54 protein-coding genes and 1 tRNA gene (2 of these 55 running past the window's edge) are annotated in these 55,841 nt (G+C 74.8%); 29 read left to right on the top strand and 26 right to left on the bottom strand.

Annotated features, from left to right (window positions below; translation table 11 throughout):
• On the top strand, positions 1–399 hold the 3' portion of the coding sequence (locus tag ACZ402_RS01720) for a hypothetical protein (protein ID WP_375822514.1). 9 nt of this gene lie to the left of the window's left edge; only the last 399 of its 408 coding nucleotides appear in the window; its start codon lies off the left edge, out of view; its stop codon occupies positions 397–399.
• 14 nt (positions 400–413) lie between these two features.
• Here ACZ402_RS01720 and ACZ402_RS01715 read toward each other — a convergent pair whose 3' ends face one another.
• Genes ACZ402_RS01715 through ACZ402_RS01700 form a run of 4 tightly spaced genes read right to left on the bottom strand, consistent with a single transcriptional unit; the run spans position 414 to position 3,649 of the window.
• Positions 414–1,037 (bottom strand): type II secretion system F family protein, encoded by a 624-nt coding sequence (locus tag ACZ402_RS01715; protein ID WP_375822515.1) that lies wholly within the window; start codon positions 1,035–1,037, stop codon positions 414–416.
• Entirely contained in the window at positions 1,034–1,684 is a 651-nt protein-coding gene (locus ACZ402_RS01710; RefSeq protein WP_375822516.1) for a hypothetical protein, read from the bottom strand. Before ACZ402_RS01710 ends, ACZ402_RS01715 begins: the two co-directional genes overlap by 4 nt.
• A 7-nt stretch (positions 1,685–1,691) precedes the next feature.
• A complete protein-coding gene (locus ACZ402_RS01705; RefSeq protein ID WP_375822517.1) occupies positions 1,692–2,936 on the bottom strand; it encodes a TadA family conjugal transfer-associated ATPase in 1,245 nt (414 codons plus the stop codon).
• Positions 2,933–3,649 (bottom strand): CpaE-like family protein, encoded by a 717-nt coding sequence (locus ACZ402_RS01700; RefSeq protein ID WP_375822518.1) that lies wholly within the window; start codon positions 3,647–3,649, stop codon positions 2,933–2,935. The genes ACZ402_RS01705 and ACZ402_RS01700 overlap by 4 nt, the downstream gene beginning before the upstream one ends.
• A 144-nt stretch (positions 3,650–3,793) precedes the next feature.
• On the opposite strand from ACZ402_RS01700, the gene ACZ402_RS01695 reads away from it, so the two are divergent.
• The 5 genes from ACZ402_RS01695 to ACZ402_RS01675 all read left to right on the top strand — a co-directional run bounded on the left by ACZ402_RS01695 (position 3,794) and on the right by ACZ402_RS01675 (position 10,726).
• Positions 3,794–4,609 carry an HAD family hydrolase gene (locus ACZ402_RS01695; RefSeq protein ID WP_375822519.1) on the top strand — a complete coding sequence of 272 codons (816 nt, stop codon included), beginning with the start codon at positions 3,794–3,796 and terminating at the stop codon, positions 4,607–4,609.
• A 416-nt stretch (positions 4,610–5,025) separates the two neighbouring features.
• Positions 5,026–6,513, top strand: coding sequence for an NAD-dependent malic enzyme (locus ACZ402_RS01690; RefSeq protein WP_375822520.1), 1,488 nt, complete (start codon positions 5,026–5,028; stop codon positions 6,511–6,513).
• Positions 6,514–6,516: 3 nt separating this feature from the next.
• Entirely contained in the window at positions 6,517–7,350 is an 834-nt protein-coding gene (locus ACZ402_RS01685) for a TrmH family RNA methyltransferase (RefSeq protein ID WP_375822521.1), read from the top strand.
• Positions 7,351–7,581: 231 nt separating this feature from the next.
• The gene (acs, locus tag ACZ402_RS01680; protein ID WP_375822522.1) at positions 7,582–9,612 is read left to right on the top strand and encodes an acetate--CoA ligase; all 2,031 of its coding nucleotides are present in this window, start codon (positions 7,582–7,584) and stop codon (positions 9,610–9,612) included.
• A gap of 139 nt (positions 9,613–9,751) precedes the next feature.
• Positions 9,752–10,726 (top strand): pentapeptide repeat-containing protein, encoded by a 975-nt coding sequence (locus ACZ402_RS01675; RefSeq protein WP_375822523.1) that lies wholly within the window; start codon positions 9,752–9,754, stop codon positions 10,724–10,726.
• Positions 10,727–10,844: 118 nt separating this feature from the next.
• Here the strand turns inward: ACZ402_RS01675 and ACZ402_RS01670 are convergent, their stop codons facing one another.
• Positions 10,845–12,269: an MFS transporter gene (locus tag ACZ402_RS01670; RefSeq protein ID WP_375822524.1), complete on the bottom strand. Its 1,425-nt coding sequence runs from the start codon at positions 12,267–12,269 to the stop codon at positions 10,845–10,847.
• Positions 12,270–12,309: 40 nt separating this feature from the next.
• The gene (locus ACZ402_RS01665; protein WP_375822763.1) at positions 12,310–13,440 is read right to left on the bottom strand and encodes an FAD-dependent oxidoreductase; all 1,131 of its coding nucleotides are present in this window, start codon (positions 13,438–13,440) and stop codon (positions 12,310–12,312) included.
• Positions 13,441–13,676: 236 nt separating this feature from the next.
• On the opposite strand from ACZ402_RS01665, the gene mshD reads away from it, so the two are divergent.
• Genes mshD through ACZ402_RS01650 form a run of 3 tightly spaced genes read left to right on the top strand, consistent with a single transcriptional unit; the run spans position 13,677 to position 18,051 of the window.
• Positions 13,677–14,702, top strand: coding sequence for a mycothiol synthase (mshD, locus tag ACZ402_RS01660; protein ID WP_375822525.1), 1,026 nt, complete (start codon positions 13,677–13,679; stop codon positions 14,700–14,702).
• A 43-nt stretch (positions 14,703–14,745) separates the two neighbouring features.
• Complete coding sequence (locus tag ACZ402_RS01655; RefSeq protein WP_375822526.1) at positions 14,746–17,010, top strand: RNA degradosome polyphosphate kinase; 2,265 nt, start codon at positions 14,746–14,748, stop codon at positions 17,008–17,010.
• Between the two features lie 3 nt (positions 17,011–17,013).
• Positions 17,014–18,051 carry an NUDIX hydrolase gene (locus tag ACZ402_RS01650; protein WP_375822527.1) on the top strand — a complete coding sequence of 346 codons (1,038 nt, stop codon included), beginning with the start codon at positions 17,014–17,016 and terminating at the stop codon, positions 18,049–18,051.
• 55 nt (positions 18,052–18,106) lie between these two features.
• Here the strand turns inward: ACZ402_RS01650 and ACZ402_RS01645 are convergent, their stop codons facing one another.
• The 3 genes from ACZ402_RS01645 to ACZ402_RS01635 form a co-directional block, all read right to left on the bottom strand.
• On the bottom strand, positions 18,107–19,108 hold the full coding sequence (locus ACZ402_RS01645; protein ID WP_375822528.1) for an inorganic phosphate transporter: 1,002 nt from the start codon (positions 19,106–19,108) through the stop codon (positions 18,107–18,109).
• A 5-nt stretch (positions 19,109–19,113) separates the two neighbouring features.
• Positions 19,114–19,734 (bottom strand): DUF47 domain-containing protein, encoded by a 621-nt coding sequence (locus ACZ402_RS01640; RefSeq protein ID WP_021482999.1) that lies wholly within the window; start codon positions 19,732–19,734, stop codon positions 19,114–19,116.
• Between the two features lie 573 nt (positions 19,735–20,307).
• Complete coding sequence (locus ACZ402_RS01635; RefSeq protein WP_253055328.1) at positions 20,308–20,907, bottom strand: hypothetical protein; 600 nt, start codon at positions 20,905–20,907, stop codon at positions 20,308–20,310.
• 264 nt (positions 20,908–21,171) lie between these two features.
• On the opposite strand from ACZ402_RS01635, the gene ACZ402_RS01630 reads away from it, so the two are divergent.
• The 5 genes from ACZ402_RS01630 to ACZ402_RS01610 all read left to right on the top strand — a co-directional run bounded on the left by ACZ402_RS01630 (position 21,172) and on the right by ACZ402_RS01610 (position 26,218).
• Complete coding sequence (locus ACZ402_RS01630) at positions 21,172–22,626, top strand: sugar porter family MFS transporter (RefSeq protein ID WP_375822529.1); 1,455 nt, start codon at positions 21,172–21,174, stop codon at positions 22,624–22,626.
• A gap of 87 nt (positions 22,627–22,713) precedes the next feature.
• Positions 22,714–23,217: a MarR family winged helix-turn-helix transcriptional regulator gene (locus ACZ402_RS01625; RefSeq protein WP_375822530.1), complete on the top strand. Its 504-nt coding sequence runs from the start codon at positions 22,714–22,716 to the stop codon at positions 23,215–23,217.
• Between the two features lie 151 nt (positions 23,218–23,368).
• Positions 23,369–25,078 (top strand): MDR family MFS transporter, encoded by a 1,710-nt coding sequence (locus ACZ402_RS01620; protein ID WP_375822531.1) that lies wholly within the window; start codon positions 23,369–23,371, stop codon positions 25,076–25,078.
• Positions 25,079–25,230: 152 nt separating this feature from the next.
• On the top strand, positions 25,231–25,734 hold the full coding sequence (locus ACZ402_RS01615; RefSeq protein WP_375822532.1) for a MarR family winged helix-turn-helix transcriptional regulator: 504 nt from the start codon (positions 25,231–25,233) through the stop codon (positions 25,732–25,734).
• Positions 25,735–25,753: 19 nt separating this feature from the next.
• A complete protein-coding gene (locus ACZ402_RS01610; RefSeq protein ID WP_375822533.1) occupies positions 25,754–26,218 on the top strand; it encodes a ribosomal maturation YjgA family protein in 465 nt (154 codons plus the stop codon).
• Here ACZ402_RS01610 and msrB read toward each other — a convergent pair.
• The gene (msrB, locus tag ACZ402_RS01605; RefSeq protein WP_375822534.1) at positions 26,187–26,615 is read right to left on the bottom strand and encodes a peptide-methionine (R)-S-oxide reductase MsrB; all 429 of its coding nucleotides are present in this window, start codon (positions 26,613–26,615) and stop codon (positions 26,187–26,189) included. The genes ACZ402_RS01610 and msrB overlap by 32 nt on opposite strands.
• 137 nt (positions 26,616–26,752) lie before the next feature.
• The gene (locus ACZ402_RS01600) at positions 26,753–28,264 is read right to left on the bottom strand and encodes a DEAD/DEAH box helicase (RefSeq protein WP_375822535.1); all 1,512 of its coding nucleotides are present in this window, start codon (positions 28,262–28,264) and stop codon (positions 26,753–26,755) included.
• A 278-nt stretch (positions 28,265–28,542) separates the two neighbouring features.
• Here ACZ402_RS01600 and ACZ402_RS01595 point away from each other — a divergent pair, with 278 nt between their 5' ends.
• Positions 28,543–29,259: a M50 family metallopeptidase gene (locus tag ACZ402_RS01595; protein ID WP_375822765.1), complete on the top strand. Its 717-nt coding sequence runs from the start codon at positions 28,543–28,545 to the stop codon at positions 29,257–29,259.
• A 131-nt stretch (positions 29,260–29,390) separates the two neighbouring features.
• Here ACZ402_RS01595 and ACZ402_RS01590 read toward each other — a convergent pair whose 3' ends face one another.
• Entirely contained in the window at positions 29,391–29,672 is a 282-nt protein-coding gene (locus ACZ402_RS01590) for a HesB/IscA family protein (RefSeq protein ID WP_375822536.1), read from the bottom strand.
• 367 nt (positions 29,673–30,039) lie between these two features.
• Between ACZ402_RS01590 and ACZ402_RS01585 the strand changes: the two genes are divergently transcribed.
• A tRNA-Lys gene (locus ACZ402_RS01585) sits at positions 30,040–30,115 on the top strand.
• An 88-nt stretch (positions 30,116–30,203) separates the two neighbouring features.
• Here ACZ402_RS01585 and ACZ402_RS01580 read toward each other — a convergent pair.
• Complete coding sequence (locus ACZ402_RS01580) at positions 30,204–30,557, bottom strand: hypothetical protein (protein WP_375822537.1); 354 nt, start codon at positions 30,555–30,557, stop codon at positions 30,204–30,206.
• Between the two features lie 114 nt (positions 30,558–30,671).
• Here ACZ402_RS01580 and ACZ402_RS01575 point away from each other — a divergent pair, with 114 nt between their 5' ends.
• Positions 30,672–30,911 carry a three-helix bundle dimerization domain-containing protein gene (locus ACZ402_RS01575; RefSeq protein WP_375822538.1) on the top strand — a complete coding sequence of 80 codons (240 nt, stop codon included), beginning with the start codon at positions 30,672–30,674 and terminating at the stop codon, positions 30,909–30,911.
• Between the two features lie 73 nt (positions 30,912–30,984).
• Positions 30,985–31,272, top strand: coding sequence for a DUF4287 domain-containing protein (locus tag ACZ402_RS01570; RefSeq protein ID WP_375822539.1), 288 nt, complete (start codon positions 30,985–30,987; stop codon positions 31,270–31,272).
• Between the two features lie 121 nt (positions 31,273–31,393).
• On the opposite strand, the gene ACZ402_RS01565 is transcribed toward ACZ402_RS01570, so the two are convergent.
• On the bottom strand, positions 31,394–33,040 hold the full coding sequence (locus ACZ402_RS01565) for a glycoside hydrolase family 64 protein (RefSeq protein ID WP_375822540.1): 1,647 nt from the start codon (positions 33,038–33,040) through the stop codon (positions 31,394–31,396).
• Positions 33,041–33,238: 198 nt separating this feature from the next.
• On the opposite strand from ACZ402_RS01565, the gene rlmC reads away from it, so the two are divergent.
• Positions 33,239–34,363 carry a 23S rRNA (uracil(747)-C(5))-methyltransferase RlmC gene (rlmC, locus tag ACZ402_RS01560; RefSeq protein ID WP_375822541.1) on the top strand — a complete coding sequence of 375 codons (1,125 nt, stop codon included), beginning with the start codon at positions 33,239–33,241 and terminating at the stop codon, positions 34,361–34,363.
• Between the two features lie 107 nt (positions 34,364–34,470).
• Here rlmC and ACZ402_RS01555 read toward each other — a convergent pair whose 3' ends face one another.
• A complete protein-coding gene (locus ACZ402_RS01555; protein WP_375822542.1) occupies positions 34,471–35,085 on the bottom strand; it encodes a DinB family protein in 615 nt (204 codons plus the stop codon).
• 48 nt (positions 35,086–35,133) lie between these two features.
• Here ACZ402_RS01555 and ACZ402_RS01550 point away from each other — a divergent pair, with 48 nt between their 5' ends.
• The gene (locus ACZ402_RS01550) at positions 35,134–35,736 is read left to right on the top strand and encodes a pyridoxamine 5'-phosphate oxidase family protein (RefSeq protein WP_375822543.1); all 603 of its coding nucleotides are present in this window, start codon (positions 35,134–35,136) and stop codon (positions 35,734–35,736) included.
• A gap of 16 nt (positions 35,737–35,752) precedes the next feature.
• Here ACZ402_RS01550 and ACZ402_RS01545 read toward each other — a convergent pair whose 3' ends face one another.
• A complete protein-coding gene (locus ACZ402_RS01545) occupies positions 35,753–36,355 on the bottom strand; it encodes an ASCH domain-containing protein (RefSeq protein WP_375822544.1) in 603 nt (200 codons plus the stop codon).
• A gap of 161 nt (positions 36,356–36,516) precedes the next feature.
• Complete coding sequence (locus ACZ402_RS01540; RefSeq protein WP_375822545.1) at positions 36,517–38,139, bottom strand: class I SAM-dependent methyltransferase; 1,623 nt, start codon at positions 38,137–38,139, stop codon at positions 36,517–36,519.
• 209 nt (positions 38,140–38,348) lie between these two features.
• On the opposite strand from ACZ402_RS01540, the gene ACZ402_RS01535 reads away from it, so the two are divergent.
• On the top strand, positions 38,349–38,531 hold the full coding sequence (locus tag ACZ402_RS01535; RefSeq protein WP_375822546.1) for a hypothetical protein: 183 nt from the start codon (positions 38,349–38,351) through the stop codon (positions 38,529–38,531).
• On the opposite strand, the gene ACZ402_RS01530 is transcribed toward ACZ402_RS01535, so the two are convergent.
• Entirely contained in the window at positions 38,518–39,663 is a 1,146-nt protein-coding gene (locus ACZ402_RS01530) for a VanZ family protein (RefSeq protein WP_375822547.1), read from the bottom strand. The genes ACZ402_RS01535 and ACZ402_RS01530 overlap by 14 nt on opposite strands.
• A 316-nt stretch (positions 39,664–39,979) precedes the next feature.
• Here ACZ402_RS01530 and ACZ402_RS01525 point away from each other — a divergent pair, with 316 nt between their 5' ends.
• The 5 genes from ACZ402_RS01525 to surE all read left to right on the top strand — a co-directional run bounded on the left by ACZ402_RS01525 (position 39,980) and on the right by surE (position 44,544).
• Positions 39,980–41,038, top strand: a complete 1,059-nt coding sequence (locus ACZ402_RS01525) for a 2,3-butanediol dehydrogenase (protein ID WP_375822548.1) — start codon at positions 39,980–39,982, stop codon at positions 41,036–41,038.
• A 139-nt stretch (positions 41,039–41,177) separates the two neighbouring features.
• Positions 41,178–41,741, top strand: a complete 564-nt coding sequence (locus ACZ402_RS01520; RefSeq protein ID WP_375822549.1) for a TIGR03086 family metal-binding protein — start codon at positions 41,178–41,180, stop codon at positions 41,739–41,741.
• Positions 41,742–41,832: 91 nt separating this feature from the next.
• Positions 41,833–42,699, top strand: coding sequence for a glycerophosphodiester phosphodiesterase (locus ACZ402_RS01515; protein WP_375822550.1), 867 nt, complete (start codon positions 41,833–41,835; stop codon positions 42,697–42,699).
• 9 nt (positions 42,700–42,708) lie between these two features.
• Complete coding sequence (locus ACZ402_RS01510) at positions 42,709–43,710, top strand: 1-phosphofructokinase family hexose kinase (RefSeq protein WP_375822551.1); 1,002 nt, start codon at positions 42,709–42,711, stop codon at positions 43,708–43,710.
• Between the two features lie 66 nt (positions 43,711–43,776).
• Entirely contained in the window at positions 43,777–44,544 is a 768-nt protein-coding gene (surE, locus tag ACZ402_RS01505) for a 5'/3'-nucleotidase SurE (protein ID WP_375822552.1), read from the top strand.
• Positions 44,545–44,593: 49 nt separating this feature from the next.
• Here the strand turns inward: surE and ACZ402_RS01500 are convergent, their stop codons facing one another.
• Together ACZ402_RS01500 and ACZ402_RS01495 are read right to left on the bottom strand one after the other, a co-directional pair.
• Positions 44,594–46,243, bottom strand: a complete 1,650-nt coding sequence (locus tag ACZ402_RS01500; RefSeq protein ID WP_375822553.1) for a mechanosensitive ion channel family protein — start codon at positions 46,241–46,243, stop codon at positions 44,594–44,596.
• 29 nt (positions 46,244–46,272) lie between these two features.
• The gene (locus tag ACZ402_RS01495) at positions 46,273–46,980 is read right to left on the bottom strand and encodes an antibiotic biosynthesis monooxygenase (protein ID WP_375822554.1); all 708 of its coding nucleotides are present in this window, start codon (positions 46,978–46,980) and stop codon (positions 46,273–46,275) included.
• 124 nt (positions 46,981–47,104) lie between these two features.
• On the opposite strand from ACZ402_RS01495, the gene ACZ402_RS01490 reads away from it, so the two are divergent.
• From ACZ402_RS01490 to ACZ402_RS01480, 3 genes are all read left to right on the top strand, one after another.
• Positions 47,105–47,521, top strand: coding sequence for a pilus assembly protein CpaE (locus tag ACZ402_RS01490; RefSeq protein ID WP_375822555.1), 417 nt, complete (start codon positions 47,105–47,107; stop codon positions 47,519–47,521).
• A gap of 32 nt (positions 47,522–47,553) precedes the next feature.
• A complete protein-coding gene (locus ACZ402_RS01485; protein ID WP_375822556.1) occupies positions 47,554–48,855 on the top strand; it encodes a threonine/serine exporter family protein in 1,302 nt (433 codons plus the stop codon).
• Between the two features lie 357 nt (positions 48,856–49,212).
• A complete protein-coding gene (locus ACZ402_RS01480; RefSeq protein WP_375822557.1) occupies positions 49,213–50,649 on the top strand; it encodes a M15 family metallopeptidase in 1,437 nt (478 codons plus the stop codon).
• Positions 50,650–50,717: 68 nt separating this feature from the next.
• Here ACZ402_RS01480 and ACZ402_RS01475 read toward each other — a convergent pair whose 3' ends face one another.
• The 6 genes from ACZ402_RS01475 to galE all read right to left on the bottom strand — a co-directional run.
• Positions 50,718–51,587 carry a prenyltransferase gene (locus tag ACZ402_RS01475; RefSeq protein WP_375822558.1) on the bottom strand — a complete coding sequence of 290 codons (870 nt, stop codon included), beginning with the start codon at positions 51,585–51,587 and terminating at the stop codon, positions 50,718–50,720.
• On the bottom strand, positions 51,584–51,937 hold the full coding sequence (locus ACZ402_RS01470) for a lycopene cyclase domain-containing protein (RefSeq protein ID WP_375822559.1): 354 nt from the start codon (positions 51,935–51,937) through the stop codon (positions 51,584–51,586). The genes ACZ402_RS01475 and ACZ402_RS01470 overlap by 4 nt, the downstream gene beginning before the upstream one ends.
• A complete protein-coding gene (locus ACZ402_RS01465) occupies positions 51,934–52,275 on the bottom strand; it encodes a lycopene cyclase domain-containing protein (RefSeq protein ID WP_375822560.1) in 342 nt (113 codons plus the stop codon). The genes ACZ402_RS01470 and ACZ402_RS01465 overlap by 4 nt, the downstream gene beginning before the upstream one ends.
• Positions 52,272–53,948, bottom strand: a complete 1,677-nt coding sequence (gene crtI / locus ACZ402_RS01460) for a phytoene desaturase family protein (RefSeq protein WP_375822561.1) — start codon at positions 53,946–53,948, stop codon at positions 52,272–52,274. Before crtI ends, ACZ402_RS01465 begins: the two co-directional genes overlap by 4 nt.
• On the bottom strand, positions 53,945–54,859 hold the full coding sequence (locus ACZ402_RS01455; protein WP_375822562.1) for a phytoene/squalene synthase family protein: 915 nt from the start codon (positions 54,857–54,859) through the stop codon (positions 53,945–53,947). Before ACZ402_RS01455 ends, crtI begins: the two co-directional genes overlap by 4 nt.
• Before the next feature lie 87 nt (positions 54,860–54,946).
• Positions 54,947–55,841, bottom strand: the 3' portion of a protein-coding gene (galE, locus tag ACZ402_RS01450; protein WP_375822563.1) for a UDP-glucose 4-epimerase GalE. 125 nt of this gene lie beyond the right edge of the window; 895 of the gene's 1,020 nt are visible here — the last part of the coding sequence; the start codon falls outside the window, past its right edge; it ends in the stop codon at positions 54,947–54,949.

Below are 55,841 nucleotides of genomic sequence, written 5' to 3'. Positions count from 1 at the left end.
GCGTCGGAGGAGGGTGCGGCGCGGACGACGCGCCTCGACCGCGCGCGCCTGGCGGCCCTCGCCGGCGGAATCCTGTGCGTCGTCGTTGCCGTCCTGGTGGCGCTCGCCCCGACCGCCGTCGTGCGCTACCGGCACGCGAACGACGGTTCGATCGCCTGCCTGCTGGAGCAGCAGGCGCCACCCAGGTTCGACGGCTACACCGACCGCGTGGTCGGACGGTTCACGCTCCTGCCGGCCCGCCTCGACTGCACGTGGCATCTACCGGACGGCCGCGAGGTGCACACGTCCCGCACGGTCCTCCCCGGCATCACGACCGCCGCTCTCGTCCTGGGCGGGGTGGGGGTCTCAGGACTAGTGGTCGCAGGGCTCCGCGTCACCCGCCGGGAGCCGTCCGCGTAGCAGGGAGCCGAGGCTCACCGTCCGCCCACCAGACCTGACCCCAGCGAGACGAGGACGGGGACGAGCCCGACGAGCACGAACGCCGGGAGGAAGCAGGCGCCGAGCGGGAGGACGAGGTGCACGGCGAGGCGCGCCGCGGCGGCCTTGGCAGCGGCGGTCCGGTCCTGGCGCGACGCCTGCGCCGCGGCGCGCAGCGCGGGCGCGGGCGCTGCGCCGTGCAGCCAGGCCGGACGCAGCGCGCGCTGCACGACCGCGAGCCGCGGCGGGGCCGTCGCCCAGGCGGCGTCCCACGACGCGCCGAGGAGGAGGGCAGCGCCCGCGGCCCGCAGCGCGGCACCCTCACGACCACCGACGCTCGACCCGACGACGTCCAGGGCGCGCGGCACCGCGGCGCCGGACCGAACCGCGGCCGCGAGGAGCTCGAGGAGCACGCCCGTCTCGAGGGGCCCGGCGTCCTCCGCGCGCTCCCGCCCTCCGCGCCCGGCCCTCCGCGTCCCCACATCCCCCGTCCCGTCAGGGCTTCCGGCCGCACCGTCCTGCTGGGCCACAGCGCCGGCCCGTCGCACGACGGCCGCCCGCGCCGCCCACCACGGCGTCGTCGCCGCCAGGACCCACGCCGTCACCAGGAGCGCGCTCACCGGTCCTCCCCCGCGGCGCGTGCCCGCTCGACGAGCCGCCCGGACCACGTGCGTCCCGCGAGCAGGAGCAGGAGCCCGAGGAGCACCCCGACGGACCCGATGCCGCCGTCGGTCGCGGTGCCGAGCGGGTCGGCGCCGAGGACGTAGCCCAGCAGGACGCCCACGGCCGGGAGCCACAGGAGCACGCGCGCGGTCGCCCGCGGCCCGGCGAGCGCGGCGTCCCGCTCCGCGCGGGCCTCCGCGTCCGCCGCCACGGAGGCCGCGACCTCGTCGAGCACCGGGGCCAGCGGTGCGCCCACCTCGACCGCCAGCCGGCAGGCCGCCACGAGGGCGCGCGCGGTGGGCAGCCCGCCCACGTGCGGCGCGAGGTCGACGACGCGGGGGACGCCCGCGGCGTCGACCCGCACCCCGAGGGCCCGCTCCCACGCGGCACCGGGCGCGGCCCCGGACCGCAGGAGCGACCCCACCTGCGTCACGACGACGCGCACGAGCTCCGGCACGGCCTGTGCCCGGGACCGGCCCCGCAGGTGCAGCCGTCGCCCGGGCCGCGGCGACCACGGGCCGACGACGCCGCGGGCCCGGCGCCCGCCCCGCGCCGTCGCGCACCAGACCGCGGCACCGACCAGCGCACCCACGAGGACCGTCACGTCGACCTCACGCGCACCACCGCGCCACGAGCTCGTCCCAGGCCGGGCCCGCGACGGGCCCCTCGTCCTCGCCGGAAGACCCACCGCGCGGAACCGCCCCGTCCCACGAGCCCGCGACGTCGACCCGGAGCCCGGCCCGGACGTCGCCTCGCACGACACCGATCTGGGCGAGCACGCGCCGGGTCGTGCCGCCCGCGCGCACGCGGCGCAGGTGCAGCACCACGTCGAGCCCGCCGACGGCCTGCGCCGCCACGGCGGCACGGTCCATCCCCGCGAGGGCCGCGAGCGCCTCCAGGCGGGCGGGGATCACCTCGACGTCGTTGGCGTGGATGGTCGCCAGCCCGCCCTCGTGGCCGGTGTTGAGCGCCATGAGCACCTCGCGGACCTCCGCACCGCGGCACTCGCCCAGCACGATGCGGTCGGGTCGCATCCGCAGCGCGGCGCGCACGAGGTCGGCGAGGTCGACGCCGCCCGCGCCCTCGACGTTCGCCCGGCGTGCGGTGAGCGGGACGACGTGCGGGTGGTCCGGGTCGAGCTCGCGCGCCTCCTCGACGCAGACGATGCGCTCGTCGGGCGGGACGAGCGCGAGCAGCGCGGCGAGCAGCGTCGTCTTGCCGGTCCCGGTCCCACCGGAGACGAGCACGCTCGCGCGCGCCGCGACGAGCCCGCGCAGGACCGGCTCCCAGTCGCGCGGGACCGTGCCGGACGCGACGAGGTCGGCCAGGCCGAACGTCCGCGTCCGCAGCACGCGCAGCGAGATCACGGCCCCGGCCCCGCACACGGGCGCCACCACCGCGTGGAGGCGCGTCCCGTCGGGGAGCCGGGCGTCGACCACGGGCGAGGCGTCGTCGAGGCGCTGGCCGCCCGCGGCGGCGAGCCGCACGGCCAGCGACCGCACGGCCTCCGGCCCTCCGAGCGGGACGACGACGCGTTCGAGCCCGGCGCCGCGGTCGACCCAGACCTCGTCGGGCCCGTTGACGAGCACGTCGGTCACCCCCGGCTCGTCGAGGTAGCGCTGGAGCGGTCCGGCGCCGAAGATCTCCGCGTGCGCCGTGCGCGTCAGCTCCCGCAGGGCGGTCGTGCCGAGCACGCGCCCGGACGCCCGCAGCGCGTCGGCGACGGCCGCGTCGTCGGGTCCCGCCGAGCCCGGGCCAGGCTCCGCGCCGGCCCGCACGAGGCGGTCCCGGACGCCGTCCAGCAGCGGGCCGCGCCCCCGTTCCGAGCGTCCCGGCTTGGCGTCGCGCCCGCTCACCCGAGGCTCCCCGCGTACCGCGCCGCGAGGTCACGTCCCGCGCGGACGACCGGCCCGCGCCCGACGCACGGGCCCTGGCCGCGCTCGATCGCTCCGGCGAGGCCCCGGTCCCAGCCGACCGTCGTGGCGACCCCGAGCCCGACGGCGTCCGCGACCTCGCCGCCGGACAACCGCCCCGGAGCCGGCCGGCGCAGGACGAGCGCCGCCGGACCGGGGACCCGGTCGCGCACCGCCGCCGCACCCGCGACGCCGGCCACGTCGAGCGGCGTCACGACCAGCACCTCGTCGCACGCGCCGAGCAGCCCCGCGCCCGCGGCACCGGACCCGAGCGCGGCGCGGTCGACGTCGAGCACGAGCACCCCCGACCGGCCGGACGTGGCCTCGGCGAGCGCCGCCACGACGTCTGCGAGCGCCGCGGGCTCCGGGCCGCCGCCGCGCTCGGTGCTGACGACCGGGACCGTGCCCCACCGCGGCAGGCGTGCGAGGAGGTCCTCGCCGTCGAGCCGGCCGCGCGCGTCGGCGAGGTCGGGCCAGCGCACGCCCGGGTCCTGCTCGATGCCGAGCAGCACGTCGAGCCCGCCGCCCACGAGCGCGAGGTCGACCAGGCAGGTGGGGGCGCGCCGTCGTGCCACCGCCCGGGCGAGCGAGGAGGCGACCACGCTCGCCCCCGCGCCGCCGCGCGCTCCCACCACCGCCACGACCGTCCCGCCCATCGCGTCCTCCCCTACCGCCCGTCGACCGGCGCCCCACCCTGCCGTGGCCGGGCGGGCGGCGTCGGGCGGGACGTACCACCTGTGGACGGGTGCCTCGGCGAGCGCTCCTGTGGACGGCCACGTTGCGCGGCTAGGCTCGCGACCGTGACTCCGCTCCTGGACCCGACGGACCCGCCGCGCGCCGGCCGGGTCGCCGCGTTCTTCGACCTGGACAAGACGATCATCGCGACGTCGTCGGCCGCGGCGTTCTCCCGGCCGTTCTTCGCCGGCGGGCTCATCAACCGCGGGGACGTGCTGCGCAGCGCCTACGCGCACTTCCTGTTCATGGTGGGCGGTGCCGACGCGGACCAGACCGAGCGCATGCGCGCGCACCTGTCGAGCCTCGTGACCGGGTGGGACGTCGCCACGGTGTCGCGCATCGTCGAGGAGACGCTGCACGAGCACATCGACCCCGTCGTCTACGCGGAGGCGGTCGAGCTGATCGAGTCCCACCACGAGCACGGGCACGACGTGGTCATCGTGTCCGCCTCCGGGAGCGAGGTCGTCGAGCCCATCGCGGCGGTGCTGGGCGCCGACCACGCGATCTCGTCGCGCATGGCCGTCGAGGACGGCCGGTACACGGGCGCGATCGACTTCTACGCGTACGGCGAGAACAAGGCGGCCGCGATCCGCGAGCTCGCCGCGCGCGAGGGGTACGACCTGGAGGCGAGCTACGCCTACTCCGACTCGGTGACCGACGCGCCCATGCTGGGCGCGGTCGGGCACGCGTTCGTCGTCAACCCCGACCGGACGCTGCGCCGGCTCGCCGCCGAGCACGGCTGGGGCGCCCTGACGTTCTCGAAGCCCGTCGCGCTGCGCTCCCACCTCGCCGGCTCGACGCCGCTCCTCGCCGCGGCGGGGGTCGTCGCGCTCGGCGTCGTGGCGTGGCTGGTGTGGCGCACCCTGCGCCGGCGGCGCTAGGACCGCCCGCCGCGAGATAGCGACCCCCGGCCGAGATAGCGACTCCCAGCATGATCCAGAAGGGTTTCGGCGCCGGGGATCGCTATCTCGCGGTCCTGATCCGGACGTCCCGGACCAACCGCACCCGGGCGTTCGAACGGTCGTAGAACAGGGTGTGGAAGTCGCGGCCGACGGGTTGCGCTCCCCGCCCGCCCGGGCTGTGATGGAGGGACAACAGCATCTCGGCGGTACCCACGCGCAGGAAGTCCACGTAGGGACTCGCTGACCGGACGAGACCCGGCCACGACGGCCACCTCGCGCCGTTGCAGCGGACACGGTTGCACGCCTGATAGCCGCCGCGATGCTGGCGGGACGGCGCTCCTGACGGGGCGCCGTCGTCGTGCCGGGCGCGTGGTCGCCGCGCGATACTGGAGCCCATGACGTCAGCGCCGAGTGTCTCCTCCTCCATCACCGTCCGCCTGCAGGTCGAGGCGCGCCCCACCGCCGTGAGCGAGCTGACGACGGCGATCGAGCACACGGGCGGGATCGTCTCCGCCCTCGACGTCACGGCGTCGGGCCACGAGCGCATCACGGTCGACGTCACGGTCGCGACGCGCGGCGAGGAGCACGCCGGGCAGATCGTGGAGGCGCTGCGCGCGCTGCCGGGCGTCGTCGTGGACCGCGTCTCCGACCGCACGTTCCTGCTGCACCTGGGCGGCAAGCTGCAGATCGAGTCCAAGGTGCCGATCCGCAACCGCGACGACCTGTCGATGATCTACACGCCCGGCGTCGCGCGCGTGTGCGAGGCCATCGCCGCCAAGCCCGACGACGCCCGCCGCCTCACGATCAAGCGCAACACCATCGCGGTGGTCACCGACGGCTCGGCGGTGCTCGGGCTGGGCGACATCGGCCCGCTCGCCTCGCTGCCCGTCATGGAGGGCAAGGCCGCGCTGTTCAAGCGGTTCGCGGACATCGACGCCTTCCCGATCGCGCTGGACACGACCGACGTCGACGAGATCGTGCGGACCGTCAAGGCCATCGCGCCCGTGTTCGCCGGTATCAACCTCGAGGACATCTCGGCGCCGCGCTGCTTCGAGATCGAGGCGCGGCTGCGCGCCGAGCTCGACATCCCGGTGTTCCATGACGACCAGCACGGCACGGCGATCGTCGCGCTCGCGGCGCTGACGAACGCGCTCAAGGTCGTCGGCAAGGAGCTGTCCGACGTGCGCATCGTCCTGTCGGGCGCGGGCGCCGCCGGGACCGCGGTGCTCAAGCTGCTCCTCGCGGCGGGCGCGCACGACGTCGTCGTCGCGGACGTCGAGGGCGTCGTGCACCCGGCGCGACCGGGGCTGTCGCCGTCGCTCGCGTGGACCGCCGTCAACACCAACCCGCGCCACGTCACGGGGACGCTGCGCGAGGCCGTCGTCGACGCGGACGTCTTCATCGGCGTGTCCGCGCCCGACGTCCTCACCGGCGACGACGTCGCGCGCATGGCGCCCGGCGCGATCGTCTTCGCGATGGCGAACCCGCGCCCCGAGGTGGACCCGGACGACGCGGCGCGGCACGCGGCGATCGTCGGCACCGGGCGCTCCGACTTCGCGAACCAGATCAACAACGTCCTCGCGTTCCCGGGCGTGTTCCGCGGCCTCCTCGACGCGCAGTCGCACCGCATCACCGACGGGATGCTGCTCGCCGCGGCGCGCGCCCTGGCGTCCGCGATCCACGAGGACCAGCTCAACCCGACCTACATCATCCCGAGCGTGTTCAACCCCGAGGTGACGTCGCTCGTCGCCGCCGCGGTCGAGCGCGCCGCGCGCGAGGCGGACGCGACCGAGCCCGCCGCGCTCACCGGCGGGCTCCCGCGCGTCGCGTCCGCGACAGCATCCCCGTCGGCCTCGCCGGCCCCGACCACCCCGGAGGCCTGACCCGTGCAGCGCGTCACCACCCGCAACGCCGCGTTCCAGCAGTGGGAGGCGCTGCTCACCAACCGCACCAAGAGGCACCGCGCGGGCGAGACGCTCGTCCAGGGGGTGCGGCCGATCACGCTCGCCGTCGAGTCGGGCTGGACGGTGCGGACGTGGCTCGTCGACGCGGACCGGTCGCTGTCGGGCTGGGCCCACGCGATGCTCGACCGGGTGCGGACCCGGCGGTTCGCGGTGTCGTCGGAGCTCATGCGCGAGCTCGGCGGCAAGGACGACGACGCGCCCGAGCTGCTCGCGGTCGTCGCGACGCCGCCCGACGACCTGGGGCGGATCACCGTGGGCGGCCGCGCCTCCGGGGAGGACGCCGCGTTCCTCGGCGTCGTGCTCGACCGCCCCACGAGCCCGGGCAACGTCGGGACCGTCGCGCGCTCGCTCGACGCGTTCGGCGGCGGCGGGCTGGTCGTCGCGGGGCACGCCGCGGACCCGTACGACCCGCGCGCCGTGCGTGCCAGCACCGGCTCGATCTTCTCCGTGCCGACCGTGCGCGTCCCCGCGGGGCGCGACGTCCTCGACTGGGTCGCCGCGCAGCGGTCCGCCGGGGTCCCACTGACCCTGCTCGGGACGGACGAGGACGGCGACGTCGAGCTCGCGGACCACGACCTCACCGGCCCGACGCTCGTCCTCACCGGCAACGAGACGTCCGGCCTCAGCGCCGGGTGGCGCGAGGCGTGCGACGTCATGGTGAGCATCCCGATGCTCGGCTCGGCGAGCTCGCTCAACGCCGCGAGCGCGACGACGGTCGTCCTGTACGAGGCGGTCCGGCAGCGCCGGGCGCGCTGACGCTCTCACCCGGGAGCAGCCTCTGCTGCACCGCCGACAGCCGGTGCCGGGCATTTGCGAGCGGTCCCGCCGAATGGTGGACTCCTGTGACCGCGCTCACGACAACGGGTCTAGACTCCCCAAGGTCGGGGCCCACCATCGTGGGCGTCCGACCGTCCTGCGTCCGCCGCCGCTCCCTCGGCGACCCACGCACGGGCGCCGCACCAGAGTCGATGCGCACCGGAGGTCAGCGTGCCAGAGAACGAGTCCACCACCGCGGCGGCGGACACCACCCCCAGCCTGGAGAACCTCCTCCACGAGACCCGGAGCTTCCCGCCGAGCCCGGAGTTCGCCGCGCAGGCGAACGCGAAGCCCGAGCTCTACGAGGAGGCGCAGGCCGACCGGCTCGCGTTCTGGGCACGGCAGGCGAACGACCTCGTCACCTGGCGGACGCCGTTCACGGAGACGCTCGACTGGTCGCAGGCGCCGGTCGCGCGCTGGTTCGCGGACGGCACGCTGAACGCCGCGTACAACGCGGTCGACCGCCACGTCGAGGCGGGCCTGGGCGACCGGGTCGCGATCCACTTCGAGGGCGAGCCCGGCGACACGCGCACCGTGACGTACGCGGAGCTGCAGCGCGACGTGTCGCGCGCGGCGAACGCGCTCGCCGCGCTCGGCGTCGAGACGGGCGACCGGGTCGTCATCTACCTGCCGATGATCGTCGAGGCGGTCGTCGCCATGCTCGCGTGCGCACGGATCGGCGCGCCGCACTCGGTCGTGTTCGGCGGGTTCTCCGCCGACGCCCTGCGCAGCCGCATCGCCGACGCCGAGGCGAAGCTCGTCATCACGGCCGACGGCGGGTACCGCCGCGGCGCGGCCTCCGCGCTCAAGCCCGCGGTCGACGAGGCGCTCGCGCCCAAGGAGGGCGCGGACCCGACGACGGTCGAGCACGTGCTCGTCGTGCGCCGCACGGGTCAGGACACCGCCTGGACCGAGGGCCGCGACGTGTGGTGGCACGACGCGCTCGAGTCGGCCGACACGACCCACACGCCCGTCTGGGTCGAGGCCGAGCACCCGCTGTTCATCCTCTACACGTCCGGCACGACCGGGAAGCCCAAGGGCATCCTCCACACGACCGGCGGCTACCTCACGCAGTCCGCGTACACGCACCGCAACGTCTTCGACCTCAAGGCCGAGAGCGACGTCTACTGGTGCACGGCCGACATCGGGTGGGTCACCGGCCACTCCTACGTCGTCTACGGGCCGCTGCTCAACGGCGCGACGCAGGTGATCTACGAGGGCACGCCCGACTCCCCGCACCAGGGCCGCTGGTGGGAGATCGTCGAGAAGTACAAGGTCTCGATCCTCTACACCGCGCCGACCGCGATCCGCGCGTGCATGAAGTGGGGCGAGGAGATCCCGGCGAAGTTCGACCTCTCGTCGCTGCGCGTCCTCGGCTCGGTGGGCGAGCCCATCAACCCCGAGGCGTGGATGTGGTACCGCCGCGTCATCGGCGGCGACCGCACGCCCATCGTGGACACCTGGTGGCAGACGGAGACGGGCACGATCATGATCTCCCCGCTCCCCGGCGTGACGGCCGCCAAGCCGGGCTCCGCCCAGGTGCCGCTCCCGGGCATCGTCGCGGACGTCGTCGACGACGAGGCGCGCTCGGTGCCGAACGGCGGCGGCGGGTACCTCGTGCTGTCCGAGCCGTGGCCGTCGATGCTGCGCGGCATCTGGGGCGACCTCGAGCGTTTCAAGGACACCTACTGGTCACGCTTCCCGGGGATCTACTTCGCGGGCGACGGCGCCAAGAAGGACGAGGACGGCGACATCTGGCTCCTCGGCCGCGTCGACGACGTCATGAACGTCTCGGGCCACCGCCTGTCGACGACCGAGATCGAGTCGGCGCTCGTGTCCAACGAGATCGTCGCGGAGGCCGCGGTCGTCGGCGCGAGCGACGACCTCACGGGCCAGGCCGTCGTCGCGTTCGTCATCCTGCGCGGCGAGCACGCGGCGAAGGCCGCGGACGCCGAGGGGGCCGCCGCCGTGCAGACCGACCTGCGCAACCACGTGGCGAAGGAGATCGGCCCGATCGCCAAGCCGAAGCGCATCCTCGTCGTGCCGGAGCTGCCCAAGACCCGGTCCGGCAAGATCATGCGCCGCCTGCTGCGCGACGTCGCGGAGAACCGCACCGTCGGCGACGCGACGACCCTCGCCGACTCGTCGGTGATGGACCTCATCTCGGCCGGCCTGCAGAAGCCGTCGTCCTCGGAGGACTGACCGGCCTCCGCCGACCACGGGGTCGGTGTCGTTCTCGCGGGGAGAGCGACACCGACCCCGTCCGGACCCGGTCGCCCTCCCGCGCTCGGCGGTCGATATGCCCGTGCCCGGCGTCCCGCGGACGGCGTAGCGTCGGGACGTGCCACCCGTTCCCGCGGCCGACGGTCGCGCCCTCCTCGTCGAGCAGCTCGACCTGCGCAGCGACTGCGCGCGCTGCACCGGCCTGTGCTGCGTGGGGCTGCACCTCGTGCGCTCCGCCGACTTCGCGATCGACAAGCCCGCGGGCGCCCCGTGCCCGAACCTGCGCGACGACTTCGGCTGCGGCATCCACGCGCGGCTGCGCGAGTCCGGGTTCCCCGGCTGCGTCGCGTACGACTGCCTCGGGGCCGGCCAGCGGGTGACGGCGGCCGTCCGGTCCGCGCACGACGGTGCGACGTGGCGCGACGACCCCGCCGCCGCCCGCGACGCGTTCGCGGCGCTCCCCGTCGTCACGCAGCTCCACGAGCTGCTCTGGTACCTCGCCGAGGTGCTGACGCTGCCCGCCGCCGCGCCCGTGCACGACGACGCCCGGCGGGCCCTCGACCGGACCGCGCCCCTCGCGGAGCTCGCGCCGGCGGACCTCCTCGCGCTCGACGTCGGCGCCGTCCGTCGTGACGTCGGGCCGCTGGTCGACCGCGCGAGCGCGCTCGTGCGCGACACGGCCCGGCGCGCCGCGTCGCGCCGTCCTCCCCGTCCGGACGGAGCGGACACCGGGTCGCGGGCGGCACGCGGCGGACGACACGCCGAGGGGCACGACCGGGGGAAGCCGGGGCACGCCGTCGGGCACCGGGTGCCGGACGGCAGCGCGCGCCGCCGCCTGCGGCCGGGTGCGGACCTCGTCGGCGCCGACCTGCGCGGGCTCGACCTCACCGGGTCCGACCTGCGGGGCGCGCTGCTGCTGGGCGCCGACCTGCGCGACGCCCGGCTGGACGCCGTCGACCTCCTCGGCGCGGACCTCCGGGGAGCCGACGCGCGCGGTGCCGACCTCGCGCATGCACTCTTCCTCACCCCGGCGCAGGCCGGCGCCGTCCGCCGGGACGAGCGCACGACCCTCCCTGCCACGCTCCACCCCTGACCCGGGCGCACCGCGACATCGGCACTCCCTGTCGAGATCGGCAGCCGCGACTGCCGATCTGGACCGGGAGCGCCGATCTCGGCGGCCGTCGGCGCGGACGCAGTCGGCTCGACCGCCGTCAGCGCAGGGTGGCCCGCCGTGCCAGCGGGGCTGCGAGCACCGCGCACACGGCGACGAGGACCGCCGCGCCCCAGGCGAGCGAGCCGTACGACGAGAACCCGATGATCGCTCCGGCGAGGATGCCGCCGACGGCACCGCCCGTGTTCATCGCGAGGTCGGAGAGCCCCTGCACGGACGTGCGCGACGGCCCGGGCGTCGCGTCGACGAGCAGCGCCGACCCGGCGACGAGCCCGCACGACCAGCCGAGCCCCAGGAGCACGAGGCCGACCGTCAGCCGCGCGGAGTCCTCCCCCGGCGCGCCTGCGACGACGACCGCGGCCGCGAGGAGCAGCGCGCCCCCGACGTAGAGGACGCGCGCGTGCCCGACCCGGTCCGCGAGCCACCCCACGACCGGGCTCAGCGCGTACATGCCCGCGATGTGCGCGCTGATGACGAGCCCGACGACCTGGAGCGTCGCGCCGCCGTGGTTCATGTGGACGGGCGTCATCGACATGAGCCCGACCATGACGAGGTGGCTGAGGACGATCGCCCCGAGGGCGAGGCGCGCCGTCGGGCTGGCCGACACGACGGCCCACCCGGCGCGCAGGCCGTCGCGCCACGACGATCCCTTGCCGTCACCCGGTCCGGCCCCCGGCGCCGCGCCCGAGGCCGCGCCGGGCACCGCACCTGGCCCTGCGTCGGGCACCGCGTCGGACACCGCGTCGGCTGTCGCGCGCGACGCGAGCAGCGGGTCGGGTCGCAGCCAGACCACGACGACGGCAGCCGCCAGCGCGAACGCGACCGCCGCGAGGACGAACGGTGCGGCGCTCGGTGCCGTCGAGCCGTGCTGCGCGTGCGCGTCGCCGCCCAGGCGCAGGCTTGGCCCGGCGACGCGGTCGGCGAGCCCGGCGAGCGTCGGACCGACGACGGACCCGACCGTCGTCGCCCACACCACCACCGACAGGTCGCGCGCCCGCCGCTGGGGCGTCGCGAGGTCGGTCGCAGCGAAGCGCGACGCGAGCCCGGCCGCGGTCCCCGACCCGAAGAGGAGCATCGCCACGACGAGCAGCGGCCAGGAGCCCACGAGCACGGCGACGGTCGCAAGGACCGCCCCGCCCGTCGCGACGCCGAAGCCGAGGAGGAGGGACGGCCGCCGCCCGCGCTGGCCCGCGACGTGCGCGAGGGGCAGCGCGACGAGCGCGGCGCCGACGACGCCCGACGTCGACGTGAGGCCCGCGATCGCGTCCGACCCCGAGAGCGCGGACGCGACGAGCGGGGCGACCGCGATCCCGCTCGCGACGCCCACGCCGGAGAGCACCTGCGTCGCGGCGAGGGTCGTCAGGGTGCGGCGCTGCGTCGGGAGCGCGGGGACGTCGTCACGCACGTCGGAGGTCGGGGTCGACGGAGGCGTCGACGGATCGGGGGCGGGCGGCTCGGTGCTCACCGGAGCACGGTAGGTCCCGGCGGGCCGCCCTGACGAGCCCTCACGCCGCCACCGGGCGCCGAGATCCTGCCGCGTCGCCGCGCCCCGGGCTCGTCCCCAGAGCGCGCAAGACCCCGCGTGCGGCCTCACGGCCGGCCCGGTTCGCGCCGATCGTCGACGCGCTGGGCCCGTACCCGACGAGCTGCACGCGGGGGTCGCGGGCCGCCGTCGTGCCGTCGAGGACGATCCCGCCGCCGGGCGCGCGCAGGCCGAGCGGCGCGAGGTGGTCGAGCGCGGCGCGGAACCCGGTGGCCCAGAGGATGACGTCGGCGGGCTGGAACAGCAGGCCGTCGTCGTTCGCGCCCGGGGCCCACTCGACGCCCGACGCCGTCACCCGGTCGAACATGGGCCGGCGCCGCAGCACCCCGCTCGCGATCCCCGCGCGGTAGCGCGGGGAGAGCGGGAGGCCGGTGACGGAGACGACGCTCCCCGGCGGGAGGCCCGCGGACGTCCGCTCGGCGACGCGCGCGACCGCGGCGCGACCGAGCTCGGGCGAGAACTCCTCCTCGACCCACACCGGCTCGCGGCGCGTGACCCACGTGGTGCCGGACGCGTGCGGGGCGATCTGCAGCAGGAGCTGCGTCGCGGACGCCCCGCCGCCCACGACCACCACGTGCCGCCCCGCGAAGTCCGCGGCGGAGCGGAAGTCGTGCGTGTGGAGCTGGCGGCCGCGGAACGTCTCCATGCCCGGGTAGCGGGGCCAGAACGGCCGCGTCCACGTGCCGGTCGCGTTGACGAGGGTGCGCGTGCGCACGGTGAGCCCGCGCGCGTCCGGCCCGGTGCCGACCGTCGCGCGGACACGCAGCAGGGCGGGGTCGTCGGGGTCCTGGGACACGTCGTCGACGGTGACCGGGCGCACGACGCGCAGGTCGTTCTCGCGCTCGTACGCCGCGTAGTAGCGCGGCACGGCGACGTTCGCGCGCTCCGCGGGGTCGCCGGCCGGGAGCGGGACGCCCGGGAGGTCGTGCACGGCGTGCGTCTCCGCCATGGTCAGCGAGTCCCAGCGCTCCTGCCACGCGCCCCCGGGACCACGACCGCCGTCGAGCACGAGCGGGTCGAGCCCGGCGCGCCGCAGGTGGTACGCGGCGGAGAGCCCCGCCTGCCCGGCGCCGACGACCACGACGTCGCGCACGGCGCCCCACGGGCCACCGGCGCCCCCCGCACCCGTGCCCACCGTGTCCCGCACGTCCTTCACCTGGCTCACGTCCCCCTCAACGACCCGGCCCAGCCGAACCTTCCCCGCCACCCAGCAATGTGCCGAACACGACATGAGGGGCGTTATCGAGCTGATGGCGACCTCCATGTCGTGCTCGACGACGGGCAACGTCGGGTTCGGCACGGCGCGGGCGCCGGGGGCAAGATTGGGCGGTGGAGACCGCGATCCTCTGGCACACCGGGCCGCTCATCGACGACGTCGAGATCACGCAGGTCCACGAGCTCGCCGCAGCGGCCGAGAGCGCGGACGGCGTCGCGCCCCTCTCCGAGCAGCCGCTGCTCAACCTGCGCGAGGCGACCGACGACGTCGTGCACCTCCTCACGTGGCGCGAGGGCGAGCTCGCGGGCTACGCGCAGGTGGACAAGCGCGGCGACGCGCCGAGCGCGGAGATCGTGGTGAGCCCCGCGCACCGCCGGCACGGGCTGGGGTTCCACCTGCTCGGCAGCGCCGCCGACCGCGCGGCCGAACCGCGGCCGAGCGACCACGAGCAGGGCGCCGACCACGACGGGCAGCCGCACCCCTGCGCGGAGACCGACGGCGAGCCCGCCCGGGCGCCGCGCCCTCCGCTGCGCGTGTGGGCCCACGGCGACCTCCCCGCGGCCCGCGGCCTCGCCGCGCGGGCGGGGTACGACGTCGTGCGCGAGCTGCTGGTCCTCGAACGGCCGCTCGCCGGACCGCAGGAGCGCCCCGCCGTCCCCGACGGCCTGCGGCTGCGCGCGTTCGTGCCCGGGGACGACGACGACGCGTGGGTCCGGGCGAACGCGCTCGCGTTCGCGCACCACCCGGAGCAGGGCCGGCTCACCGTCGACGACCTGCACGCACGGATGCGCGAGGACTGGTTCGACGCGGCCGGCCTCCTGCTCCTCGAGCGCGACCCGGCGCCCGGCGACGGGGCGCCCGGGCTCGTCGGGTTCGTCTGGACCAAGGTCCCGACCGGTCAGCCCGACGGCGCGCGCGAGGGCGAGATCTACGTCGTCGGGGTCGTCCCGACCGCCCAGGGCGAGGGGCTCGGCCGGCTGCTGACCGCCGTCGGGCTCGCGCACCTCGCCGACCGGGGCGCCACGACCGCGGTCCTCTACGTGGACGGCGACAACGTGCCCGCCGTCCGCACGTACGAGCGCGCGGGCTTCACGCGGCGCGCGGTGCACGTGCAGTACGCGCGCCCGACCGCGCGGTGACCCGTGTCACGCACCGTTCACCAACTGGTGCCACCATGAACCCATGACCGACACGTCCACGCAGCGCACGCTCGACCCGGACCTCGCCGCGCACATCGCCGAGCACATCGCGGAGGAGCCGGAGATCGGGCAGGTGGGTGCGGAGCTCGACCTCGGTCCGCTGCCCGACGACCGGTTCGCCGACCGCGAGCTGAGCTGGCTCGCGTTCAACCAGCGCGTGCTCGAGCTCGCGGAGGACCCGAGCCAGCCGCTCCTGGAGCGCGTCCGGTTCCTCGCGATCTTCGCGTCCAACCTGGACGAGTTCTTCATGGTGCGCGTCGCGGGCCTCAAGCGCCGCATGGCGACGGGCATCGCGGTCACCGCGGCGTCGGGCCTGTCGCCCCGCCAGGTGCTCGACGCGATCAGCGAGCGCGCGCACGACCTCATGGCGCGGCACGCGCGCGTGTTCGCCGACGACGTGCAGCCCGCGCTCGCCGCGGAGGGCATCACGCTCGTCCACTGGGACGAGCTCGAGACGCGCGAGCAGGAGCGCCTGCACAAGTTCTTCCGCAAGCAGATCTTCCCGGTGCTCACGCCGCTCGCCGTCGACCCGGCGCACCCGTTCCCGTACATCTCGGGGCTGTCGCTCAACCTGGCGGTCGTCGTGGCCAACCCGACCACGGGCAAGGAGCACTTCGCCCGGGTCAAGGTGCCGCCGCTGCTGCCGCGGTTCATCGCCGTGGACGCGCGCGGGCGCCCGAGCGCGCCGACGTCGCAGACCGCCGCCCCGGACCGCGGGCCGACGTCGTTCGTGCCCATCGAGGAGGTCATCGCCCAGCACCTCGACCACCTCTTCCCGGGCATGGAGGTGCGCGAGCACCACCTGTTCCGCGTCACGCGCAACGAGGACGTGGAGGTCGAGGAGGACGACGCCGAGAACCTGCTCCAGGCGATGGAGAAGGAGCTCCTGCGCCGGCGGTTCGGCCCGCCCGTGCGGCTCGAGCTCACGCCCGGCATCAGCCCGCGCATCCGCGCGCTGCTCGTGCGCGAGCTCGGCGTCGTCGAGGAGGAGGTGTACGAGCTGCCCGAGCCGCTCGACCTCACCGGGCTCAACCTCATCGCGGACCTCGACCGTGCGGACCTGCACTTCCCGCCGTTCGTCCCGACGACGCACCGGCTCCTCGCCGAGGTGGAGAGCTCGTCCCCGACGGACGTGTTCGCCGCGATCCGCGAGCGCGACGTGCTGCTGCACCACCCGTACGACTCGTTCTCGACGTCGGTGCAGACGTTCCTCGAGCAGGCGGCGGCGGACCCGGCGGTCCTCGCGATCAAGCAGACCCTGTACCGGACGTCGGGCGACTCGCCGATCGTCGACGCCCTGATCGACGCCGCGGAGGCGGGCAAGCAGGTGCTCGCCCTCGTCGAGATCAAGGCCCGGTTCGACGAGCAGGCCAACATCTCCTGGGCGCGCAAGCTCGAGCAGGCGGGCGTGCACGTCGTGTACGGGATCGTCGGGCTCAAGACGCACTGCAAGCTCTCGCTCGTCGTGCGCCAGGAGTCGGACGGCCTGCGCCGCTACTGCCACGTCGGGACCGGCAACTACCACCCCAAGACCGCGCGTCTCTACACCGACCACGGGCTGCTCACGTGCGACCCCGACGTCGGGCAGGACCTCACGCGCCTGTTCAACCAGCTCTCCGGGTACGCGCCGCAGTCGCGGTTCCACCGCCTGCTCGTCGCGCCCCGCACCGTCCGCTCCGGCCTGGTCGAGCGGATCGACCGCGAGGCGAGCGCCGCGCGCGAGGGCCACGAGGCGTGGGTGAAGATCAAGGTCAACTCCGTCGTCGACGAGACGACGCTCGACGCGCTGTACCGCGCGTCGCAGGCGGGCGTGAAGGTCGACCTCGTCGTGCGGGGCATCTGCGCCGTGCGTCCCGGCGTCCCCGGCCTCAGCGAGAACATCCGGGTGCGCTCGATCCTCGGCCGCTTCCTCGAGCACTCGCGCATCTACGCGTTCGCGAACTCCGCGGGCCCGGCGATCGGCGAGGGCCCGGACAGCGGACCCGAGGTGTTCATCGGGTCCGCCGACCTCATGCACCGCAACCTCGACCGCCGCGTCGAGGCGCTCGTGCGCATCACCGACCCCGACCAGGTGATCGAGCTGCTCGACCTGCTCGACGCGTCGATGTCGGAGCGCACCGCGTCGTGGCACCTCGACGCCGACGGCACGTGGCACCGGCCGGAGTCGGGCCCCGACGGCACGCCCCTCGTCGACCTCCAGGCGAGCCTCGTGCAGCGACAGCGCCGCCGGCTCGTCGGGAGGCGGTAGCGGATGGGTGTGCCCTCCCCCGCCCTGCGCAGCGGTCTGCCCCTCGTGGACGCCCTCGGCCCGACGCACGTCTCGCACGCCCCGGTCATCGAGTCCGCCGGGGCCCTCGTGTGGCGCGTGCGCGACGACGACCTGCAGGTCCGGCTCGTCCACCGGCCCCGCTACGACGACTGGTCGTGGCCCAAGGGCAAGCTCGACCCCGGCGAGACCTTCCAGGCCGCCGCGGCGCGCGAGGTCGCCGAGGAGACGGGCAAGCCGGTCGTGCTGGGCGTCCCCCTGCCTGGCCTGCAGTACCTCACGCCCGAGGGCCGCGTGAAGCGCGTGCACTACTGGGCCGCGCGCCGGGCGTCACGGCGGTCCGACGTCGGTGCGCTCGCCGCGCGCGCCCCCGTCCCGCCGGTCTCTCCCCAGGAGATCGACCGCGCGGCGTGGCTCTCGGCCGACGACGCCGCGCAGCGCCTCACGCGACAGGCCGACCGCGCCCCGCTCGAGGCGCTCGTGCGCGAGCGCGAGGAGGGCCGGCTGGCGACGCACGTCGTCGTCATCGCGCGGCACGGCAAGGCCGTCGCGCGCTCGGCGTGGCACGGCGACGAGCAGGACCGGCCGCTCACCCCCGCGGGGCACGCCCAGGCCGTCGCCCTGGTGCCCGTGCTCGCGGCGTACGGGGTCGAGACCGTCGTGACGAGCCGCTGGGACCGGTGCGCGCAGACCATCGCGCCCTACGCCGGCGCGTCCGGGCTGGAGACCGTGAGCATCGACCACCTCACGGAGGCGCAGCACGAGCGCTCCCCCGCGCGCGTCGCGCGGACCGTCCGCGAGCTCCTCGAGGCCGAGCGGTCGTCGGTGCTGTGCACGCACCGGCCCGTGCTGCCCACCGTGCTTGACGTGCTCGGCCAGCACTCACGGCGGCCCGTCGCGAACGCGCTGCCGACGCACGACCCGTTCCTCGAGCCGGGCGAGATGATCGTCGCCCACGTCGCCCGCACGTCCAAGGGCCCGCGCGTCGTCGCGGCGGAGAAGGTCGCCCCGCCGCTGCACTGACCGCCCCCGACCGCACGGACGCGCGGCCCGGGCGTCACGTCCTGCGCGAGCAGGCTCAGAGCAGGATCGGGCTGAGGATCCAGTAGACGACGGCCGCGACGAGCGCGGCGGCGGGGATCGTCAGCACCCACGCGGCGCCGATGTTCTTGGCGACGCCCCAGCGCACCGCGGACAGGCGCTTGGTCGCGCCGACGCCCATGATCGCCGAGGTGATGGTGTGCGTCGTCGAGACGGGCGCGTGGAAGATGAACGCGTTGGCGTAGAGCACGACGGCGGACACCGACTCGGCGACGAAGCCGCGCGCCGGGTCGAGCTCGATGATCTTGCGGCCCAGCGTGCGCATGATGCGCCACCCGCCGGCGTAGGTGCCGAGCGAGATCGCGGTCGCCGCGGAGAGCTTGACCCACAGCGGGATCGTGTTGTCGTCCTGGAACCCGCCCGCGACGAGCGCCAGCACGATGACGCCCATCGTCTTCTGCGCGTCCTGGAGGCCGTGCCCCAGGGCCATCGCCGCCGCCGACGCCGTCTGCGCGATGCGGAAGCGACGGAACGCCCGGGCGGGCGCCGCGTTCCGGAACACCCACAGCAGCAGCACCATGAGCGCGAACGCGAGGCCGAAGCCGATGAGCGGCGAGAAGACCATGGGCAGCACGACCTTGTCGAGGATCGCGTCCCAGTGGACCGTGATGCCCGACGCGATCCCGACGCCCGCGAGACCGCCGATGATCGCGTGCGTCGAGGACGACGGCAGCCCCAGCCACCACGTGATGAGGTTCCACGTGATCGCGCCGACGAGGCCGCACAGCACGATCACGAGGCCCTGATGGGGTGGGACGTCGTTGACCGCGACGATGTCCTCGGCGATGGTCTGCGCGACGGCCGTGCCCAGCAGGGCGCCGATGAGGTTGAACACCGCCGCCATGAGGAGCGCCGCACGCGGCGTGAGGGCCCTGGTCGAGACCGAGGTCGCGATGGCGTTCGCGGCGTCGTGGAACCCGTTGGTGTAGTCGAACGCCAGGGCGAACGCCACGACGACGACGACGAGCACTGCCTCCACGGGGCTCAGGACTCCTTGAGGGCGATGGTCTCGACCGTGTTCGCGACCTTCTCGAAGGCGTCGGCCGCCTGCTCGAGGACCTCCACGATCTCCTTGAGCTTCATGAGGAGGACCGGGTCGGACACGTCGTCGAACAGCTCGGCGAGCAGCTTGCGGTGGACCTTGTCCGCCTGGTTCTCCAGGCGGTTGACCTCGACCCAGTACTCGGGGAGGTCGTCCATGGAGCGCAGGCGCGGCATCGCCTCGGCCGTGAGCTCCGACGCGCGCTGGAGCACCTGGACCTGCTCGGACACGCGGGCCGGGAGCTCGTCCACCTTGTAGAGGACGATGAGGTCGGCCGCCTCCTCCATGTAGTCCATGCAGTCGTCGAGCGCCGACGCGAGCGCGTAGATGTCGTCCCGGTCGAACGGCGTGACGAACGTCTGGTTGAGGCGTCGCATGATCGAGTGCGTCGCGTCGTCCGCGAGGTGCTCCGTCTCGCTGAGCTGCTTCGCGAGCTGCTTGCGCGTCGGGCGGTCCGCGCCCAGCAGCTCCGCCAGGAGCGTGGACCCTGTGACCAGGTGCTGCGCCGAGGCGGCGAGAAGGTCGAAGAACGAGGTGTCGCGCGGTGTCAGGCGCAGGCGCACGGGAGGCTCCGGAAGGGACGCGGGGTAGGGGCTGAGCTGGCGTCGGCCACAGGGGCCGCTCGGCCGCCGGACAGGCCGGTCGGCCGGGGTGGTCACGATCTCGGGTCGGATGATCTCTGGATGAACGCACGTCGAACTCTCGTCAAATGTATCCGACGCGCGGCGCGATGCTGGAATCGTCGGGGCGAAGGTCCCGGATCCTCAGGACGCTCACAGCCCGTGCCCGGCGTCCTCGCCGGGGCTGCCACCCGTCCCGTGCGCGACGACGCGGGCGCGGCGGGCGGGGAAGGCGGGAGAAGTTGGCGACGCCGGACCGGGAGCGCCTCTCGGCGCGTGGCCGCTCGTAGCGGCTGAGTGTGGAGCCCGGGGCTACCGCGGCCCGGCGTCGTGAACCATCGTACGTGCCGGCCGGCCCCCGAGGTACCTCGCCGACCCCGTGTTCGCGCTCCGCGAGAACCCCACCCCCCGACGTGCGCACCACCCCCGGATCCCGCACCCTCCGCCCCCACCAGCCGAAGCAGACCCCCGGGAGATAGACCCCTGGTCGCGCGACCGGCGGTTTCCCTCGGGGGTTCAGTCGAGGCGGTCCGCGCGCCAGAGCTCGGCGGCGTGCTCGAGCTCCTGCGCGGTGCGCAGGAGCGACCCGGCGCCTCGGGTCGTGCGCAGCGCGCCGTCGGGGTCGGCGACCTCGCGCGCGTCGGCGTCGAACGCGGCGCCGGTGGCGAGGATGCGGCAGAACGACCCGGCCCGTTCGAGCGCGACGGCGAGGTCGCCGGTGAACACGCCGGAGAGCACCGCGTCGACGAGGTCGCGCACGTCCTGGGGGCCGGGTGGCCGGGGGACGCCGGCGATGGCCTCGTGGACGGGGGCGGCGTCGACCCCGAGGCGGTACCGCAGCGTCACCGTCTGCGGGTCGCGGCGGACCCACTCGCGCAGGACGTACAGCCGCCAGAGCGCACCTGGCAGGGAGTTCGGGGCGGCGTCGGACCACAGGCCGGCGACGACGTCGAGCCCCTCCGTCTCGACGAGGTGGACCAGTCGCTCGACGACCTCCGGGTCCTCGGTGTCGCGCGCACGGTGGACGATCGCGTGCGCGGTCGTGTGCGCGACCTGGTCGCGCAGCGCGGGGTCGAGCTCGCCGGGGAGCTCGTCGGCGTCGCGCGGGTCGAGCATCGCCGGGCGGCGGGGTCGTTGCGTGCGGTCGGCCCGACCCGGGTCGGGCCGGTCTGCGGGGGTGGCGGGGACGTCGTCGGGCACGCGCCCAGTGTCCACCCGGCGGCGGCCCGGTCGCACCGGGCGGGCGTCGCGCGACGCCTGCGACCCGCTCCGGACGAGGCCCCACGGAGGCGGGGGCCCGTTCACCGCGCCGCCGAAAGCACCCCGCCCTACAGTGACGAGAGGGGCCTCGACCGGCTCCAGGACGGAGCGGAGGACGAGATGTCGAGCAGCGACGCAGCAGGTCACGCGACCGTGAGCGCGCGCAGCGCGCACCGGAAGGCGATCGGCCTTGCCGTCGCCGCCGCCGTCGGCGGATTCCTCTTCGGCTTCGACAGCTCGGTCATCAACGGCGCCGTCGCGGCGATCGAGGGCCAGTTCGACCTCGACTCGGCGGTCACGGGGCTCGTCGTCGCGATCGCGCTCCTCGGCTGCGCGCTCGGCGCGTGGTCGGGCGGCCGGCTCGCCGACCGCTGGGGCCGCACGCGCGTCATGGTGTTCGGCGCGATCCTGTTCTTCGCCTCCTCGATCCTGTCCGCGATCGCGTGGTCGGCGTTCGACCTCGCGATCTGGCGCTTCATGGCGGGCGTCGGCATCGGCATCGCCTCCGTCATCGCCCCGGCGTACATCGCGGAGATCGCGCCGGCACGGCTGCGCGGCCGCATGGGGTCGCTGCAGCAGCTCGCGATCACGGTCGGCATCTTCGCGGCGCTGCTGTCCGACCAACTCCTCGCGGAGACGGCGGGCGGCGCCGCCAACGAGCTGTGGTTCGGGTGGGAGGCGTGGCGGTGGATGTTCCTCGTCTGCGTGATCCCGGCGGCGGTCTACGGAATCCTCGCGATGCGCATCCCCGAGTCCCCGCGCTACTTGGTGGCGAAGGGCCGCGACGACGAGGCGCGCGCCGTGCTGGAGTCGGTCCTCGGCCCGGACGAGGACGTCGACGACCGCATCGCGCAGATCCACCGCTCGATCGCGGTCGACGAGAAGAACGCCCAGGAGGGGACGCTCAAGGGTTCGACGTTCGCGCTCAAGCCGATCGTGTGGGTCGGCATCCTGCTGTCGGTGTTCCAGCAGTTCGTCGGGATCAACGTGATCTTCTACTACTCGACGACGCTGTGGCAGGCGGTCGGGTTCGACGAGAGCCAGTCGTTCCTCGTCTCGACGATCACGTCGGTGACGAACGTCGCGGTGACGTTCATCGCGATCGCGCTCGTGGACAAGGTGGGCCGTCGTCCGATCCTGCTCATCGGCTCGGCGGGCATGACGTTGTCGCTCGGCATCATGGCGCTCGCCTTCACGCAGTCCAGCGGGAGCGGCGACAACATCACGCTGCCGGACCCGTGGGGACCCATCGCCCTCGTCGCGGCGAACGCGTTCGTCGTGTTCTTCGGGGCGTCGTGGGGGCCGCTCGTCTGGGTGCTGCTGGGCGAGATGTTCCCGAACCGCATCCGCGCGGCCGCGCTCGGCGTCGCGGCCATGGCGCAGTGGCTCGCGAACTTCGCGATCACCCTGACGTTCCCGCCGATGCTGTCGGCGTTCGGCGCCTCGATCCCCTATCTCATGTATGCCGTCTTCGCGGCGCTGTCGTTCGTCTTCGTGTTCAGCAAGGTCCCGGAGACCAAGGGCATCGAGCTCGAGGACATGGGCGATGAGCGCGTGAGCCGCACGACGCACTGAGCCCTCCTGCCGAACCCTTGCTCCGCACAATGGTTGCTGAAAGCAACTGCGAGGCGTATGCTTGCCTGCAGCAACCAAGGAGTGCCCGTGCCCGTCATCACCCCCGCCGCGACCACCGCGGACCCTGAGCTCGCACCCGACCCGTCCCCCGCGGCAGGCCTCATCCGCGCGCTCGACGAGCTGGCCCGCGCCCAGCGCGAGTCGGCCGTCCGCATCGCGCGGGACCTCGACATCCCGCGCTCGTCGTTCGGTCTGCTCCGCATGCTCCAGCGGTGCGGTCCCGTCCAGCTCGGGGACGTCGCCGCGAAGCTCCGCGTCGACCTCTCCGTGGCCAGCCGCCAGGTGAGCCACCTGGTCGACGAGGGCCTCGTCCGCCGCACCGTGGACGACGACGACCGGCGCGCCCGGACCGTCGAGCTCACCGACGCGGGGCGCGGGCTCGTCCTGCGGGCGTACGAGCACATCGACGCCCTCGCCGCCACGACGTTCGCCGAGTGGCGCGACGAGGAGATCGTCGAGGCCACGCGCCAGATCGAGCGCGTGGCGTCCGCGGTCGTCGCCGGCCACGCCGCACCCCGTACGACCGGGTGACCGACGGCGCTCGGCGGCACCACCGCCGTCGGGCACGTCCCCCGACCGCCGACCGCGCCGCCGCGCGGACCGGCCACCAGACCACCTGACACCGCCCCACGACACGCCGGCCCTCCGACACGGCCCCGTGAGCAAGGAACCTCAGCGCCTCATGACCAGCACCACCCCAGAACGCACCGCCCCGCCCGGCGGCGCCGAGTCGTCCATGACCCGTCGCGAGGTCATGGAGTCCCTCTCCGGGATCCTCCTCGGCATGTTCGTCGCGATCCTCGCGAGCTCGATCGTCTCGAGCTCGCTCCCCAAGATCGTCAGCGACCTCGACGGCTCGCAGTCGTCGTACACCTGGGTCGTCACGTCGACCCTGCTCGCCATGACGATCTCGACCCCGATCTGGGGCAAGCTCGCCGACCTCACCAACCGCAAGGTCCTCATCCAGATCGCGCTCGTCGTCGCGGTCGTGTCCTCCGCGCTCGCCGGCCTGTCGCAGAACGTCGGGACGCTCATCGCGCTCCGCGCGTTCCAGGGCATCGGCGCGGGTGGCCTCATGGCGCTCGCCACCGTGCTCATCACGGACATCATCTCGCCGCGCGAGCGCGGCAAGTTCATGGGCCTCATGGGCGGCATCATGGCCGTCAGCCAGATCGGCGGACCGCTCCTGGGCGGTGTCCTCACCGACGCCGTGAGCTGGCGCCTCAACTTCTTCGTCGGGCTCCCGTTCGCGATCGCCGCGATCATCGTGCTCCAGCGCACGCTGCACCTGCCGAAGGCCGCGCGCCGCGTCGTGCGCATCGACTACTGGGGCGCGATCCTCATCAGCGCCGGCGTGTCCTCGCTCCTGCTGTGGGTGACGTTCGCCGGGCAGAACTTCGAGTGGCTCTCGTGGCAGACGTTCGCCATGGTCGGCGGGGCTGTCCTCGCGCTCGTCGGTGCCGTGCTCGTCGAGCGCGTGACCCCCGAGCCGCTCATCCCGCTGCACCTCTTCAAGAACCGCACGTTCGTCCTCGCGGTCGTCGCCTCGGTCGCCGTGGGCGTCGCGATGTTCGGCACCGCCGTGTTCCTCAGCCAGTACATGCAGGTGGCGCGCGGCAAGACCCCGACCGAGTCGGGCCTCCTGACGGTCCCGATGATCATCGGCACGTTCGTCGCGTCGACCCTGTTCGGCCAGCTCATCACGCGGTACGGCCGTTACAAGGCCTTCATGGTCACGGGTGGCGCGGTCCTCGTGGCGTCGCTGTTCGCCCTGTCGACGATCGACTACCACACGAGCTTCACGCTCATCAGCGTCTACCTGTTCTTCCTCGGCGTCAGCATGGGCATGCTCATGCAGAACCTCGTGCTGGCCGTGCAGAACACGCTCGACGTCGACGAGATGGGTGCCGGCACCTCGACCGTCGCGTTCTTCCGCAGCCTCGGCGGCGCGATCGGCGTGTCCGTGCTGGGCGCGGTGCTCGCGACCAAGGTCACGACGTCGATCCAGGACGGCCTGACGAAGCTCGGCATCCCGGCCGACTCGATGGGCGGCGGCAACGCCGTGCCCGACGTCTCGACCCTGCCGGCGCCGATCAAGGACCTCGTCGAGAAGTCCTACGGCGACGGCATCGCCGAGATCTTCCTCGTCGCGGTGCCGCTCGCGCTGATCGCGCTGATCGCCGTGTCGTTCCTCAAGGAGGTGCCGCTCGGCACGAAGACCGGCCTGCAGGAGCGCCTCGAGAAGGAGGCGGCGCTCGCCGGCAGCGAGGCCCCGGTCGACGCAACCCCGGGCCGCGTGACCCTCGCCGAGGAGACGGAGTCGACGCTCCTCGAGGCCTTCGAGCCCGCGGGCGTGATCGACGACGAGCGGGCGGCACGCTCGCCCCGCTGACCAGCCCCGCGCGCCGAGTGCAGTGAACATGCGGTCTCGAATCGGTTCGAGGCCGCATGTTCCCTGCGTTCGGCGTGCTGGTCGCCCGTCCAGCGGGTGAGGTTTTCCGGACGAACGTGACCTCGTGCCGCATCGGGCGTCATGATGGGCGTGTGCCCGCCGACACCGCCCCGACCCGCACCGTTCCCGACGCCGAGCGCGCCACCGAGCCGGACGTCGCGTACGTCGACCTCGAACGCGAGCTGCGGGTCCTGCTGCGCCGTGGCGGGGCGGCGGCGACCGCCATGGCACGCCGGATCCACCCGGACCTCGAGGCGAGCGCCTACCCGCTGCTCGCGCACATCGCCGACCACCCGGGCGTCCGCGGCTCGGAGCTCGCCGCGCACTTCGGCGTCGGGCGGGCGACGATCTCGCGCCAGCTCAGCCGCCTCCACGCCCTGGGCCTCGTCGCGCGCGAGGTCGACCCCGACGACTCGCGCGGGCAGCTCATCACGCTCACGCCCGACGGCGAGACGCGGCTCCATGCCGCGCACAGCGGCCGGGTCACCTCGATCACCGAGGCGCTGGAGGGCTGGGACCGGCGCGACGTCGCGACGCTCGCGACGCTCCTGCACCGCTACTCCGAGGACGTCGTGCGCTGGTCCGCGAACCGGTGACGGCCCGCACCCCCGCGGCGTGACCGTGCCCGACGGCGTCCGTCCGGCCCGCGGCCTCGTCGCGCCCGCTCCCTCGCGGCCCCGGCGACGGCGCCGGCTCCTCGTCGCCCTCGCGCTCGGCCTGGTCGTGCTCGCGGGGCTCGTCGTCGCGACGCGCGTGCCCGACCCGTGGGGTGACGTCGGCGGTGACGTCCTGTACGCCGTCGCGACGTACGTCCTCGTGGTCCTCGTGCTCGCGCGCGTGCGCCCCGTCGTCGCGGGCGCCGTCGCGCTCGGCTGGTGCTGGGCGGTCGAGGCGCTGCAGGCGACGGGCCTGGCCGCGGCCGTGAACGACGCGGTCCCGCCCGCGGCGTGGCTGCTGGGCAGCACGTTCGCGGTGCGGGACCTGGTCTGCTATCTGGTGGGCGTCGGGATCGCGTGCGCGGTCGACGCGTGGGCCGGCGCCCGGTCGGCTACTGCTCGCCGGCCTCGAACGTCAGGCTGACCGAGTTCATGCAGAACCGGTCGCCCGTCGGGGTCTGGGGAGCGTCGTCGAACACGTGGCCCAGGTGCGACCCGCAGCGCGCGCAGCGCACCTCCGTGCGCACCATGCCGAGGCTGCGGTCGGTGAGGAGCTCGACGCGGTCGCCTGCGAGCGGGCTGAAGAAGCTCGGCCACCCGCAGTGCGAGTCGAACTTGGTGTCCGAGCGGAACAGCTCGTTGCCGCACGCCCGACACGCGTAGACGCCGACGCGCTTCTCGTCGAGCAGCTCGCCCGTCCAGGCGCGCTCCGTCCCCGCCTGCCGCAGCACGGCGAACTCCTGCGGTGACAGCTCGGCGCGCCACTCGTCGTCGGTCTTGACGACCTCGTAGGGCTGGTTCTCGTGGGTCTGGCTGGTCATGATCCACCTCCGACCATCCCAACCGCGCGCCCGGCCCCCGTGTTCCCACCGCCCCCCTCCGCTGTGGGCATGAAATGGGCCCGGTCTCGACGAGAAGACCGGGCCCATTTCATGCCCACAACAGGGTGGGTGACGAGTCAGCGCGGGCTGGACGTCGAGTACACCGTGCTCGAACCGCCGGCCGGGCGCTGCGCGCGGCCGCGGCCGCCGCGGCGGCGACCTGCGGACTGGCCCGTCGAGCCGTTGCCGGTGCCCGAGGCGCCGCGTCCGTCCCTGCCAGCGCCCTCCGGGCGACCCGCACCCGACGCGCGCTGGCCGCCCTGGCCGCGCTGCGCCGTCGTGCCCTGGCCGGCGCCCTGGGCCGCGGGACGACCGCCGCCCTGGCCGCCGCGGTTGCGGCGCGACGCGCGCGACCCGCCGTTGGTGGACGTGGTGCCGCGCTTCGCCTGCGTCTGCGGCGGCGTGATGTCCGCCGGGCGCACGTACTCCGCGACCTCGCCGACGAGGCCCTTGATCGTCGCGTCGCCGGGGGCGACGGGCTTCGGCTGGGCCGTGATCTTCGCCTTGCGCGTCAGGTCGCGCACGTCGCCGCGCTGCTCCGGGAGCATGACCGTGACGACGACGCCCTCCGACCCGGCGCGCGCGGTGCGACCCGAGCGGTGCAGGTACGCCTTGTGCTCGGCCGGCGGGTCGACGTGCACGACGAGCTCGACGTCGTCCACGTGGATGCCGCGCGCCGCGATGTCCGTCGCGACGAGCACCTTCACCGCGCCCGAGGAGAACGCCTCGAGGTTGCGCTCGCGCGCGCCCTGGCCGAGGTTGCCGTGCAGGTCGACGGCCGGGACGCCGTTCGCGGTGAGCTGCTTCGCGAGCTTCTTCGCCTGGTGCTTGGTCCGCATGAACAGCACGCGGCGGCCCGTGCCGGACGCGAGCTCGTGCACGATCTGCTTCTTCGCGTCCGCGTCGCGCACCGCGAGGATGTGGTGCGTCATCTGCGGGGGCGCCGCCGCGGCGTCGTCCACCGAGTGGCGCACCGGGTTGCTGAGGTAGCGCTTGACGAGCTGGTCCACGCCGTTGTCGAGCGTCGCGGAGAACAGCATGCGCTGACCCTGCTTGGGGGTCTTGTCCATGATGCGCTTCACGCCGGGCAGGAACCCGAGGTCGGCCATGTGGTCGGCCTCGTCGAGCACGGTGATCTCGACGGCGTCGAGCGTGAGCAGGCGCTGGTTGAGGAGGTCCTCGAGGCGGCCGGGGCACGCGATGACGATGTCCACGCCCTTGTCGAGCGCGGCGACCTGGCGCGACTGCGCGACGCCGCCGAAGATCGTCGTCGTCACGAGGCCGAGCGCCTTGGCGACCGGCTCCATCGTGGCGTTGATCTGGTTGGCGAGCTCGCGCGTCGGGCACAGCACGAGCGCGCGGGGGCGACGCGGCTGGCGCGACGACTTGGCCCACGACAGGCGCGAGACGGTCGGCAGCGAGAACGCGAGGGTCTTGCCGGAGCCCGTGCGGCCGCGGCCGAGGACGTCACGGCCCTTCAGCGAGTCGGGCAGCGTGGCGGTCTGGATGGGGAACGGGGAGTCGATGCCCTGGCGCGAGAGCTCGCGCACGACAGGGGTGGGCAGGCCGAAGTCGGCAAAGGAAGTCACAGGTGATGGGCCTCTCGGGGCTCAAGGTCGGGGTCCGCCGCACGCAATCCGGGGGGATCTCCACGACGCGGGGCGCGCGGGATCGCGCTGCCCTCGAACCTCCAGTGTCTCATGCCCGACGCCGCGGCACGGGTGAGGTGCGTCTCGTCGCGCCGTCCGCGGGCACAGCAGGCTGTGGTGGAATGGCGCGCGTGCCCGCGCTGACGTCCTCCTTCGCCGTAGCCCGAGCCGTGCTGTCCGACGGCGGCACCACCGCGGGCGGCGACGTCGCCTCCTCCGTGGGGGACGTCGTCGGGCAGGTGTGGCAGGCCGCGACGACGCCCGTCGCTCCCCCGTCGACCGCCGTCGTCGTCGCGATGGGCGCGCTCGCGCTGGCCGTCGTGCTCGTGACCCCGGTCTGGCGCGTCGCCCGGCACGTCGTGACGATCGCGCACGAGGCGGCGCACGCCCTCGCCGCGCTGCTCACAGGGCGCCGCCTGTCGGGCATCCGGCTGCACTCCGACACCTCCGGCCTCACCGTGTCGTCCGGCCGGCCGCGCGGGTTCGGCATGATCCTCACCGCGTTCATGGGCTACGTCGGCCCGGGCCTCATCGGGCTCGGGGCCGCCGCCCTCCTGCGCCAGGGCTACGCCGTCGGGCTGCTGTGGCTGCTCGTCGTGCTGCTCGCCCTCATGCTGCTGCAGATCCGCAACTGGTTCGGGCTGTGGTCCGTGCTCGTCACGGGCGCCGCCCTCGTGGGCGTGTCGTGGTGGGCGACGCCCGACGTGCAGAGCGCCGTCGCCTACGCCGTCACGTGGTTCCTGCTTCTCGGCGCGGTCCGGCCGGTGCTCGAGCTGCAGAGCGAGCGGTCGCGCGGACGGGCGGCGACCTCCGACGCCGACATCCTCGCGCGCCTCACGCACGTGCCCGGGCTGTTCTGGGTCGGGGTGTTCCTCGTCGTCACGCTGGGCGCCGCCGTGCTCGGCGGGTCGTGGATCGTGGGGCCGGCGGCCTGAGCCGACCTTCCCGGACACGACGACGGGCCGCCCGCCGGAGCGGACGGCCCGTCGTGCGACCAGAGACGCACCCGGAGGAGGAGGACGCGTCGTCGAGATCGTCCGGCGCGAACGCCGGGAGAACTGGTGGGTCAGCCCTGAGGAGTCAGGACGAACGCCGGGCCCTGCGCGTTCGGGTCCGTGTCGAGCGTGAGGTTCGCGAGGGTCGGGGCCGTGGCGGACTCCACGAACACCTTCGCCTCGCCGTCCTCGACGACCGTGTCGTCAGGCTGCGGGCTGGGCACGAGCGCGAGCTCGAAACTGCCCGCCTGGTCAGCGGACTCGGCGATCCGCAGACCGCCTCCCTCCGGGACACCGGCCTGGGTCTGCAGGTCGTGGACAGCGGTACGGGCGTTGTCGGTCAGGGTGAGCACGAGAGCTCCTCTCGTCGCCGGGCGGAACCCTGCGGGACACGTCCGTGCGGCCCACGCCTGGCCGGCGTGACCTGCCGTCGGTGCACCCTCCCGCGGGCCCCTCGGTCCACTCCACCGAAACAAGAACGGGCTCGACTCGCAAGCGAATCGCCCGATTCTCACCGAATTTCTCACGGAGCAAGACCGCGCGTGACAACGCCCGACGACGCGCGTAGGGTCCGCGCCCGAGCGCCCTCTACGCCGAGGTCGGCAGCTCCTGCCGAGATCGGCGATCCCGGTTGCCGATCTCGACCGGAGCTGCCGAACTTGACGCGAACTGCCGACCCAGGCACGCGGGTAGCCTGTGCCTGGGCGCCGGCGGCGTCCAGGGCCTCTAGCTCAATTGGCAGAGCTGCGGACTTTTAATCCGTAGGTTGTGGGTTCGAGCCCCACGGGGCCCACCAAGGACGTCCCAGATGGACGTCGCCGATCACGGACGCGTCCTTCCCGGCGCGACGGACGTCAGCGGATCGACGAGGACCCTGCGCCGCGTCAGCGGGCACGGCGACGGAGGACGACGTGCTCCGCGGTCACCAGGGCCGCGCACCCGAGGAGCACGAGCGCGACCGTCACCCAATTGGCCTGGACGCACGCGCCGGTCGCGTCGGACGACAGGGGGTTCAGTCCCCCGAGCGGCTCCTCGATGCACGTGTATCGCCGGCCGTCGTCGGTGACGTCGCGTGGTGCCGTGGTGACGAGCATCAGGACCAGGAGGAGCAGCGCGCTCGTGGCGGCAAGGAGGGCGCGGAACCGCTGACCCGGGGCGCCACGCTGCCGCACCGCCGGCCACACCGCGGCGGCCAGGAGTGCGAGGAACGCGCACAGCACGAGGATCGTGGACGGCATCGTGCCCGAGCGAATTGCGGGCCGGTGGCACGCACGGGTCGCCGCGCGGCGCGTGCGCCATGTGTTCATCCGCTGTTGGTTGTGCGCCGCGCCGTGGGGCCGGAACGTCGGGCCATGGCGATGGAGGACGAGGACCGCGAGATCGATGTCGTGGTCGAGCGGATCAGTGCGCGTTTCCCGGAGGTGCCGGTGGACGACGTCCGCGAGCAGGTGCTCGCAGAGCTCGGGCGGTACCAGACCCCGCACGTGCGCGACTTCGTCCCCGTCCTGGTGGAGAACGCCGTGTCGGACGTGCTGCGGTCGTGCAACCGTCCACCGCGCCCCGCGCGGAGGACGCCTCGACCGGACCGATGAGTCCGGGTGTGGGTGACCGTCGGTAGGTTCACCGGCGGGTCGAGCGGCCCGCCCCCGACGACGAGGAGCACGCATGTCCTTCCAGGCCTATCTCGACGCGGTCGAGGACAAGACCGGTCTCACCCCGCGCCAGCTCGTCGACCTGGCGCACGAGCGAGGGTTCGACGAGTCCACGAAGGCGACGCCGATCCTCGAGTGGCTCCAGGACGACTACGGGCTCGGTCGGGGCCACGGCATGGCGATCGTGCACGTCATCACCAAGGGCCCGCAGATCTCGTCGAAGCACGTGGGGTCCGACGGCACGCACCGCGACGAGTCCGACACCCTGTGGCTCGACGGCAAGGCGACCAAGCCAGCCTGACGCCCCGCGGACCCCGCGCGGGTCGCCCTGGCCGTGCCCCGCGCACCGGTGCCCGACGACGTCCCGCGAGCGGGCGGCATCGGGCACCGGTGCGTGCTGCCGGGTCAGGGACCGGGCGGCGTCAGAACGACCAGCGCTGGGCCGCGCTCTGGTTGCAGGTCCAGAGCTGGACCTTCTGGCCGTCGTGGAGCGGCGCCCCGCCCTGGGCGTCGAGGCACTTGCCGGACTGCGGGTTGCGCAGCGCCTGGGTGCCGGCGTCGTAGACCCACTTCTGGGCGCCCGTGCCGTTGCACGTGTAGATCCACACGACGGTGCCGTCCGCGGTCCCGCTGCGCGCGACGTCGAGGCACTTGCCCAGCGCGCGCACCGTCCCGTCGGACCCGCGCGTCCACTGCTGCGCCGCGTTGCCGCTGCAGCTCGCGAGCTGGACCTGGTTGGTGTCGGTCGGGTCGGCCCACGGCACGTCGAGGCACAGCGCGGTGCCGGCGCGGATCGTGCCGGTGCCGGTCGGCAGCCCGCCGCCCGGGTTCGGCTCCTCGGTGCCGCCGCCGTCGCCGATGGGCGTCGCGGTGCCCGTGAACGGGTCGAGCTTGATGTACGCAGCGGTCGGGTTGCCGTCGTGGACGAGCGACTCGTGCGCACCGACGTCGTCGAACGCGAACGCGTACGCCCTGCCGTTCGCCATCTGCTGGTGCGCGAGCTTGGCGTAGACGTTGGTCCGGGGGTCCTGGTAGAAGCCGGCGTTGCTGGTGTCGGGCTGGTTCGGGTTGGTCAGCGCCGTGGTGCGGATGAGCGCGGCGCACAGCGTGCGGGCGATGGGCCCGACGACGTGGTCGTTCGGCGCCTGGAGGTCCTTGTGGCACCCGTACACGCTCGACGCGTCGGGCTTCTTGAAGGCCGCCACCTCGGCCCCGGACCCGTTGCGGAAGCGGAACCAGTCGCCGTCGACCCGCCCGCGGAACTGCGTCCCGGGCTCGTGGGAGAACGGCGTGACGACCATGTCGCGCGTGCGGTAGGAGTTCCAGACCTCGGTGACGTACGAGTCGATCGAGGCCGAGGAGATCTTGCCGACGTCGATCCCGTGCGACGGGTTGAGCGCGCGCAGCCGGCTCCCGTCGGGCGCGCGCTGCACGAGCCCGCCCCACCCGGCGCCCTCCAGCGCCGTGTAGAAGGCTTCGTAGCCGTTCGGCTTGAGCATGCCCGTGCTGAGGACGTGCCCGTCGGACCGCTTCACCCCGACCTGGTACGGCGCGGACCAGTGGTCCACCTGCGTGCTGTTGATCCACAGCCCGCCGTCGTTGAGCGTGTACTCGGTCCAGTTGAAGAGGATGTTCCGGTTGGGGTCGGAGTCGTTCTGGACCGCGGGCTGGACGAGGCGCCCGTCGAGCACGATCTGGAACGACATCTTCTGGCCGTACGAGTAGTAGACGCGCCCGGACAGCTTGGGGAGCTGGATCGTCACGGACTGGCCGGGGCCGGGGCCCGCGATCGACGCGTCAGGTGCCGGGACGGGCACGGGCCCCACTCCGCCGGGCCACGGGTGGAACGTGCCGCCCGCGTCCGCCCAGCCGGCGACGCCGTCGCGCTCGCCGAGGACGTACAGGTAGATCGGCCCCTTGCCCGAGTCGTTGGTGATCGTGAGCGGGATGGTCGCCGGGACCGCGCTCGCGGGGGCCGCCGTACCGACGACCGCCCCGCTCACCGCGAGGACCGCCGCGCACAGCGCGGCCCACGCTCGTCTGCTTCTTCTCCGCCTGTCGAGATTCATGCCGGATCTGCTCCTTGTTCGGTTACTTCGTCGTCACCGCACTCGCCGGACCGGCCCGGCGACAGCGCCGTCCCACACCGGTGTGGGAGCGCTGCCACGACCGTAGCGGACCGCAGCCCCGGACGCCAGGGAGCGCTCCCCCAGCGCCGTCCGGGGGATCGCGACCTCAGGACCGGGCCGGCGCCTAGACTCGAACGAGTGCAGTGCCACCACTACGACGCCGGCCGGTGCCGGTCGTGCAGCCTCCTCGAGCTGGCGTACCCGGCGCAGCTGACCGGCAAGCAGGAGCACTGCGCCGACCTGCTCGCGCCGCTCGCGCCCGACCTGACCTGGCTGCCCACGGTCGAGTCCGCGGAGTCGGCCTTCCGCAACAAGGCGAAGATGGTCGTCACCGGCACGTCCGACGCCCCCGTTCTCGGCATCCTCGGTGAGGGCGGCGGCGTCGACCTCACCGACTGCCCGCTCTACCCGCCCGCCCTCCAGGCGTCGTTCCCCGCGTTCGCGGAGTTCGTGACCCGCGCGCGGCTCGTCCCCTACGACGTGCGCGCCCGCCGCGGCGAGCTCAAGTACGTGCTCGTCACGCTCTCCCCCGACGGCGACCTCATGGCGCGGTTCGTCCTGCGCTCCACCGAGTCGTTGCCCCGCATCCGCAAGCACCTGCCGAGCCTGCTCGACACTCTCCCCTCGCTCCGCGTCGTCTCGGTGAACCTCCACCCGGAGCACAAGGCCGTGGTCGAGGGCGAGACGGAGATCCTCCTCACGGACGCCGAGACGCTGCGCATGCGCGTCAACGGGATCGACCTGCACCTGCGCCCGCAGAGCTTCTTCCAGACCAACACCGACGTCGCCGCCGCGCTCTACCGCCAGGGGCGCGAGTGGGTGGACGACGCCGCGCCCGCCACGGTCTGGGACCTCTACTGCGGGGTGGGCGGGTTCGCGCTGCACGTCGCAGGGCCGGGCCGCGACGTCGTCGGCGTCGAGACGAGCGCCGAGGCCGTCGCGAGCGCGCGGCTCACCGCGCGCGACGCGGGCCTCGACCGCACGACGTTCCTCACCCAGGACGCGACGGCGTTCGCGCTGTCGCGGCAGGACGTGCCCGACCTCGTCGTCGTCAACCCGCCGCGACGCGGCATCGGGGAGACGCTCAGCACGTGGCTCGAGGAGTCCGGCGTCGGGCACGTCGTCTACTCGAGCTGCAACGCGACGTCGCTCGCGCGCGATCTCGCGCTCATGCCGTCGCTGCGCCCGCGCGCCGCCCGGGTGCTCGACATGTTCCCGCAGACGTCGCACTACGAGGTCGCGGTCCTGCTCGAGCGCGCCTGACCGCTCCGCTCGTACGGCTGCCGTTCACCCCGGCGCCGAGGTCGACCCGAGCGGCCGAGATCGACCCTCCGGAGGCCGATCTGGTGACGGGCGGGTCGATCTCGCGGTCAGGGTCGCTCTCCCGCGCGCCGGGCGGCCTCGACGGCGGAGGCCTCGAGCCGCTCCCGGTAGGCCGCCCACTCGGCGTCGTCGAGCGCGGGCAGGTTGCCCCGGCCGTCGCCCGCCGCGCCGTCGACGAGCTCACGCACGATGTCCGCGTGGCCGGCGTGGTGCGCCACCTCCGCGAGCACGTGCACGAGCACCTGGTGGAGCGTGACGTCGCGGTTCCCCGGGCGCCACCACGGCACGTGGCCGGGCGCGTCCAGGTCGAGCGACGCCACGGTCGCGTCGCACAGCTCCGACGACCGGCGGAAGAGCTCCAGGATCTCCTCCCGGCTCTCGTCCGCCGTGGCCCACATGTCGGCGTTCACCTCCGCGCCGTCGGCGAACCAGGGCAGCTCCAGGTCGTGCGTGCCGCCGAACGCCTCGTGCAGGTAGCCGAGCTGCACGCTGCCCACGTGCTTCACCAGGCCCAGGACGTTCGTGCCGGTGCGCGTGAGCGGACGGCGGACGTCGTACTCGCTCAGCCCCTCCGCCTTGGCGAGCAGCGCGTCGCGCTCCCTGCTCAAGTACCGCTGCAGCGTCGCCTTGGGGTCGTGGTCAGGTGCCGTCGGTGTGCTCATCCACCGGACGCTACCGACGCCCTCCGACGCCGGTGCCAGACTCGCCCCATGGGCACCGTGCACGCAGAGATCACCGACCGGCTGGCGGCGTTCGTCCTCGCGCAGCCGGTGTTCTTCGTCGGTACCGCCCCGCTCGCGGCGGACGGCCACGTCAACGTCTCGCCCAAGGGCATGGCGGGCACGTTCGCCGTGCTCTCGCCGCACCGCGTCGCCTACCTCGACTACACCGGGTCGGGCGCAGAGGCACCCGCGCACCTGCGGGAGAACGGCCGCATCGTGGTGATGTTCTGCGCGTTCGCAGGGCCGCCCAACATCGTCCGGTTCCACGGCACCGGCCGGTACGTCGAGGCCGGGAGCGCGGAGTTCGACGCGCTGCGCGGGCACTTCGCCAAGACGGAGACCGCCGGGCAGCGCGGCGTCGTCGTCGTGGACGTCACGCGCGTCTCCGACTCGTGCGGGTTCTCCGTCCCGCACCTCGAGCTCGTCGAGGACCGCGACCTGCTCGACCGCTGGGCCGGTCGCAAGACGCCCGAGCAGCTCGACGACTACCGGGTCACCAAGAACTCCACGAGCATCGACGGCCTCCCCGCGATCGGCGACCCTGGCGAACCTGTCAGCGCGTCGTCGCGGTCGAGCGCGACCACTCGCTGACACGTCGAGGGGCCCGTCACCTGTCAGGGGTCGCGGGCGTCGCGTCGAGGTAGGCCCGGCCGCGCGGGGAGAGGCGGTAGCCGACGTCCAGGCTCACGGTGAGGCCGAGCTCCTTGAGACGGCGCACGCGCACCTTGAAGTCGTCGCGCGCCATCCCGAGGCCGGCGGCGAGCTCGCGCGCGACGACCCCCTCGTTCGCCGCGACCAGCTCCAGGTACTGCCGGGTCCACGGCGCCGCGGCGGCGCGGTCCTTGCGGTCCAGTGCCGCGCGGATCTGCTCGACGGCGGCCGCGTCCAGGTCGGCGTCCTCGCGCAGCGCGACGCGCGGGTCGGGGCCCGCGAGCCGGATGCCCACGCGGTAGAGGTCGCCCTCGCGCGCGGCGCCCCGGGCGAGCACGCGCTCCGGGGAGTCCATCCCCGCGAGGCGCGCCTCGTCGTCGGACACGAGCGGCGCACCGTCCGCGCCGGTCGGCACGCGCTCGACCGACGTCACCTCGACGACCCCGACCCGCGTGCGCTGGAGCGTCCCCACCTTCACGCGCGGCGTCGTCCAGCGGCGGAACGCCAGCGTCACCGTCCCGTCCTGGAGGCCGCGCAGCGTGCGGGCGTCGAGGAGCACGCCTCCGAGCGTACGACGCCACCGCCCCGATCTCCCGAGGGAGAGCCCCGGTCACGCGAGGTAGAGACGTGGTCACGACCAGGGCTCTACCCCGGCGAACCAGGGCTCTACCTCGCCGCACCAGGGCTCTACCTCGGCAGGGTCGGGTCTCGGGGCCCTGGTCAGGCGAGCTCGGGGCGGCGGGCGACGGTGAGGACGTGGGTGTCGGGCCAGTCGACGGGCTCGCCGGTCGCGGCGTCGTGCAGCGCCGCGACGGGCGCGAGGGCGTGCTCGACGACCCACTCGTTGCGCCACGCGCCGCTGCCCGGCTCGAGCTCGAAGCCGGCGTCCGCGAGCAGGTCCGCCCACCGCGGGCCGCTGAGGTCGCAGAACCGCTCGTGGCACTCGGACAGCCAGTTGTCGACGTAGTCCTTGCGGGTCAGGAACTCCATCGCCTCGCGCAGCGTGAGCCGCCACGACCCGGGGCCCAGCCGCGCGGGCGCGAACGCGGCGCCGGACAGGCGCGGGAAGTCGTGCGCGAACTGGACCAGGCGCGCGTCGGTGGACAGCGCGCCGACCCACGCGGCGACGTCCGCGCGCGCGAGGCGGTCGAGGTCGACCCGCGCCCCGCCGGGCCCGTCCCCGGTGGCCGCTGCGCCGTCGTCGGTCCGCAGGGTGAGCACGACGACGCGGTCCGGCTCGGCCGGGCCGCACACGTCGGAGTTGATCCACACCCCGCCGGGCCTGGTGTGGGCGTGGACGCGGCGCGCGAACGTCTCGACGTCGCGCACGCCGTCCCCGTACGACGAGACCTCGTGCGTGAGGGCGATCGTGAGGGTCGTGTCGACGGTCGCGTCGGGCATCACGGACCGGTCGAGGATGTTCGCCTGCACGAACCACACGTGCGGGTTCGCGAACGCGCCCTGGGCCTTCTTGTGCTCGGCCTCGGCGACGAGGTGCCGCGCGACGTCGACCCCGAACAGGTCGGACTCGTGCAGGCGCGGCTCGCGCGCGACGTGCTCCAGGAGGCCGCCGGTCGCGCAGCCGATGTCGACGATCCGCCCGGGCCGCACGTGGGGCGCCACCTGGGCCCACTTGCGCGCGGACGCGTCCTCGAACGCGGCGGCGTAGGTGCGGTAGTCGCGCGTCGAGGTGAGGTCGCCGTCGCCCGAGACGACGGGGTCGGCGAAGATCCGCCGCACGTCCTCGACGAACCGGTAGCGCGCGTAGAACTCGGGCACGGCCGGGTGCGCGACCTCCCGCCAGCCCTCGTCCCCCGCGGCGATCTGCTCGACGACGTCCCACGGCCGGGCGGGGAGCTCCCCGCCCGGCTCGGCGGCGTCGAGCTCGACCCCCGCGACGCGGTAGCCGAGCGCGCGGTACGCGTCCACGAGCGCCGGCGTCGAGCAGGCGACGACGGTGTCGGCGGGGTCGGGCGCGACGCCCGTCGCCGTCGCGACGCTCGTCACGACGAGCTGCGCGAACCGGTCGTCGGGCGCGACGTCCGGCACCGGCACGACGACGGACGCGAGCCCCTCGCGCGTCGTCACGTTCTCGACGAGCGCCTCGCGCCGGTGTCCCGGCAGCGGGTTGCGGCGGGTGCCCGCGTGGTTCGCGGACGTGACGACCCACACGACCTCGACGTCCGGGGCGCACCGGACACGGCGCCCGTCGAGGTCGCGGACGAGCCCGGCGCGCAGCGCCCGGAGGTAGTCGACCTGGTAGCGCGTGACGACGTGGTGGCGCCCCGGGAAGAGGACGCGACGGACCGGCCGACGGACCGGCGGAGCGGCAGGAGGGTGCACCCGCACACCGTGCGGCGTGGCGCCGCCCCGGTGCAACCTGTCTCACGTCTCGGTCCGCGTCGACGACGCGTGTTCGCTCTCCGTGAAGGCCCCGGACCGGAGAACCCGCTGGTTGCCGGGGCGCACGCGCGTGAGCGCTCCCCGGTCCGGCCGTCCTGGACGCCCGTCCACGATGCGGAGCACAGGGGACGTATGGGACGGTGTTCGCGATGTTCTGGATCGTGGCAGGGGCTGTGCTCGTCGTGTCCGGCCTCGCGATCGCCGCGACGGCCGCCCGCGGCGCGCGCCGAGCCGGTTCCACCGGGGCGAACGGGATCGCGATCGCGGTCGGCGGCGGCCTCGTGATCTGGGGCGCGATCGCCCTGACCGTCGGGCTCCTCACGCAGGACTGAGCGCCGCCTCCCGGGCGTCGACGACCTCCGCCCCGGTCACCGCCCCGGAGAGCCCGCGCCGTCCGCGCGTGAACGGGACCGCGGCGACCGACACCACGGCGAACAGCCACGCGACCGGCGCGGCCACGTCGCCCACCACCGCGAGCGCCGCCGGGACGTCCGTCGGCAGGTCGGCGAGCAGGCCCAGCGCTCCCCACAGCGCGCCCCCGGCTGCCGCGCGGGCGACGCGCTGCGCCGTCGTGCCGGGCCGGCCCGCCCAGCGCGGCGCGAGCCACACGGTCCGTTGCCCCCAGGACGCGCCGCTGCCGAGGAACGTCGGCACGACGAACACGAGCGCGAACGGGACGAGCGTGCCGAGCAGCCACTGCGCCCAGTCCGTCCCGTCGGGCAGCGGACGCCCGAGCAGGAGGAGCACCGTGCGGTAGCCCACCTGGAGCACCACCCCGAGCGCGGTGACGAGCAGCGCGTCGAGCAGCATCCCCAGCCAGCGGCGCCACACCGTCACGGGTCGCGCCTCGTCCCGGCGCGCCTCGAGCTCCGCGGCGCGCGGCATCCACCGCAGCACGAGCGGCGCTGCGAGCGCCCCGAGGAACGCGCCGAGCGTGTTGGTCAGGACGTCGTCGACGTCGGCGACGCGGTACGAGCACGGGATGAGCCCGAAGATCCCGGTGTACTGGGTGGTCTCGACGAGCACCGACGCGGCCAGCCCGGAGAGCGTCGCGACGACGACGCCGCGCCCCAGGTAGCGCCGCACGAGCAGCCCCCACGGGACGAACAGGACGACGTTGAACACGACCTGGAGCACGGCCGCGCTGCGCAGGGTCGCGCCGGGGCCGAGGCCCGCGGTGTCGCGCCGGATGTCGGCCAGGGAGTGGAACGGCACGTGCTCCGCCCCCGCGACGCCGTACCGGGCGCACCACTCGGCGAGATCCCCGCTCGGCAGCGGCAGGAGCGTGTACGCGACGAGGGCCACCCCGTAGACGGCGACGGCCGCGGCCCCGACCAGGCGGCGGCCGCTGAGCCCGCCGTACCGGCGCGACTGCCACGCGAGGGCGGGCACGAGGAACGCCGCGAAGAGGAGCGCGCCGCCGATCACGCCGACGTACGCCGGCCACGTCCAGCGGTCGATCACGCGAGGCTCCCACGAGGCTCGGGGGCGGGCCGGCGTGCGCGGGTGCGGGTCGTGGTCACGGGCTCCAGTATCGCGGCGGCTCCCGCGGCACCGCGCTCCGGCGCCTGCCTCCGCACCTCGCTCCGCCCCCCGGACGAGCGCCGACGACGACCGGCCCCGCCGGTGAGGACCTTCGGCGCGGCGTGGGGAAGGACCCCGGCCTACCGTGGAGGTGCGGTCGGTCGCCACGGCCCGCCGAGGGACCACCGAGGACCGGTCCGGGACCGCCCGCCGCGCACCGACCGGTGCGCGCGGCCCGACGGACGAGGTGAGGACGATGAAGGCGGCGCGGTACCACGGCAAGGAAGACCTCCGGATCGAGGACGTCCCGGAGCCCGAGACCAGGCCGGGGACCGTGAAGATCCGGCCCGCGTGGACGGGCATCTGCGGGTCCGACCTGCACCTGTACCTCGAGGGCCCGTTCCCGCCCGCGCCGTCGGAGACCGAGCCGCACCCGCTGTCGGGCGAGACGCTGCCCGTCGTGTTCGGCCACGAGTTCTCCGGGGTCGTCGAGGAGCTCGGCGAGGGCGTCGACGGGCTCGCGGTCGGGGACGCCGTGGTGGTCGAGCCGTTCATGGTGTGCGGCGAGTGCCCGCCGTGCCGCGACGGCCTCTACAACGCGTGCGTGAAGATGGGGTTCATCGGGATCTCCGGCCGCGGCGGCGGGCTGTCCGAGCACATCGTCGTCGAGCGCCGCTGGGTGCACCCCGTGGGCGACGTCCCGCTGGACCAGGCCGCGCTGATCGAGCCGCTCGCGGTCGCGTACCACGGCGTCCGTCTGTCCGGGGCGCAGGCGGGCGACACCGTCCTCGTCGGCGGGGCGGGGCCGATCGGCCTGCTGACGTGCGCCGTGCTGCACGCGATCGGGGCGCGGACGATCGTCACGGAGGTGAGCGGGGCGCGCAAGGCCAAGGCGCTGGAGACGGGCGTGGCCGACGTCGTGCTCGACCCGCGCGAGGTCGACGTCGCCGCGCGCGTGCTCGAGCTCACCGACGGCCGCGGCGCGGACGTCGCGATCGAGTGCTCGGGCGCGCAGCCGGTGCTCGACACCCTGACGCACGCGCTCAAGGCGGGCGGGACGCTCCAGATCGTGGCGCTGTTCTCCGCGCCGCCGACGCTCGACGTCATGACGGTCCTGCTGCGCGAGCTGACCATCAAGGGCGCCATCGGGTACGCGGACGACCACCCCGCGGTCATCCGGCTCGTGCAGGAGGGCAAGGTCGACCTCGCCCCGTTCGTGACGAGCCGCATCGCCGTCGAGGACGTCGTGGAGAAGGGGTACCGCGAGCTCATCGACCACAAGGACGACCACGTGAAGATCGTCGTGTCGGTGTGAGACAGCGGCGCGCGGCCCCCACCGTCCCCGGGGGCCGCGGGCCGCGCTCGACCCGTGCTCGCCGACGCGCCGCGCTCGACCTGCGGTGCGCCGCCCGGCGTGCCACGGTGGAGGCTCACGAGGCCCCGGGAGGTGCCGCATGGACGTCCTCGCCGCCCACGGCGACGCGATCGGCGCGTTCGACGCGCTCGTCCGCCCGCTGCGCGACGACCAGTGGGCGCTGCGCACCCCGGACGCCGACTGGACGGTGCGCGACCTCGTCAACCACCTCACGGCCGAGCAGCTCTGGGCGCCCGAGCTGCTCGCCGGGCGGTGGATCGAGGACGTCGGCTCCGTCTTCGAGGGCGACGTGCTCGGCGACGACCCGGTCGACCGGTGGGTCGACGCGTCCGTCGAGGCCCGCGAGGCGTTCCTCGCGCCCGACGCCCTGGACCGCCGGGTGCACCTGTCCTACGGCGACGAGTCCGGCGCGGAGTACTGCGCCCAGATGACGTTCGACCTCGTGGTGCATGCCTGGGACCTGGCCCGCGCCGTCGGGGCGGACGAGACGGGCGAGCCCGCGCTGGTCGCGTGGGCGCTGCACTACGCGGAGTCCCGCTCGACGTTCCTCGAGCCGGGCCCGCTGTTCCGTGGCCCGCTCGACGTCGACGACGGCGCCGACGACCTCACGCACCTCCTCGCGCTCACAGGCCGCCGCCGCTGACGGTCGCACGCCGGGTGAACCTTCGCGGAACGGTCCGTCCCGCGGGTGGCCCGGCAGGACGGCGGCGCGGGTCGCGCGCGACACTGGCCCCATGCCCTCCACCGCCGCCGGTCGTCCCCCGGAGCAGCGCACGACGGCGCACCGCGCCCGCCTGCTCCGGCCCGCCGCGGACCGCGGGGGCCGCCCGCTCGTCGTGGGCCACCGCGGCAACTCGTCCGTGGCGCCGCAGAACACGCTCGCGGCGTTCGAGGCCGCGGCGCGCGCGGGCGTCGACGCGATCGAGCTCGACGTGCACCTCACGGCGGACCGGCAGGTCGTCGTGCTGCACGACGACGTCGTGGACGAGACGACGGACGGGACCGGCCGCGTGGACGGGCTCACGCTGGCCGAGGTGCGCGCTCTCGACGCCGGGTCGTCGTTCTCGCGCGCGTTCGCGGGCCAGCGCGTCCCGACGTTCGCGGAGGTCGCGCGGTTCGCCGTCGCGCACCCGGGTGTCGGGATCCTCGTCGAGCTCAAGGGCGTCTGGTCGGTCGAGGACGTCCTGCTCGTGACCAAGCAGGTCGACGACGCCGGGCTCGCGGACCGGGTGCTCGTCCAGTCGTTCTGCCCCCCCACGGTCGCCGCGCTGCGCGACGCCGCGGGGCACCTCGACCGGGCGCTGCTGCTCGCGCTGCACCCGGACAGCCTCGCCGAGCTCGTCGAGGTGTGCGCGGACCTGGGGGTCGTGGCCTGCAACCCGGAGGTCGCGCTCCTCGCGCACGAGCCAGGACTCGTGGACACGCTCCACGACGCGGGACTGCGCGTGCACGTGTGGACCGCGAACACGACGGACGAGTGGGACGACCTCCTCGTGCGGGGCGTCGACGGCGTCATGACCGACCGGCCGGACCGGCTCGTCGGCTGGCTCGACGCCCGGTTCGAGGACCCTCGACGGGTGAGCCTGGCGCCGCGCCCCTAGCGTGGACGGATGAGCGCCACCCCGACGCCCTCGCCCGGTCCGCTCCCCACCCCGCCCGACCCGCCCGGCCCGGTACCCGCACGCGCCCCGGCCGTGTGCGTGCTCGCGCTGACGCCGCTGCTCACCGTGGAGATCGAGCCTGCCGGGCCCTACGAGACCTCGCCCGAGGTGCACGTCCACCCCGGCGGCCAGGGGCTGTGGCTCGCGCGCATGGCGTACTCGCTCGGCGCGCAGGTCGTGGTGTGCGGGCCGTTCGGCGGGGAGACGGGGACGGTCGCGGCGCACCTCGCGCGCGCCGAGCACCTCGACCTGCGCGCGACGACGACCGGCGGCAACGGCGCGTACGTCCACGACCGCCGCAGCGGGCACCGGGAGGAGGTCGTGACCATGGACCCGTTCCCGCTCAACCGCCACGAGGTCGACGACCTGTACGGCACCGTCCTCGTCTCCGGGCTCGACGCCGCGGTGACCATCCTCACCGGGTCGGAGACCGCGGTCGGGGTCCCGGCGTCGTTCTTCGGACGGCTCGCGCGCGACCTGCACGCCTCGGAGCGCCAGGTGGTCGCCGACCTCTCCGGGGAGCAGGCGCGCGCCGTGGCCGACGCGCCCGGCGCGGTGCTCAAGATCAGCCACGAGGAGATGGTCGACGGCGGGTTCGCCGACGACGACACCGAGGCGGCCCTGCTCGCCGCCGCGCGCGGCATGGTCGACGCCGGGCCGCGCGCGGTCGTCGTGTCGCGCGCGCACGACCCCTCGCTGCTCGTGACGCGCGAGCACACGTACACCGTGCGCACGCCGCGCATCACGACCGTCGACCACCGCGGCGCGGGCGACTCCATGACGGCGGGCATCGCCGTCGGGCTGGGCCGCGGCCTCGAGCTCCCGGACGCCGTGCGTCTCGGTGCCGCGGCGGGAGCGCTCAACGTCACGCGGCGCGGTCTCGGCACGGGCCGCCGCGACCAGATCGAACGCCTCGCGCGCCGCATCACGGTGCGCGAGGCGCGCACCTGAACCCGACCGCCGGGCCCGACCCCCGACCCTCCGACCCTCGACCCCCGACGACTGAGGAGAACCACCGTGCGTGCTCTCGTGACCAACGACGACGGGATCGACTCCCCCGGCCTGGCGGTGCTCGCCGGGGCGGCGCTCGACGCCGGCTACGAGGTCGTCGTCGCGGCCCCCGCCCGCGAGTCGTCGGGCGCCAGCGCGTCCCTGCTCGGCGCCGAGCGCGACGGGCGGCTCGCCGTCGAGCCGCGCCGCGCGCCGGGCCTGCCCGACGACGTGACCTCCTACGCCGTGCGCGCCGCCCCCGCGCTCATCGCCTTCGTCGCCGCCTACGGCGGGTTCGGCCCCCGGCCGGACCTCCTGCTCTCGGGGGCGAACAAGGGCGCCAACACCGGCAACGCGATCCTGCACTCCGGGACGGTCGGCGCGGCGCTGTCCGCGATGACGCACGGGATCCGGTCGCTCGCCGTCTCGGTGGACGCGGCCGAGCCGCAGCACTGGGACACCGCGCGCCTCGTCACCGACCACGTGCTCGCGTGGATGGACGACCCCGCGTCACGGGACGTGCCGCTCGACCGGCGCACGCTCAACGTCAACGTCCCCGACGTCCCGCCGGACCGGCTGCGCGGGCTGCGGCAGGCTCCGCTCGCGACGTTCGGGCTCGTGCAGGCGAACATCCACGAGGACGGCGACCGGCACCTGGTACTCCAGTACTCCGGCACGGAGCGGCACTCCGAGCCCGACTCCGACACGGGCCTGCTCACGCGCGGCTGGGCCACCGCGACGCTCCTCGTCGCGCCGTACGCCGACGCGACGGTCGAGGTCCCTGGCCTGACCTGAACCCGTTCGTGGGGTCGGTCGAGCAGGGGGACGCGTCCGGGTCCGGTCCTCAGCCTCGGGGGCGGCGGTCGCCGTCCCCCGGGTCGCCGTCCCCGTCGTCCCCGGGGACGCCGTCCCTGTCGTCGGCGGGGTCGACCGATCTCGCCTCGTCGGTGGTGTCCTCGTCGGGTACGGCGCCGTGCTCGGCCGTGCGCTCGCGCTCCTCGATGACGTCCTGGCCCGGTCCCGCGAACGCGCGCGACCGCTCCTCCCCCTCGGGGGTCCCGCTGAAGAAGGCGGACTCCGCGGCCTCGGGCGTCGCGTCGTCGTGCCCGACGACGGGGAGCGGCCGGGTCCCTCCCGGCACCTCGGCGTCGTGTCCGGTGCGGGCGCCGACGTCCCGCTCGTCCGGTCGCCCCACCGGGCCCGGCACGACCCCGACGAGGCGCGTCGGGTCCTCGCTCGGCGCGGCGCCCGCGCCCGCCCCCGCGCGCCGGATCGTCCCGAGGACCACGGGCGCGTCGGCCCGCCGCGAGCCACGCTCGGCGGGCAGGCGAGGCGGGCGCGCCGGGGCGACGGGGGCTCCGTCCCCGCCCTCGGCGGTGCCCGCCACGTCGCCTCGGGCGCCGTCGCTCGCCGCGGCGACCGACCCGTCGTCGGCCACGTCGACGGCGTCCGCCGCCCGTTCGAGCCGTGTGCGCGGCAGACCTTGCGGCGCCGCGCGCTGGAGCCAGTCGACGAGGCCCTCGCGCACGAAGCACCGCAGGTCGAACAGCGTCGGGGCGTCATGCGCGCTCACGAGGGCGCGGACCCGCACGAGGCCCCCGACGGCGTCGGTCACCTGGAGGATGCCGACGCGCTCGTCCCACAGGTCGGTGAGCGCGAGCAGACGCCGCAGCTCGGCCCGCATCGGGCCCACCGGCACCTCGAAGTCGAGGTCGAGCTCGACGGTCCCCAGCAGGTCGGCGGCGCGGCGGGTCCAGTTCTGGAACGGCGTCGTCGTGAAGTACGTGGACGGCATGATGAGGCGGCGGTCGTCCCAGAGGTGCACCACCACGTAGGTCATGGTGATCTCCTCGATCCGGCCCCACTCGCCCTCGAGGACCACGACGTCGTCCACGCGGATCGCGTCGGTGAACGCGATCTGCATGCCCGCGAACACGTTCGCGAGCGACGTCTGCGCCGCGAGGCCCGCGACGATCGAGATGAGCCCCGCCGACGCGAGCAGGCTCGCCCCGGCGGCGCGCGCCGCCGGGAAGGTGAGCAGGATGCCCGCGACCGCGCACACGACGATCACCGCCACGGTCAGTCGGCGCAGCACCGTGATCTGGGTACGGACGCGGCGCGCGTGCCGGTTGTCCGCGGTGTCCATGCGGTAGCGCTGGAGCGCGGAGTCCTCGAGCACGAACGCGATCGCGCCCACCCACCACGCGCCGACGACGATGAGCGCGATGAGCAGGAGGTGCTCGACCGCGGGGCGCCACGGCGTGGACGCGTCCGTCGTCAGGCGGACCGCGATCCACACCGCGACGACGGTGAGCACCGCCCGGTCCGGTCGGCGCAGCCGCCGCGAGAGGTCGCGGGCGAGCTCGCTGCGCCGGCCCGCCCGGCGGACCACCGCGGAGATCACCGTCCCCAGGACGAACGCCAGCAGGACGCCCGCCGCGACCGCACCGAGGGTGACGAGGACGTCGGTCGTGTTCTCGATCTCGGTGTCCATCCCCCCAGGCTAGGCAGGGCTCCGGGTGGTCACCTCCGGGCCGCGGGACGGGAGCGACGCTCCCCGCCCCGTGGTGGGCGGGCGAGCCACGGGGCGAGCAGCCGCGTCACGCGCGGCAGCACGAGGTAGGTCATGACGGGCGTGAGGACGAGCGTGGTGGCGAGCACGCGTGGGACGACCGGCACCGCGTCCCAGGCCGGGACCAGGCTCCCGACGAGCAGCGTGAACGCGAGGTTGACCGGGAAGAACCCGAGCCAGATGCTCACCGACTGCTTCCAGCGCGGCGGCGCCGCCGCGCTCGCCGGTGGCGCGGTCGACGTCGGGGCGTCGAACCAGCCCTCGATGCCCGTGCGGCGCTGGACCCGTGTCTCCTCGACGAGGTCCCTCCCCTGCGCGAGCCAGCGCACCCGGTCCGGCGACGTCTCCCACGCGTCGAGCGTGGTGGCATCGGCGAAGCGGTAGAGCATGTGCCAGTCGTGCGACCCGGCGGCAGCACGCACCCAGCCGGAGCCGAGGAACCCGGGGTAGCGGTTGGCGAGGTTGACACCGGTCTGCACCCAGCGCGTGACCGCGGGGACGTTCTCGGGCAGGACCCTCCGCTCGATCGCGACGGTCACCGGCCCAGCGGCGGGGGTGACGAGCGGACGGTGGTCGGCACGGGCACGCGGGGTCGGAGGCAGGGCACGGGCGGGGTCGCCGCCGGTCCGCCGCTCGCCCTCGGGGACGTCGTAGGTCATGGGACGAGTGAACGTGGCAGGTGTTTCCGGGTCGTGAACCTGCGCGGGCGCGGGACGGATCGTCCCGCGGGTCGGGACGACGGCCGACGCGCGGGCCGCGCGGGCCGGGCCTACCGTGGCAGGCATGATCTCGTGGGAGCTCGCGCTCGCGCTGCGCGACGCGGGCGTGCGGTGGTCCCCGGCGTCGGGCGACCGCTTCCGCCTCCTCGCCACGGGCGGCGACGGCGACGTCTTCACCGTGAGCGACATGACGATCGAGCCGCACGAGTTCGACACCGGCGTCGTGCTCGGCTTCAACGGGACCACCGAGTGGGCGCTCGACTCGGTCGCGCTCGAGGACGCGCTCTGGCACCCGCTCGAGGAGCAGCTCCGCGAGCTGCTCGGGGGCACCTTCCGCGCGCTGGAACGGTCGGCGGCCGGGTACGTCGTGCGCACCGAGGTGCTCGACGACCTCGCGACGTTCGCCGGGACGGACGCGGCAGACGCCTACGCGCGCGCCCTGCTCGCGCTCGTCGCCGCGAGCACCGAGGACCTGCCCTGACCCGCCGGCGGACGACGAGCTGGCTCGAGGACGTGCGACGCGCTCCGTCCGTCGTGCGGCGCGTGCTGCGCGCGCTGGGCGACGAGCTGCCCCCTGCGGTCGATCCCGAGCCGCCCGAGGTGTCGCCCGACCTCGTCCCTCTTCTGCGCGAGCTCGGGACCGCTCTGCTCGACTCCGGGCGCTCCGTGACGGACGTCGGGGACGACCTGGAGGCCGTCGCGCGGCGCTCGGGCGCGTCGACCGTCGGCACGCTCGTCCTCCCGACCGGCGTCTTCGTCCGGGTCAGCACCGCGGGCGGCACGGTCGCCGACTTCGCGGCCGCCGCCGCGAGCGGACTCAACCTCGACCAGATCGGGGCGCTCACGACCCTCGTGCACCGCCTGCGCACGACCGACGTCCCGCTCGCCGAGGCCCGCGCCGAGCTGCGCGCGATCGTCGAGCGCCCGCCGCGGTTCGGCGCGGTCCTCACGATCGTCGGCCACGGGCTGCTCACGATCGGGTTCGGCCTCGTGCTCAACCCGACCGCCCGGCTCCTGCCGGTCTACCTCGCGCTCGGGATCCTCGTCGGCGCACTGCGCTGGCTCGGGACCCGGTGGCCGACGCTCGCCACCGCCCTGCCCGTCGTCGCGGCGTTCGTCGTGACGCTCCTGGCGGTCGACGTCGTCCACCCCTGGCTCGGCGACGACCCGCTGAGCGTCCTCGTGCCGCCCCTCGTCTCGTTCCTGCCCGGCTCGGTGCTCACGGTGGCCGCGATCGAGCTGACGAGCAACCAGATCGTCGCCGGCGCGAGCCGGCTCGTGTACGGGGTCGCGCAGCTCCTGCTCCTCGTGTTCGGGGTCGTCGCGGGCGCGGCGGTCGCGGGTCCGCTCGTCGCCGCCCCCGCCGCGGACCAGCTCGGGTGGTGGGCGCCGTGGGTGGGGATCCTCGCCGTCGGGCTCGGGCAGATGTACTTCGCCTCGTCGCCGCGCGGCTCGCTGCCCTGGGTCCTGCTCGTCCTGCTCGGCGCGTACGCGGCGCAGCTCGCCGGGGCGCTCGCCGCGGCACCGCTCGCGGGGTTCGTGGGCGCCCTCGTCATCGCTCCGCTCGCCGCGCTCGTGGAGCGGACGCCGCACGGGCCGCCCGCCGCCGTCACGACCCTCCCGGCGTTCTGGCTCCTCGTGCCCGGGGCGCTCAGCCTGCTGGGCCTCTCCGACCTGGTGAACGGCGGACCGGAGGCGGCCCAGGAGATCGCGAACGCGGTCGTCGCCGTGTTCGGGATCGCGCTCGGCACCCTGGTCGGGTCGGCGGTCACACGGGACGCGGGACGGGTGACACGTACCCTCTTCACATCCTGACCACACGGTCGGCACCCCATTCCCGAGGCTTCCCCCCGTCAGAGGGTCCCGCTGGACGCACGTCTAGTTGAAGATGGAACAGCCGACCGGTCTCCGTGGTCCACCCTGCGACCAGACCAGCCGGCGTCGTGGTGAGAGGGCGCACGCGCCCCGCCCCGACCGCACGCCGTCGTGGTCACCCAGCGCTCCGTCCTGCGCAGGTGCACCAGGGATGGGAGCGCTTCCGCGTTCGACCGCCCGCGACCACGGCCCGATGATCGGATCGTTCGCTTGACCACTGCACAGCACCACAAGACCGCACCGCACACGACCAGCACCACCGGCGCGCGCCCCGCCGCTCCCGGCGAGGCGCGCTAGATGGGCCGCCACACCGCGAGCCGGGCCTCGCTCCCCGCAGCCCTCGCCTCCGCCGCGCGCCGCGGCGCGCACGGCGCCGCCCGGGTCGTGCCCGGCCGTCGCCGCACCCTCGGGACCGGTGCCGCCGTGGCGGCCGTCGCGCTCACCGCGAGCACCGCCGCGGCCGCCTTCGCCGACGGTCCCGCGTCGTCGTCGACCGCGTCCGCGTCCGCCGCGCAGGCCACGACGCCGTCCGTCACCACCGCTGCCGGCACGGCAGCCACGGCCCTGGGGGCGGCCGCGGCCGACCCCGCCACCGTCGACGCCGCGAGCGACGCCCTCGTGCGTGCCCAGTTCCTCACCGGGGAGGGCGCCGCCGGGCTCACCCCCGAGCAGATCGCCCAGATCGAGGACGCGCGCGCCCGGCTCAGCACGGCCGTCACCGCGTCCTCGACCGGCGGCGCGGCCGCGTTCGCCGGCCTGCCCGCGCTGGTCGGCTCCGGCCTCGCCGCCGCCGCGGGCGACACGGGGGCCGGCAGCGCCGCCGAGGACGACGCCGCGGACGACACCGAGGGCGATGTGCTGCTGACCGCGGCCGACACCCTCGACGCGAGCGTGCCCGGCCTCGTCGAGCGCGGCTCGGACCGTGCGAGCCGGTCCTCGGCGCGCACGTCCCTCGACGACCTCACGGCCTTCCCGACGCTCGATCCGACCGTGCCCGACCTGGCCGAGCAGTCAGGAGAGACGTCCGGCGAGGCGGCCGACGCCGCCGCGAGCGCCGACGCCTCGACCGAGTCCCCCGAGGAGGACGCGGCGGCCGCCGAGTCGGCGACCGCGTCGCCCGACCTCACGACCGGGACGGCGCCGGACGCCACGGCCGACGCCGCCGAGGCGCCCGTGCCCGCGGGCTCCACCGAGGAGATCGCCGCGCTGACGGCCGAGCTCTCCACGCTGCTCGACGCGGCCGGCTCGGGCGTGACCGTCCAGGTGGTGCCCGGTCCGCCGTCGGCCGAGGAGATCGCTGCCCAGCTCGACCAGTGGGCCGCCTCCACCGCGGGCTTCGGCAACGGGCAGATCCCCGCGAGCGCCCTGTGCGACCTGTCGTTCGCGCCGGGCGAGCAGCTCCGCTGCGACGCCGCCCACCAGATCGAGGCGCTCAACCAGAAGTTCGTCGAGACGTTCGGCGTGAACCTCTCGGTGACGGACTCCTACCGCTCCTACGCGTCGCAGGTCGCGGTCAAGGCGTCGCGCGGCTACTTCGCCGCGCCCCCCGGCATGTCGAACCACGGCTGGGCGCTCGCGCTCGACCTCGGCGGCGGCATCCAGGGGTACGGCACCGCGCAGTACGAGTGGATGCGCGCCAACGCGCCGGCCTACGGCTGGGACAACCCCGAGTGGGCCCGCGCCGGCGGCTCGAAGAACGAGCCCTGGCACTGGGAGTACGGCGACCTCTCCTGAGGTTCCGCTCCCCCGACCACGGCCCCGGCGCCGCGACGACCTCGCGGACCGGGGCCGTCGTCGTCCCGTCAGGCGAGCGCGGTCGCGACGAGCAGCATCGTCACGAGGAAGCCCGTGACGAGGTTGAGCCACAGGAACGTGCGCCACCCGGCGTTCGCGCGCTCGCAGTCGTCGTCGCGCACGTCGCGGAACCGCAGCACGTTGGCGGCGTACGGGAGCGGCAGGAGCGCGGCGAGGACGCCGGGCCACGGCACGACCGCGAGGACGGCGGCCGCGGCGACGTACGCCACGGCCGCGCCGAGCACGGTCGCGTGCGCCCCGACCGCCGTCGCGACGGACGCGATGCCGCCCTCCCGGTCCGCCCGGACGTCCTGCACGGCGCCGAACGCGTGCGACGCCATCCCCCACAGGACGAAGCCCACGAGCACGGGCCACACCGAGCGCGCCGACAGGTCCGCGCCCACGAGGACGAGCGCGTACAGCAGCGGCCCGGCGAAGTGCATCGCCGACGTGAACGAGTCGAGGAACGGGCGCTCCTTGAACCGCAGGCCCGGCGCGGAGTACGCCACCACGCCGAGCACGACGAGCGCGAGGACCAGCCCGGCGAGCGGGTCGCCGAGGAGCAGCAGGGCGACGAGGAACGGGACGTTCGTCGCGACGCACGCGCGCAGGATGCGGCGGTGCGTGGCACGCGCGGTCGCCGGGTCGGCGAGCGCGCCCTCGATCCCGCCCTTGCGCGGGTTGCGCAGGTCGCTCGCGTAGTCGAAGACGTCGTTCACGCCGTACATGAGCAGGTTGTAGGGCACCAGGAAGTACAGGGTCCCGACGACGAGCGCGAGGTCGACCCGGCCCTCCGTCGCGACGAGGTAGCCCGCGGTGAACGGGTAGGCGGTGTTGATCCACGAGAAGGGCCGCGACGCGGCGAGCACGTCCTTCACCGGGCGCCCTCGTCCGGTCGCCCGTCGGCGGCCCGACCGCCCACGGCGCGGTCGCCGGTCGCGCGCCCGCGCGTCCCGAGCGCCGTCCACAGCACCGGCATGGCCAGCGCGGCGGCGAGCGCGTAGGCGAAGTCCTCGAGCGGTGCGCCCCAGAGGTAGACGCCGAGGATCTTGCCCGGGTCGTAGACGTAGAGGTCGGCCGCGATCATGAGCGTGTCGAACACGAGCGTGAGCACGCACAGCACGACGGCCGTCACCACGAGCGGGCGGGGCCGCAGGCGCCGCAGCACGCGCCACGACACGACGATGAGCGCCGTCAGGACGATGACGTTGAGCACGAGGTTCGTCACGCGTCGCCCTCCGCCCGGCTCCGTCGCGCGGCGAGCACGCGCTCGGCGCCGCGCCAGACCAGCAGCGCGGTGTAGCACAGCAGCGTCAGGAAGACCGCCTCCTCGACGGGGAGGTCGGGCGCGAGCAGGAGCCCGGTCATCCACGGGCTCTCCCCGCGCGCGAAGATGCCGAGCACGAGCCCCGCGGCGTCCCAGAGGAGGAACCCCACGACGCCGAGCCCCACCGTGAGCGCGGCGCGGCGCGGGTCCGCCCAGAACGCGAGGCGGAAGCGCCGGTCGAGCACGGCGAGGCCACCGAGCGAGACCGCGAGCGCCCCGAGGTAGACCAGACCCGTCACCGGCGGACCTCGACCGGTCGCGCACCTGACGGCCGGACCCGCTCGGGCCGTCGGCTCGCCGCGAGGTAGCCAGGGCGCAGCGGCGTCGGCAGCGGGCGCGCCGACGTCTCGCCGAGCAGGCGCTTCGCGACGAGCTCGGCGCTGATGAGGCACATCGGCAGTCCCACGCCCGGGATCGTGCCACCTCCGGCGTGGTAGAGCCCGTCGACACGGCGGGACGCGGTACCGGGCCGCCACAGGGCGGACTGTCGGAGCGTGTGCTCCATGCCGAGGGCGCCGCCGCGCCAGGACGAGAGCTCGGCCGCGAAGTGGGCGGGCCCGAGCACGCGCCGCGTGACGACCCGGCCTGGGAGGTCCGCGACGCCCGCCCACCGGCCCACCTGGGCGAGGTAGCGGTCCGCGAGCGCGTCGAGCGTGCGACGCGACGCGGCGTCCGCGCCGAGCGTCGGGTCGGCGGGGAACGGGACGAGGAGGAAGAGGTTCTCGTGCCCCGGTGGCGCCGCGGGCGCGCCCGACGACGGCCCGTCGGTCGCGGAGGTGCGCGACACGTAGAGGGACGCGGGGTCGGGGACGCGCAGCCCCGCGGGGTCGCTGCGCCGGTCGGTGCCGAGCACGGCGTCGAAGTTCGCGGGCCAGTCGCGCGTGAAGAAGAGGGAGTGGTGCGCGAGCTCGGGCAGCTCGCCCCGTACCCCGGCGAGCACGAGCAGCGCCGAGATCCCCGGTCCCTTGCCCTCCCACGACGCGGCGGGCAGGTCTGCCCACCGCGGCTCGAGGAGCGCGGTCTCCGTGTGGTGCCGGTCGGCGGCCGACACGACGAGGTCCGCCTCGACGAGCTCGCCCGAGGCGAGGCGGACGCCCGTGACGCGCCCGCGGCGTCGGGCACCGGGGACCACCTCGATCCCGGCGACGTCCGCACCGGTCCGGAGCTCGACGCCCTCCGCGCGCGCGAGCCGCACCACGGCCTCGATCAGCGTGTGCATCCCGCCGCGCGGGTACCGCACGCCGTCGACGAGGTCGAGGTGGCTCATGAGGGAGTACAGCGCGGGCGCGCGGTAGGGCGAGGACCCCAGGAAGACGGCGTGGTAGCCCAGGAGCTGGCGCAGCCGAGGGTCCTCCACGGCGCGCGCGGCCCGGTCGGCGAGCGGCTCGCGCAGCAGCGCGGCGAGGCGCGGGAGACGACGCAGCACCTCCGGGGCGAGCGCGCGGTCGGGCCGCTCGAACGTGGTGTAGAGGAAGTGGTCGAGCGCGAGGCCGTACGCCTCGCTCGCGTCGGCCGCGTACGCCGCCATGCGGTTCCCGGCACCGGGCTCGATCGCGTCGAACCGGGCGCGGTTCACGCCCGGGCTCGCGGAGAGCTCGAACGTGGACGCCGCACCCCCCGGGCCGTCGGGCTCGAAGAACACGCGGTAGGCCGGGTCGAGCGGCACGAGGTCGAGGTGGTCGTCGACGCGCGCGCCCAGGAGCGCGAAGAAGTGCTCGACCACCTCCGGCATGAAGTACCAGGACGGCCCGGTGTCGAAGCGGAACCCGTCCAGCTCGAGCGTGCCCGCCCGGCCGCCCAGGTCCGCGTGACGCTCCAGCAGCGTGACGGCCGCGCCCCCGCGCGCCAGGAGCGCCGCGGTGGCGAGCCCCGAGATCCCGCCCCCGACGACGACGACGCGCGGTGCCCTCACGCGAGCACCTTCCGCGGACGCGCGGGTCGGCCCGACGCCATCTGCCCGAGGAGCTGACCACCCGCGGCGCGGGCGGCGAGCGCGACCTTCACGGGGTCGGGGACGCGCACGCGGGCCCGCAGGATGTCCTCGGGCGGCGTCGCCGCGAGCCGGGCGAGCAGCCGCTCGTACACGGCGACCGTCGCGGCGACCGCGACGCGGGGGCGCACCGGGAGGCCCGGCAGCGCCGCGCGCGCCGCCGCGAGGTCCTCCTCGACCTCCCGGCAGAAGGCCTCGACGTCGCGACGGCGCAGGCGGCCCGGGACGACGCCGGGCAGGTAGGCACGTCCGAGCTCGTCGTGGTCGGTGCGCAGGTCGCGGAGGAAGTTGATCTTCTGGAACGCGGCGCCGAGCGCGCGCGCCCCGCGGACGAGGACCGGGTCGGCGACCCGCAGGGGCTCCCCGGGGCGACGGCGCGCGTTGAGGAAGACCGCGAGGCACATGAGGCCGACGACCTCCGCCGAGCCGTACACGTACCGCTCGTAGCTCTCGCGGTCGTGCACGCGCACCGTGAGGTCCGTGCGCATCGACGCGAAGAAGGGGTCGACCTCGTCGTGGCCGACGCCGCACCGGCGGGCGGTCAGCGCGAAGGAGTGCACGACGAGGTTGGTCGACCACCCGCGGTCGAGCGCGCGCGTCACCTCGGCCTCCAGCTCGTCGAGGAGGTCCGCCGCGCCGTCGCCGCGGCGCGTGTCCACGACCTCGTCGGCGATGCGCACGAGGCCGTAGATGGCGTCGATCCCGTCACGCGTCGGCGCGTCGAGCAGGCGCGCGCCCAGCCCGAACGAGGTCGAGTAGGACGCGAGCACGACCCGGCTCGTGCGCGCGGCGGTCAGGTCGTACAGCCGTGCCGGGTCGCTCTCGTCGCGCACAGGTGGTCCCGTCTCCCGTCGCCGGGGCACCTCCCCGGTCATTCCTCAGCATGCTGAGGAATCCAGGGTCGCACGAGATGGGCGGACTCACACCTCGGGGGCGCCCTCCGCCCCGCCGGCCGCCGCGACCTCGATCCGCCGCGGGCCCGCCTGCCAGGCCTCCCACGCCGACGAGATGATCTCGGGCAGCCCGTTCGTCGCCGTCCAGCCGAAGAGCTCGTTGATCCTGCGCGGGTCGCCGACGAGCTGCGGCGGGTCGCCCGCGCGCCGCGGCAGGACCTCCGGCGTGACGTCGAGCCCGCTCACGCGCCCGATCTCGTCGATCACCTCGCGCACCGACGACCCCTGCCCCGTCCCGACGTTGAACACGTCGAAGGGGCGCTCCTCGACGTCGAGGTACCCGAGCGCCGCGAGGTGCGCGTGCGCGAGGTCCAGGACGTGGATGTAGTCACGGATGCACGTGCCGTCCGGCGTCGGGTAGTCGTCGCCGAAGATCTTGGGCTGCTCGCCGCGCTCCAGACGGTCGAGCACCATGGGCACGAGGTTCAGCACAGCGGGGTCGCCGAGGTCCGGCCAGCCCGCGCCGGCCACGTTGAAGTAGCGCAGCGCGACGAACCGCAGGCCCCACGCGCGACCGGCCGCGCGGCCCAGCCACTCGCCGACGAGCTTGGTCTCGCCGTAGGGGTTGATCGGCTCGGCGTGCAGCTTCTCCTCGACGAGCGAGACCGACGGCATCCCGTAGGTCGCCGCGGAGGACGAGAACACGAGGCGGTCGACGCCGGCCGCCTGCATCGCCGTGACGAGGTTCGTGAACCCGCCGACGTTCTGCTGGTAGTACCAGGCCGGCTTCTCGACCGACTCGCCGACCTGCTTGCGCGCCGCGAAGTGGACCACCGCGCGGACGTCGTGCTCGGTGAGGGCACGCGTCAGCACGTCCACGGCCTCCGGGGACGCGACGTCGACCTCGACGAGCGTCGCGTCG

This window comes from Cellulosimicrobium sp. NPDC030954, from assembly GCF_055571305.1.
Note: the sequence above shows the minus strand (reverse complement) of the source record. Positions and strands in the feature narration are given on the sequence as shown.

Excerpts from the sequence above, each read along its gene's own strand:
- ACZ402_RS01700 (WP_375822518.1), bottom strand. The coding sequence starts at position 3,649 with ATGGGCGGGACGGTCGTGGCGGTGGTGGGAGCGCGCGGCGGCGCGGGG.
- ACZ402_RS01690 (WP_375822520.1), top strand. The coding sequence starts at position 5,026 with ATGACGTCAGCGCCGAGTGTCTCCTCCTCCATCACCGTCCGCCTGCAG.
- ACZ402_RS01655 (WP_375822526.1), top strand. The coding sequence starts at position 14,746 with ATGACCGACACGTCCACGCAGCGCACGCTCGACCCGGACCTCGCCGCG.
- ACZ402_RS01650 (WP_375822527.1), top strand. The coding sequence starts at position 17,014 with ATGGGTGTGCCCTCCCCCGCCCTGCGCAGCGGTCTGCCCCTCGTGGAC.
- ACZ402_RS01635 (WP_253055328.1), bottom strand. The coding sequence starts at position 20,907 with ATGCTCGACCCGCGCGACGCCGACGAGCTCCCCGGCGAGCTCGACCCC.
- ACZ402_RS01630 (WP_375822529.1), top strand. The coding sequence starts at position 21,172 with ATGTCGAGCAGCGACGCAGCAGGTCACGCGACCGTGAGCGCGCGCAGC.
- ACZ402_RS01620 (WP_375822531.1), top strand. The coding sequence starts at position 23,369 with ATGACCAGCACCACCCCAGAACGCACCGCCCCGCCCGGCGGCGCCGAG.
- msrB (WP_375822534.1), bottom strand. The coding sequence starts at position 26,615 with ATGACCAGCCAGACCCACGAGAACCAGCCCTACGAGGTCGTCAAGACC.
- ACZ402_RS01580 (WP_375822537.1), bottom strand. The coding sequence starts at position 30,557 with ATGCCGTCCACGATCCTCGTGCTGTGCGCGTTCCTCGCACTCCTGGCC.
- ACZ402_RS01575 (WP_375822538.1), top strand. The coding sequence starts at position 30,672 with ATGGCGATGGAGGACGAGGACCGCGAGATCGATGTCGTGGTCGAGCGG.
- ACZ402_RS01570 (WP_375822539.1), top strand. The coding sequence starts at position 30,985 with ATGTCCTTCCAGGCCTATCTCGACGCGGTCGAGGACAAGACCGGTCTC.
- ACZ402_RS01565 (WP_375822540.1), bottom strand. The coding sequence starts at position 33,040 with ATGAATCTCGACAGGCGGAGAAGAAGCAGACGAGCGTGGGCCGCGCTG.
- ACZ402_RS01555 (WP_375822542.1), bottom strand. The coding sequence starts at position 35,085 with ATGAGCACACCGACGGCACCTGACCACGACCCCAAGGCGACGCTGCAG.
- ACZ402_RS01550 (WP_375822543.1), top strand. The coding sequence starts at position 35,134 with ATGGGCACCGTGCACGCAGAGATCACCGACCGGCTGGCGGCGTTCGTC.
- ACZ402_RS01535 (WP_375822546.1), top strand. The coding sequence starts at position 38,349 with ATGTTCTGGATCGTGGCAGGGGCTGTGCTCGTCGTGTCCGGCCTCGCG.
- ACZ402_RS01525 (WP_375822548.1), top strand. The coding sequence starts at position 39,980 with ATGAAGGCGGCGCGGTACCACGGCAAGGAAGACCTCCGGATCGAGGAC.
- ACZ402_RS01520 (WP_375822549.1), top strand. The coding sequence starts at position 41,178 with ATGGACGTCCTCGCCGCCCACGGCGACGCGATCGGCGCGTTCGACGCG.
- ACZ402_RS01515 (WP_375822550.1), top strand. The coding sequence starts at position 41,833 with ATGCCCTCCACCGCCGCCGGTCGTCCCCCGGAGCAGCGCACGACGGCG.
- ACZ402_RS01510 (WP_375822551.1), top strand. The coding sequence starts at position 42,709 with ATGAGCGCCACCCCGACGCCCTCGCCCGGTCCGCTCCCCACCCCGCCC.
- ACZ402_RS01500 (WP_375822553.1), bottom strand. The coding sequence starts at position 46,243 with ATGGACACCGAGATCGAGAACACGACCGACGTCCTCGTCACCCTCGGT.
- ACZ402_RS01495 (WP_375822554.1), bottom strand. The coding sequence starts at position 46,980 with ATGACCTACGACGTCCCCGAGGGCGAGCGGCGGACCGGCGGCGACCCC.
- ACZ402_RS01490 (WP_375822555.1), top strand. The coding sequence starts at position 47,105 with ATGATCTCGTGGGAGCTCGCGCTCGCGCTGCGCGACGCGGGCGTGCGG.
- ACZ402_RS01480 (WP_375822557.1), top strand. The coding sequence starts at position 49,213 with ATGGGCCGCCACACCGCGAGCCGGGCCTCGCTCCCCGCAGCCCTCGCC.